This window comes from Stutzerimonas chloritidismutans AW-1 (genome assembly GCF_000495915.1).
GTDB classification, from domain to species: Bacteria; Pseudomonadota; Gammaproteobacteria; order Pseudomonadales; family Pseudomonadaceae; genus Stutzerimonas; species Stutzerimonas chloritidismutans.
The window spans coordinates 1-55,780 of the sequence record NZ_AOFQ01000005.1 but is presented as its reverse complement, the minus strand read 5'-3'; the positions used below and the strand labels follow the sequence as shown (position 1 = coordinate 55,780).

57 protein-coding genes and 1 tRNA gene (1 of these 58 cut by a window edge) are annotated in these 55,780 nt (G+C 63.5%); 40 read left to right on the top strand and 18 right to left on the bottom strand.

The window, feature by feature from the left end; genetic code table 11:
• A protein-coding gene (locus F753_RS26930) for a WYL domain-containing protein (RefSeq protein WP_021263474.1) crosses the window boundary here: on the bottom strand, window positions 1–764 show its 5' portion. Its footprint begins 166 nt before the window's first position; only the first 764 of its 930 coding nucleotides appear in the window; it begins with the start codon at window positions 762–764; its stop codon lies off the left edge, out of view.
• Window positions 765–920: 156 nt separating this feature from the next.
• On the opposite strand from F753_RS26930, the gene F753_RS26925 reads away from it, so the two are divergent.
• From F753_RS26925 to F753_RS26810, 24 genes are all read left to right on the top strand, one after another.
• Window positions 921–2,381: a DUF3375 domain-containing protein gene (locus F753_RS26925; protein ID WP_017462912.1), complete on the top strand. Its 1,461-nt coding sequence runs from the start codon at window positions 921–923 to the stop codon at window positions 2,379–2,381.
• Window positions 2,368–3,075: a DUF4194 domain-containing protein gene (locus F753_RS26920; RefSeq protein ID WP_023094200.1), complete on the top strand. Its 708-nt coding sequence runs from the start codon at window positions 2,368–2,370 to the stop codon at window positions 3,073–3,075. The genes F753_RS26925 and F753_RS26920 overlap by 14 nt, the downstream gene beginning before the upstream one ends.
• A complete protein-coding gene (locus F753_RS26915) occupies window positions 3,072–6,446 on the top strand; it encodes an ATP-binding protein (protein WP_023443889.1) in 3,375 nt (1,124 codons plus the stop codon). The genes F753_RS26920 and F753_RS26915 overlap by 4 nt, the downstream gene beginning before the upstream one ends.
• Entirely contained in the window at window positions 6,433–7,596 is a 1,164-nt protein-coding gene (locus tag F753_RS26910) for a Wadjet anti-phage system protein JetD domain-containing protein (protein WP_023094198.1), read from the top strand. The genes F753_RS26915 and F753_RS26910 overlap by 14 nt, the downstream gene beginning before the upstream one ends.
• Before the next feature lie 75 nt (window positions 7,597–7,671).
• On the top strand, window positions 7,672–8,127 hold the full coding sequence (locus tag F753_RS26905; protein ID WP_023443888.1) for a hypothetical protein: 456 nt from the start codon (window positions 7,672–7,674) through the stop codon (window positions 8,125–8,127).
• Window positions 8,128–8,322: 195 nt separating this feature from the next.
• Window positions 8,323–8,688, top strand: a complete 366-nt coding sequence (locus tag F753_RS26900; protein WP_023443887.1) for an integrative conjugative element protein, RAQPRD family — start codon at window positions 8,323–8,325, stop codon at window positions 8,686–8,688.
• Entirely contained in the window at window positions 8,685–8,924 is a 240-nt protein-coding gene (locus F753_RS26895; protein ID WP_023443886.1) for a TIGR03758 family integrating conjugative element protein, read from the top strand. Before F753_RS26900 ends, F753_RS26895 begins: the two co-directional genes overlap by 4 nt.
• Before the next feature lie 22 nt (window positions 8,925–8,946).
• Window positions 8,947–9,315 carry a TIGR03745 family integrating conjugative element membrane protein gene (locus tag F753_RS26890; RefSeq protein ID WP_023443885.1) on the top strand — a complete coding sequence of 123 codons (369 nt, stop codon included), beginning with the start codon at window positions 8,947–8,949 and terminating at the stop codon, window positions 9,313–9,315.
• A 12-nt stretch (window positions 9,316–9,327) separates the two neighbouring features.
• The gene (locus F753_RS26885; RefSeq protein ID WP_023443884.1) at window positions 9,328–9,738 is read left to right on the top strand and encodes a TIGR03750 family conjugal transfer protein; all 411 of its coding nucleotides are present in this window, start codon (window positions 9,328–9,330) and stop codon (window positions 9,736–9,738) included.
• On the top strand, window positions 9,735–10,427 hold the full coding sequence (locus tag F753_RS26880; protein WP_023443883.1) for a PFL_4703 family integrating conjugative element protein: 693 nt from the start codon (window positions 9,735–9,737) through the stop codon (window positions 10,425–10,427). Before F753_RS26885 ends, F753_RS26880 begins: the two co-directional genes overlap by 4 nt.
• On the top strand, window positions 10,424–11,338 hold the full coding sequence (locus F753_RS26875; RefSeq protein ID WP_023443882.1) for a TIGR03749 family integrating conjugative element protein: 915 nt from the start codon (window positions 10,424–10,426) through the stop codon (window positions 11,336–11,338). The genes F753_RS26880 and F753_RS26875 overlap by 4 nt, the downstream gene beginning before the upstream one ends.
• Window positions 11,328–12,761, top strand: a complete 1,434-nt coding sequence (locus F753_RS26870) for a TIGR03752 family integrating conjugative element protein (RefSeq protein ID WP_023443881.1) — start codon at window positions 11,328–11,330, stop codon at window positions 12,759–12,761. The genes F753_RS26875 and F753_RS26870 overlap by 11 nt, the downstream gene beginning before the upstream one ends.
• Complete coding sequence (locus F753_RS26865) at window positions 12,742–13,176, top strand: TIGR03751 family conjugal transfer lipoprotein (RefSeq protein WP_023094193.1); 435 nt, start codon at window positions 12,742–12,744, stop codon at window positions 13,174–13,176. Before F753_RS26870 ends, F753_RS26865 begins: the two co-directional genes overlap by 20 nt.
• Window positions 13,176–16,064, top strand: coding sequence for a conjugative transfer ATPase (locus F753_RS26860; RefSeq protein WP_023443880.1), 2,889 nt, complete (start codon window positions 13,176–13,178; stop codon window positions 16,062–16,064). Before F753_RS26865 ends, F753_RS26860 begins: the two co-directional genes overlap by 1 nt.
• 13 nt (window positions 16,065–16,077) lie before the next feature.
• On the top strand, window positions 16,078–16,821 hold the full coding sequence (locus tag F753_RS26855; protein WP_023443879.1) for a DsbA family protein: 744 nt from the start codon (window positions 16,078–16,080) through the stop codon (window positions 16,819–16,821).
• 195 nt (window positions 16,822–17,016) lie between these two features.
• Window positions 17,017–17,511, top strand: coding sequence for a RadC family protein (gene radC, locus F753_RS26850; protein ID WP_023443878.1), 495 nt, complete (start codon window positions 17,017–17,019; stop codon window positions 17,509–17,511).
• Window positions 17,512–17,701: 190 nt separating this feature from the next.
• The gene (locus tag F753_RS26845; RefSeq protein ID WP_016446149.1) at window positions 17,702–18,178 is read left to right on the top strand and encodes a MerR family transcriptional regulator; all 477 of its coding nucleotides are present in this window, start codon (window positions 17,702–17,704) and stop codon (window positions 18,176–18,178) included.
• Window positions 18,175–21,138, top strand: a complete 2,964-nt coding sequence (locus tag F753_RS26840; RefSeq protein ID WP_023443877.1) for an HsdM family class I SAM-dependent methyltransferase — start codon at window positions 18,175–18,177, stop codon at window positions 21,136–21,138. Before F753_RS26845 ends, F753_RS26840 begins: the two co-directional genes overlap by 4 nt.
• A 149-nt stretch (window positions 21,139–21,287) precedes the next feature.
• Complete coding sequence (locus tag F753_RS26835; protein ID WP_013721898.1) at window positions 21,288–21,806, top strand: hypothetical protein; 519 nt, start codon at window positions 21,288–21,290, stop codon at window positions 21,804–21,806.
• Window positions 21,807–21,949: 143 nt separating this feature from the next.
• Window positions 21,950–22,393 carry a TIGR03757 family integrating conjugative element protein gene (locus tag F753_RS26830; RefSeq protein ID WP_016446147.1) on the top strand — a complete coding sequence of 148 codons (444 nt, stop codon included), beginning with the start codon at window positions 21,950–21,952 and terminating at the stop codon, window positions 22,391–22,393.
• Entirely contained in the window at window positions 22,390–23,334 is a 945-nt protein-coding gene (locus tag F753_RS26825; RefSeq protein ID WP_023443876.1) for a TIGR03756 family integrating conjugative element protein, read from the top strand. Before F753_RS26830 ends, F753_RS26825 begins: the two co-directional genes overlap by 4 nt.
• A gap of 10 nt (window positions 23,335–23,344) precedes the next feature.
• Window positions 23,345–24,751 (top strand): integrating conjugative element protein, encoded by a 1,407-nt coding sequence (locus F753_RS26820; RefSeq protein WP_013721901.1) that lies wholly within the window; start codon window positions 23,345–23,347, stop codon window positions 24,749–24,751.
• Window positions 24,748–25,101, top strand: a complete 354-nt coding sequence (locus F753_RS26815; protein WP_003292115.1) for a hypothetical protein — start codon at window positions 24,748–24,750, stop codon at window positions 25,099–25,101. The genes F753_RS26820 and F753_RS26815 overlap by 4 nt, the downstream gene beginning before the upstream one ends.
• A gap of 15 nt (window positions 25,102–25,116) precedes the next feature.
• Window positions 25,117–26,640 carry a conjugal transfer protein TraG N-terminal domain-containing protein gene (locus tag F753_RS26810; RefSeq protein WP_023443875.1) on the top strand — a complete coding sequence of 508 codons (1,524 nt, stop codon included), beginning with the start codon at window positions 25,117–25,119 and terminating at the stop codon, window positions 26,638–26,640.
• 19 nt (window positions 26,641–26,659) lie between these two features.
• Here the strand turns inward: F753_RS26810 and F753_RS26805 are convergent, their stop codons facing one another.
• On the bottom strand, window positions 26,660–27,034 hold the full coding sequence (locus tag F753_RS26805; protein WP_023443874.1) for a DUF3742 family protein: 375 nt from the start codon (window positions 27,032–27,034) through the stop codon (window positions 26,660–26,662).
• A gap of 223 nt (window positions 27,035–27,257) precedes the next feature.
• Between F753_RS26805 and F753_RS26800 the strand changes: the two genes are divergently transcribed.
• The 3 genes from F753_RS26800 to mobH all read left to right on the top strand — a co-directional run bounded on the left by F753_RS26800 (window position 27,258) and on the right by mobH (window position 30,982).
• A complete protein-coding gene (locus tag F753_RS26800; protein ID WP_031297130.1) occupies window positions 27,258–28,016 on the top strand; it encodes a type IV toxin-antitoxin system AbiEi family antitoxin domain-containing protein in 759 nt (252 codons plus the stop codon).
• Complete coding sequence (locus tag F753_RS26795) at window positions 28,009–28,929, top strand: nucleotidyl transferase AbiEii/AbiGii toxin family protein (protein ID WP_023443871.1); 921 nt, start codon at window positions 28,009–28,011, stop codon at window positions 28,927–28,929. Before F753_RS26800 ends, F753_RS26795 begins: the two co-directional genes overlap by 8 nt.
• A 202-nt stretch (window positions 28,930–29,131) precedes the next feature.
• On the top strand, window positions 29,132–30,982 hold the full coding sequence (mobH, locus tag F753_RS26790; protein WP_023443870.1) for a MobH family relaxase: 1,851 nt from the start codon (window positions 29,132–29,134) through the stop codon (window positions 30,980–30,982).
• Between the two features lie 26 nt (window positions 30,983–31,008).
• Here the strand turns inward: mobH and F753_RS0124585 are convergent, their stop codons facing one another.
• Window positions 31,009–31,308, bottom strand: a complete 300-nt coding sequence (locus F753_RS0124585; protein ID WP_025297657.1) for a helix-turn-helix domain-containing protein — start codon at window positions 31,306–31,308, stop codon at window positions 31,009–31,011.
• A 106-nt stretch (window positions 31,309–31,414) separates the two neighbouring features.
• Here F753_RS0124585 and F753_RS26785 point away from each other — a divergent pair, with 106 nt between their 5' ends.
• Window positions 31,415–32,041: a LysR substrate-binding domain-containing protein gene (locus tag F753_RS26785; RefSeq protein ID WP_031297129.1), complete on the top strand. Its 627-nt coding sequence runs from the start codon at window positions 31,415–31,417 to the stop codon at window positions 32,039–32,041.
• Window positions 32,042–32,088: 47 nt separating this feature from the next.
• Here F753_RS26785 and F753_RS26780 read toward each other — a convergent pair whose 3' ends face one another.
• The 5 genes from F753_RS26780 to metG all read right to left on the bottom strand — a co-directional run bounded on the left by F753_RS26780 (window position 32,089) and on the right by metG (window position 37,333).
• Window positions 32,089–33,942, bottom strand: coding sequence for a tyrosine-type recombinase/integrase (locus tag F753_RS26780; protein ID WP_023443867.1), 1,854 nt, complete (start codon window positions 33,940–33,942; stop codon window positions 32,089–32,091).
• A 238-nt stretch (window positions 33,943–34,180) separates the two neighbouring features.
• Window positions 34,181–34,254 (bottom strand) — tRNA-Gly (locus F753_RS26775).
• An 80-nt stretch (window positions 34,255–34,334) separates the two neighbouring features.
• Complete coding sequence (locus tag F753_RS26770; RefSeq protein ID WP_023443866.1) at window positions 34,335–35,027, bottom strand: pseudouridine synthase; 693 nt, start codon at window positions 35,025–35,027, stop codon at window positions 34,335–34,337.
• A complete protein-coding gene (locus F753_RS48885) occupies window positions 35,017–35,229 on the bottom strand; it encodes a cysteine-rich CWC family protein (protein ID WP_084799355.1) in 213 nt (70 codons plus the stop codon). The genes F753_RS26770 and F753_RS48885 overlap by 11 nt, the downstream gene beginning before the upstream one ends.
• Before the next feature lie 61 nt (window positions 35,230–35,290).
• A complete protein-coding gene (gene metG / locus F753_RS26765; protein ID WP_023443865.1) occupies window positions 35,291–37,333 on the bottom strand; it encodes a methionine--tRNA ligase in 2,043 nt (680 codons plus the stop codon).
• A gap of 174 nt (window positions 37,334–37,507) precedes the next feature.
• Here metG and apbC point away from each other — a divergent pair, with 174 nt between their 5' ends.
• Window positions 37,508–38,602 (top strand): iron-sulfur cluster carrier protein ApbC, encoded by a 1,095-nt coding sequence (gene apbC, locus F753_RS26760; RefSeq protein ID WP_023443864.1) that lies wholly within the window; start codon window positions 37,508–37,510, stop codon window positions 38,600–38,602.
• Window positions 38,603–38,704: 102 nt separating this feature from the next.
• Here apbC and F753_RS26755 read toward each other — a convergent pair whose 3' ends face one another.
• Window positions 38,705–38,914, bottom strand: coding sequence for a cold-shock protein (locus F753_RS26755; RefSeq protein ID WP_003282211.1), 210 nt, complete (start codon window positions 38,912–38,914; stop codon window positions 38,705–38,707).
• A gap of 329 nt (window positions 38,915–39,243) precedes the next feature.
• On the opposite strand from F753_RS26755, the gene dcd reads away from it, so the two are divergent.
• Window positions 39,244–39,810 (top strand): dCTP deaminase, encoded by a 567-nt coding sequence (gene dcd / locus F753_RS26750; protein ID WP_003302346.1) that lies wholly within the window; start codon window positions 39,244–39,246, stop codon window positions 39,808–39,810.
• A 108-nt stretch (window positions 39,811–39,918) separates the two neighbouring features.
• On the opposite strand, the gene F753_RS26745 is transcribed toward dcd, so the two are convergent.
• The 5 genes from F753_RS26745 to napE are packed head-to-tail and all read right to left on the bottom strand — an operon-like array spanning window position 39,919 to window position 44,022.
• Window positions 39,919–40,515 (bottom strand): cytochrome c3 family protein, encoded by a 597-nt coding sequence (locus tag F753_RS26745; RefSeq protein WP_023443863.1) that lies wholly within the window; start codon window positions 40,513–40,515, stop codon window positions 39,919–39,921.
• A gap of 10 nt (window positions 40,516–40,525) precedes the next feature.
• Window positions 40,526–41,014, bottom strand: a complete 489-nt coding sequence (locus tag F753_RS26740; protein WP_023443862.1) for a nitrate reductase cytochrome c-type subunit — start codon at window positions 41,012–41,014, stop codon at window positions 40,526–40,528.
• Window positions 41,015–41,025: 11 nt separating this feature from the next.
• Entirely contained in the window at window positions 41,026–43,530 is a 2,505-nt protein-coding gene (gene napA / locus F753_RS26735) for a nitrate reductase catalytic subunit NapA (RefSeq protein WP_023443861.1), read from the bottom strand.
• Window positions 43,530–43,784, bottom strand: a complete 255-nt coding sequence (locus F753_RS26730; protein WP_014819701.1) for a chaperone NapD — start codon at window positions 43,782–43,784, stop codon at window positions 43,530–43,532. The genes napA and F753_RS26730 overlap by 1 nt, the downstream gene beginning before the upstream one ends.
• Window positions 43,785–43,842: 58 nt before the next feature.
• On the bottom strand, window positions 43,843–44,022 hold the full coding sequence (gene napE, locus F753_RS26725; protein WP_023443860.1) for a periplasmic nitrate reductase, NapE protein: 180 nt from the start codon (window positions 44,020–44,022) through the stop codon (window positions 43,843–43,845).
• Between the two features lie 192 nt (window positions 44,023–44,214).
• Between napE and F753_RS26720 the strand changes: the two genes are divergently transcribed.
• Complete coding sequence (locus tag F753_RS26720) at window positions 44,215–45,393, top strand: MFS transporter (RefSeq protein WP_023443859.1); 1,179 nt, start codon at window positions 44,215–44,217, stop codon at window positions 45,391–45,393.
• 12 nt (window positions 45,394–45,405) lie between these two features.
• On the opposite strand, the gene F753_RS26715 is transcribed toward F753_RS26720, so the two are convergent.
• The 4 genes from F753_RS26715 to F753_RS26700 form a co-directional block, all read right to left on the bottom strand.
• Window positions 45,406–45,900 carry a SprT family zinc-dependent metalloprotease gene (locus F753_RS26715; RefSeq protein ID WP_023443858.1) on the bottom strand — a complete coding sequence of 165 codons (495 nt, stop codon included), beginning with the start codon at window positions 45,898–45,900 and terminating at the stop codon, window positions 45,406–45,408.
• A gap of 61 nt (window positions 45,901–45,961) precedes the next feature.
• Window positions 45,962–46,663, bottom strand: coding sequence for a Yip1 family protein (locus tag F753_RS26710; RefSeq protein WP_023443857.1), 702 nt, complete (start codon window positions 46,661–46,663; stop codon window positions 45,962–45,964).
• 176 nt (window positions 46,664–46,839) lie between these two features.
• Entirely contained in the window at window positions 46,840–47,439 is a 600-nt protein-coding gene (locus tag F753_RS26705) for a Yip1 family protein (protein ID WP_023443856.1), read from the bottom strand.
• A 138-nt stretch (window positions 47,440–47,577) separates the two neighbouring features.
• Window positions 47,578–48,171 (bottom strand): DNA-J related domain-containing protein, encoded by a 594-nt coding sequence (locus F753_RS26700; RefSeq protein ID WP_023443855.1) that lies wholly within the window; start codon window positions 48,169–48,171, stop codon window positions 47,578–47,580.
• Window positions 48,172–48,305: 134 nt separating this feature from the next.
• On the opposite strand from F753_RS26700, the gene ttcA reads away from it, so the two are divergent.
• The 9 genes from ttcA to cydB form a co-directional block, all read left to right on the top strand.
• Complete coding sequence (ttcA, locus tag F753_RS26695; protein ID WP_015277775.1) at window positions 48,306–49,130, top strand: tRNA 2-thiocytidine(32) synthetase TtcA; 825 nt, start codon at window positions 48,306–48,308, stop codon at window positions 49,128–49,130.
• Window positions 49,131–49,228: 98 nt separating this feature from the next.
• Window positions 49,229–49,357, top strand: coding sequence for a hypothetical protein (locus F753_RS50145; protein ID WP_023443854.1), 129 nt, complete (start codon window positions 49,229–49,231; stop codon window positions 49,355–49,357).
• 265 nt (window positions 49,358–49,622) lie between these two features.
• Window positions 49,623–50,699 (top strand): 3-deoxy-7-phosphoheptulonate synthase, encoded by a 1,077-nt coding sequence (locus tag F753_RS26690; RefSeq protein ID WP_023443852.1) that lies wholly within the window; start codon window positions 49,623–49,625, stop codon window positions 50,697–50,699.
• Window positions 50,700–51,008: 309 nt separating this feature from the next.
• Window positions 51,009–51,680 (top strand): DNA-3-methyladenine glycosylase I, encoded by a 672-nt coding sequence (locus tag F753_RS26685; protein ID WP_023443851.1) that lies wholly within the window; start codon window positions 51,009–51,011, stop codon window positions 51,678–51,680.
• Window positions 51,681–51,738: 58 nt separating this feature from the next.
• The gene (locus F753_RS26680) at window positions 51,739–52,107 is read left to right on the top strand and encodes a DUF2946 domain-containing protein (protein WP_023443850.1); all 369 of its coding nucleotides are present in this window, start codon (window positions 51,739–51,741) and stop codon (window positions 52,105–52,107) included.
• Window positions 52,108–52,212: 105 nt separating this feature from the next.
• The gene (locus F753_RS26675; protein ID WP_023443849.1) at window positions 52,213–52,767 is read left to right on the top strand and encodes a putative natural product biosynthesis protein; all 555 of its coding nucleotides are present in this window, start codon (window positions 52,213–52,215) and stop codon (window positions 52,765–52,767) included.
• A gap of 321 nt (window positions 52,768–53,088) precedes the next feature.
• Window positions 53,089–53,268: a cytochrome oxidase putative small subunit CydP gene (gene cydP, locus F753_RS26670; protein ID WP_003283920.1), complete on the top strand. Its 180-nt coding sequence runs from the start codon at window positions 53,089–53,091 to the stop codon at window positions 53,266–53,268.
• Entirely contained in the window at window positions 53,265–54,878 is a 1,614-nt protein-coding gene (locus F753_RS26665) for a cytochrome ubiquinol oxidase subunit I (protein ID WP_023443848.1), read from the top strand. The genes cydP and F753_RS26665 overlap by 4 nt, the downstream gene beginning before the upstream one ends.
• A gap of 12 nt (window positions 54,879–54,890) precedes the next feature.
• A partial coding sequence (cydB, locus tag F753_RS26660) for a cytochrome d ubiquinol oxidase subunit II (protein ID WP_023443847.1) occupies window positions 54,891–55,780 on the top strand: 890 nt, incomplete at its 3' end.

Sequence of the window (55,780 nt, the reverse complement as noted above, 5' to 3'; positions counted from 1 at the left end):
ATGTAACCGGCAGTGGCTGCCCGCAGCTTCATCCGCAGCACGCCGCCTTGCATGCTGTAGTCCATCTCGGTGATCTCTGGCCGGGGTTGATCCGGGTGCGGCACCAGTTCCAGCTCGACGATCCGTGTCCACTGAATGTCCTGATCGCTCATCTCGTGGGGCGCCACGGGCTGCCCCTTGAGCACCGCCGGGCGCTTGATCCGGGTGATGACGAAATCCCGGAACTCCTGCGACTTTCGGTCGAAGGCGCGGACGTGCCAGCGCCGACCGTTGTCGATCAGCGCGAACGGGACGATCTCCCGCTCGGTGCGGCCACTGGAGATGGAGTGGTACTCGATGCCGAGCGGACACTCCTGGTGAATCGCACGGGTCACGCTCGCCAGCACATCCAGATCCGGGTGCGTGAGCCGGGATGGGCTCTCGCTGGCCAGCACGGCATTGGCCAACGGGGCCTTGAGCCGCATCGGCTCGCCGTCGCCAAAGCCCTGGGTCAGCCACGACAACACCCGCTCAGGGGGGAAGTCGAAGACGGGCCGGAGGTCCGGCCCCAGGACGTAGGACTTGCCCTTGGAGTCGTAGTCGATGTTGCCCGGGGCCAATTTTTTGTACAGCGCCAGATCCCTGGATGCGGCGGCGGACTGGATGCCAAACCGAGTGACCAAGTCCTGACGGCGTATCTCCCCGATGAAGCGCACGCGCAACTCCACGAACGCGAGCCGGTCGCGTTGTGGCTGGGTTAGATCTGCAAGCTGTTCGTTCGACATCCTGGCTAGCTCGTTCGGGTTAGCGAATGCTTGTGTGGGTTATTGCGGAAAGTATATTGTCTGCTCTAGAATCTGTCTATCAGTTGTTTTTGATGCGTGTATGCGTCGTGTTGTGATAACCACAAGGCGGGCGAGACGCGCACTTGGAGCACAGGAGTGAAAGCAGACAAAGCCATCGCGACGTACCGGCGCATGCGGGCGCAGCCGCTGTGGCGCCTGCTTGCCTCGAACACTGGACCTACCGTCATTGGCCTGCTTCAGGCCCATCTTTACGAGAGTGAGCGAAGTCTTCCTGCCTCCATTTTTCACGAACGAATCGCAAGAGATCTGGAAGAGCTACGCGCCCAAGGCGAAGACTTCCCCCAAACGGCACAAGCGTACGTCGCCAGCTGGCTTGCCGATGGGTACCTGGAGCGACGCTTCCCGGCTGGGGCTTCAGAGGAGGAATATGAACTCTCCACGGCCGCCGTCGAAGCCATTCGATTTGTCTCTGGCCTGGAGCAGCCGCACTCAGCCGCAACCGAAAGCCGCCTGACGCTTGTTATCGAGGCACTAGCCCGGCTTGCCGAGGACACCGACACCGACAAATTCCGTCGCATAGACCGGCTCATGGCCGAGCAAGCCCGCATCGATAAGGAGATAGACGCCATCCAGAAGGGGCAGATGCGCGTGCTGCCCCACGCAACGGCGCTGGAGCGCACGCGGGAGATCATCACGTTGGCTGATGATCTTGCAGGTGATTTCCGACGCGTCCGCGATCAGTTCGACCAGCTCAATCGAGATCTCCGTGAACGCATCATGGACAACGATGGCAATCGGGGGGATGTGCTGGATTCACTGTTCGCCGGAATCGACCTGATTTCAGAGAGCGACGCCGGAAGGACTTTCTCCGCTTTCTGGCGATTGCTTACGGACCCAGAACAGGCCGCTACGCTTGATCAGGCCCTTGATAGCGTCATGTCGCGGGAGTTCGTGGGGCAGCTCGAAGCCAAGGAGCGACGATTCCTTCTTCGGCTGACGCGGACCCTTCTCGAGCAGGGCGGCATGGTTCACGAGGTGCTCCAGACCTTCGCGCGCAGCCTGAAGCACTTCGTCCAGAGTCGTGAATACCTCGAGCAACGCCGACTCAATCACCTTCTGAAAGACGCTCAGCGAGCAGCACTCGCCCTGAAGGACGAAGTCAGGGCCACAGAAACCCTCCAGTACACGCTTGAGCTCACGAGCAGCCGTTTGCGCTCCTTGTCTCAATGGGTGCTGTACGACCCCTCCCTACAAGCTTTGCCCGGCCAAATGGCGGAAGGGGATGCCCCGCCAATCGACCTGGAGTCCGTCAGCGAACTGGTCGCCCAGTCCGAGATCGACTTCCGAACATTGAAGGCCAACGTGCTGGCGGTCCTGGAGCAACGGTCCCAGGCATCCATCGCTGACGTGCTGGAGCAGTTCCCCGCTGCACAGGGTTTGGGCAGCGTCGTCGGCCTGCTTGCATTGGGCAGTCGGCATGGTTTCAAAGCCGACCATAGCGAAACCGTAGGCTGGGTTGGAGGCGACGACGAGCGTCGTAGCGCCCGAATTCCAAAGATCTTCTTTTTGAGGGAGCGGGCCAATGAACTGGTCTGAGAACGACGAAGCGGCAATGCCAGCCGAAGCACAAGCGCCAGATGCTTCGCAGGCATCTGCTAACACCCTTTTCATGGGTGACAGCGGCGAGTTGGCGCTGGATACCCGGCGCGCCCTGGTGCAGCTACTTGCGGGACCTTCGCTCGACGGACGTCGACATCCAAAGCTCTGGCCGATATTGGTGCGAGACGAAGCGGTGATACGTCGGCGCCTTGCCGAACTGTTTCTCGAACTGGTCATCGACCGGGACGTACAAGTTGCCTTCACCCGTCAGGCTGATACCGGCGACCTTGAAGTGCCACTCCTGCTGCGTCGCGCGCAGCTGACCTTCATTGACTCCATTCTGCTGCTTCACCTTCGCCAGCGATTGACCCAAGCGGACTCGCAGGGCGATCGTGCCGTGGTGTCGACTGACGAGATCATGGAGTTTCTTACCCTCTATGAGCGTGCCTCCAACACCGACCGCGCAGGGTTCGTGAAACGTGTTCATGCATCCATCGAGAAGATCAAGAAGCACAGCATCCTCCAGAAAATTCGCTCGAGTGAAGATCGTTTCGAGATTTCGCCAACGCTGAAGCTCCTCTTCTCTGCAGAAGAAATACAAGCCCTGACCCACTTGTATCAGCGCATGGCCGCCGGTGAGACGCCAGCGCAACTGGCTCAGACTGAGTCCGATGAGGAGGCCGACCAATGATCTCGGAACCCCAAACCGCGTCCTTGTTCGCCCGGGAGCAATTCCGGATGACTCGCCTGCAGGTTTACAACTGGGGCACTTTTTCTGACCTGCATGACATACCGATCAGCGAACGAGGCTTTCTGTTTGTCGGTCGATCAGGGGCTGGGAAATCGACGCTTCTCGACGCTTTTTCGGCGTTGCTGGTGCCACCTCGCTGGATTGACTTCAACGCTGCCGCGCGGGAGGCTGACCGCAGTGGCCGTGACCGAAACCTCGTCACCTACGTACGTGGGGCATGGGCCGAACAGAAGGATGGAGAGTCGGGTGAGATCGCCACCCGCTACTTGCGCTCGGGGACAACGTGGTCTGCCCTGGCACTGACCTACCAGAACGCATTGGGCCAGTCTGTGGTGCTGGTTCAGGTGTTCTGGCTTCGCGGCAATGCGAATGGAAGCACCGACGTCAAACGCCACTACCTTGTCCTGGAGCGGGCCTTTGACCTGCGCGAGCTGGAGGACTTCGGTCAATCCAACTTCGACATCCGAAAGCTCAAGCAGTCTTTCCCCGAGGCGTTCGCTCGCGACGAGTTTCGTCCCTATTGCGAACGATTCTGCCGCCTGCTCGGTATCGAGAGCGAAATGGCGTTGCGTTTGCTGCACAAAACCCAGTCGGCCAAGAATCTCGGCGACCTCAATACCTTCCTGCGCGACTTCATGCTCGACAAGCCCGAGACCTTCGAGGTGGCGGATCGCTTGGTCAGCGAATTTGGTGAACTCAATGCTGCCCACCAGGCGGTAGTGACAGCTCGCGAGCAGGTTCAAACGCTCGCGCCAGCGCGGGAGCAGTATCAGCGCAGAGATTCGTTGATGCTGCAACGCAATGGGCTGGATGAGCTTCGGCTGGGCGTTGATGGCTACCGCGAAACCCGCCGCATTGAACTCCTCAAGCAGCATGTCGAGTCCCTGGAGGTGCAAGCCAGCGGCTCGGAAGGTGAAGTAAGTCGACGTCAGAGCATCCTGGATAACCACACCACAACCTTGCGCAATCTGGAGCGACAGCACCGTGAAGCAGGCGGTGATCAGATCGAGCAATGGGAAGCAGAGAAATCTGGTCTGGAGGGCCAGCGCACGGATCGCCTGCGCAAACGCGGCCAGGCTGAAGATGCGTGCAAGAAGCTTGGCTGGAGCCTCCCGGATTCGCCTCAGGCCTTCGCTGAACTGTTGGGAAACGCGCGGCAGGAAGTCGAAAACTGGGAGCAGCGCAGCAACGAGAACCGCGAAGAACAGTTCCGCTTGGCAGGTCAAAAGAAAGACGCTGAGACGGCATTTTCGCAAGCGGTGAAGGAGGTGCAGGCACTCCAGCGCCAGCCATCGAGCATTCCTGCCGATATGCTCGAAATGCGCCGAGACATCGCCGCAGCTATTGGGATATCAGAATCGGCTCTGCCCTTCGTCGGCGAACTCATTGAGGTGAAGTCTGACGAGGCCGAGTGGCAAGGTGCCATCGAGCGCGTACTGCACGGATTTGCGCTCTCACTCTTGGTGGACGAACGCCAGTATTCGGCGCTGGCCAATTACATCAACAACACCCATCTTGGGCAGCGTCTGGTGTACTACCGAACTGGCCGCTCGGAGACCTGGCAGGCGAAGCCCATCGGCGCTAACTCGCTCGTCCTGAAGCTGAACGTCAAGGAGGGTACGTATGCCGATTGGCTGCAGGCCGAGCTACGGCAACGATTCGATTACGCGTGCGTCGACTCCATTCAGTCGTTCAGGAGCGCTGATCGAGCCATCACCCGTGAGGGCCAGGTCAAGCACAGCAAAACCCGGCACGAGAAAGACGACCGGAGAAGTGTCGGCGACCGACGAAACTGGGTGCTCGGGTTCGATAACCGCGAGAAGCTTGGGCTCTTTCAAGCACAGGCCCAGGAGCTGGCTGCGACGATTACGCGCCTCGGGGGAGAAATCGAAACCCTCGCCGACCAAGACAAGAATCGTGCGACCCGAGCGATTCAGTGCCAAACCTTGGTGAATCTCCAGTGGCAGGAAATTGATGTAGTACCGTTGCTTGACCGCATTTCCACCATCGAACAACAGATTCGCGAAGCGCGGGAGGGCAATACAGCCCTACTGCAAATCAGTGAGCGGATCGACAAGCAAAAGAACTTGGTTGATCAAGCAGACAAGGACCTCCGAGAAGCCAAGGTCGCGCATGACTCAGTTCTCAAGCAGATCAACGACAGCACGCAGAAGCTTGAATCGCTCCTTCAAGATGCTTCCAGAGTTCCATTGACTCCCCACCAGATCAAGGGGCTCGACGAACGATTCACCAAGCAGTCAGACGCGATCAGGCTCGAAAGCCTCGACAAGGTAGCAACCGCTGTTGAGAGAGGGCTCAACACAGAAATCGGTGAGATCAAAGATGAGATCGGCGATTGCGAGAAGGAAATTGAAGCACGCTTTGCCGATTTCAAACGGCAGTGGCCAATGGATGCTGTGGACATGGACACGAGCCTAGCCAGCGCAGCGGACTTTTTCGCCAAGTTGGTTCGACTGGAAACGGATGGCCTGCCCGCCTATGAGCAGCGATTCTTCGAACTGCTGCAGAACCAAAGCCACCAGAATCTGGCGGCACTGTCCACCTACCTGAACGATGCGCGCAAAGCCATCCTAGAGCGGATGGATCTGGTCAACGACAGTCTTGGCCAGGTGCCGTTCAACCAAAGCGCCAATCAACGTACCTATCTCCACATCGACGCCAGTGACCGGCAGCTTGTCGACGTCAAGGAGTTCAAGCAGGAGATCCAGCAGGCACTTAGCCATGCGTGGACGGAGGATCGCGAGTTTGCCGAGGCGCGGTTCCTGGCCCTGCGGCGACTTGTTGATCGACTCGCCAGTCAGGACCCCGAGCAGAAACGCTGGCGCGAGACTGTGCTCGACGTTCGACAGCATGTTGAGTTTATCGGACGGGAGATTGATGAAAGCGGCGTGGAGGTCGAAATTTACCGCAGCGGTGCTGGCAAATCAGGCGGTCAACGGCAGAAGCTGGCCACCACGTGCTTGGCCGCAGCCCTGCGGTATCAGCTGGGAGGGAACGACCACGGCGTGCCGATGTATGCGCCCGTCGTGCTTGATGAAGCCTTCGACAAGGCCGACAACGAGTTCACCGCTTTGGCGATGAACATCTTTACCAATTTCGGATTTCAAATGGTGGTCGCTACGCCGCTGAAGTCCGTCATGACCCTCGAACCATTCATCGGTGGCGCCTGCTTCGTAGATATCAGCGACCGGCGGGTGTCAGGCGTCCTGTTGATCGAGTACGACGGTGACCGCCAGCGGTTGAAGCTGCCGGAGCACGCTCGAGAGGAGGCTAGCGTTGAAGCTTCCTGAAGATGTTTGGCAGTTTCTTGCCCGTCGCTTTCAGAGCAAACACCGCGAGTGGTTGATCGGTGATGCTGGCGAGAGCCAATGGCCGCTGGAAGTTCCGCTCGGCATACCGACGGAACAGGCTGCGCTAAGGCAAGTCGACGGCGTTCGCGCTTGGGTGAGTGCATGGCAAGGCTGGCAAGGAGTCGGCACCCTGTCCTGGTGTGAGCGCCGGTGGAAAGCGCTTGGCGTCCAGCGACTGCCTGAGAAACTGGCGTTACGAGGCCCTGAAGATGTTGCCCTGTGGATTGGGGAATCCGCACGGTGGGTGCGTGCCCAGTCTCGCTATCAGACGCTCACTGCTCGCTGGCCGGTACTGGCGCAGCAGTTGCCGAGATATTTTGATGTCCTCGCTGACTACGGCGATGCCGATTTTAGTCGGCTGGCAGAGATGCTGGATTGGATCAGTCTCAATCCGAAATCGAATCTCTACCCACGACAAATTCCGGTTGCCGGGGCCGACAGCAAGTGGCTGGATTCTAGAAAGGGCCTCATCTCTGACTTGGTTGCGACGCTCCAGGGTGACCCGACAGGAGAGCGCGACTTTTTTAGACGCTGCGGTTTGAGGGCACAGCCGCAGTTAATGCGCATGCGCGTTCTAGACCCAGAGCTGAGAGCCCGTTTGGGCGGTCTTGGCGATATCTCTGCTCCTTGTGAGGAGGTGGCAAGCATTGGCATACGACCAAAGAATGTCTTCGTTGTTGAGAACCTTCAAACCGGACTTGCCTTTGATGACCTGCCAGGGGCGGTTGTGATCATGCGATTGGGTTACGCGGTTGACGTTTTGGGACAGCTTCCATGGCTACAACAGGCGCAATGTATCTACTGGGGTGACATTGATACGCATGGCTTTTCCATTCTTAATCGAGCCAGAACATACATCCCTAGCCTGAAGACTGTGCTTATGGATGAGTCAACGCTGATGAGTCATCGTGATTTATGGGTCGAAGAGAAAGACCAGCACTCTTCCACAGAACTCCCACTACTCAAAAGTACCGAACAAAAGCTCTATCAGTCGATCAAGGGAAATGCCTGGGGTCAACAAGTCCGCCTCGAACAGGAGCGGATACGCTGGGATGTGGCGTGGAATGCCATACAGGCAAGTATTCGATGACCCTGGATCGGGAGGTCAGTCGTGAATGGAAATCGATGGGACCAGCCGGGCGTGCCCCACAAGGGATGGCACTGCGTGGATGTCGTCGATCTGCGGGCCGACGGCGAGCCGGCAGACGAAACCGATTACGCGACCTGCCAGATGTCCGGCAACGAGAAGATCCGCTACGTCCACATCATGGAGCACCCGGATCTGGACGAGAATTTCGAAGTCGGGTGCGTCTGCGCCGAGAAGATGAGCGGCGACTACGAGGGGCCGAAGCGGCGTGAGGCCAAGCTGCGCAACCGCGCCGTCCGACGCACTCGATGGCTACAGCGCAAGTGGCGGGTCTCCGCCAAGGGCAACAGCTTTCTGAATGTCGACGGCCATAACCTCGGCGTGCATCCGACGAAGACAAAGCGATGGGGATATCGGATCGACAGCCGTTTCAGTGCAAAGACCTATGCCTCCAAGGACGAGGCGAAGCTGGCGCTGTTCGATGACTTCTGGGCGGCGACCCAGGATGACGAGCGGTTGTGGGCTAGCGACTGAGCAAGGAAATAGTTTGATGGTCGAAGCGGGTAAGGAGGGATTGCTTGCCCTGCTACGTGACAGTAGATAGAGCGTTGGCTAGCAGATCAAGCAACACTTCTGAAATACGGTTGACCACCGGTTCCGTTTGATTGCGGCGCGAGCCGAGCAAGGGACACAGCATCAAGGCCATTCGCTTCACTTGGGAATGGCACGATGGGACAGACCAACCGCCGCGCATCCGCCTGGCCTTCGCTGGCCGTGCTGCTGGCCGTGTCGCTCTCGGCCCTGCAACCCGCCATTGCCGAGGACACTCCGGAGCGTGAGCAGATCGCCGCGCTCGCCCGCCAGCTCAATCTGATCGACCGCCTCGCCGAGCACGCCGCCAGTACCGCTCCGCAGGAACGCGCCCGCTATCACTTCGACTACGCCCGACTGCGCTCAGACCTGAAGCGCGTTCGCGCCGGCCTGCAGGACTACCTCGTGCCCCAGCGCGCCCAGCCGCGCGATCCCGTCCCGCTGGCCGGCGATTACGTCCGCCGTGACCGCGCCGACGACGACGACGACGAGCCATCGCCATGACGCCCTCTGCCGATCAGGTCGCCGCCTTCCAGGCCAACGGCGGCTTCGCGCCTTCGGCCGTCTCTGCCGTGGTGCTCGCTTTCGTGTTCGCCGTGTTGCTGCTGTGGGGCGTGTGGGCCATGCGCACCGCCTACGTCGGCTGGGCCGAGCACCGCATCACCGAGCGTCAGTTTCTCGCCGTCGTCGTGCGCTTCGTGGCGATTTACCTGGTGCTGACCTTCTTCCTCCTCTCCTGACCGTCACGAAAGGCCAAACGCCATGAACACGTCATCGACATCCCATCGCATTCCGTCCCGCATCGCCGCACTGCTGCTACCGCTGGCGCTCGCGGGCCTGCCGCTGTCGGCCTTCGCGCAGGGCCTGCCGACCATGGAGGACCCTTCGCGCGGCCAAGGCAGCGGCATCCTGCAGACCTTGCAGAACTACGGCTACGACATCGTGCTGCTGATCGCGCTGCTCGTGGTCGCCTCGATGTTCGTCGGTGTCTGCTATCACGCCTACACGCGCTACTCGGAGATCCACACCGGCCGCGCCACCTGGGGCCAGTTCGGCCTGACGGTCGCCGTGGGCGCGATCCTGCTGGTGGTCGGCATCTGGCTGCTCACCAAGGCCACCGGCGTGCTGTGAGGGCGGCAAGCGATGGCCGTCCCTTCGGAGACCCCGCGCGACACGCTGGTGACCTTCCTGCCGCACCGGCTGAACCGCCAGCCGGTGGTCGTGCGCGGGCTGACCGCCGACGAGTTGTGGATCTGCGCCGGCCTGTCGGCCGCAGCCGGGTTCGCGCTCGGCCTGCCGCTGGCCTGGCTCACGCACAGCATCGCCATGGTGCCCACGCTGATCGTCGCCGGCATCGCGCTGGGCGTCTTCGTCGGAGGTGGTTTCCTGCGCGCACAGAAGCGCGGCCGGCCCGACACCTGGCTGTACCGGCAGCTCCAGTGGCGGCTGGCATTGCGGCACCCGGCGCTGGCGGCGCTACTGGGCGGCCAGCGCCTCATCACCCGCTCGGGCTACTGGACGACCCGGCGCAATGCCGATCGAGGTGCGCCATGAGCCGTTTCAAGAACGAGGTTGCGCACCTGCAGGCGCACGTGAAGACGCTGCGTCTGGGGGCCGGCGCGTTGTTCGTGGTGGCGCTGCTGCTCGGCTTCGGTTGGTGGAGTGCGCCGAAGAGTCTCACCATCCATGTGCCGCCGGACCTGCGCTCGGGCAGCATGCGCAAGTGGTGGGACGTGCCGCCCGAGAGTGTGTACGCCTTCTCGTTCTACATCTGGCAGCAGGTACAGCGCTGGCCCACGAACGGCGAAGAAGACTACCCGCGCAACCTGCGCGCGCTGTCGGCCTACCTGACGCCGAGCTGCCGGGCCTTCCTGCAACAGGACTACGAGTACCGGCGCGCCAGTGGCGAGCTGCGTCAACGCGTGCGCGGCATCTACGAGATTCCCGGTCGCGGCTACGGCGATGATCCGGCCACGCGCGTCAAGGTGCTCTCCGACCGCGATTGGATCGTCACGCTCGACGTGAGCGCGGACGAATACTACGGCTCCGAGCAGGTCAAGCGCGCCCTGGTGCGCTACCCCATCAAGGTCGTCCGGCTGGACATAGACCCCGAGCGCAACCCCTTCGGCCTGGCGCTGGACTGCTACGCCGGCGCACCCCAGCGCATCGAACCGCCGCCGACGCCGACCCAGGCCGGCGCGCCCGCCAACGCCTCCGGCCACCTGCAGGGAGACTCCCCATGAAGCCCGTTGCCTTGTCGGCCCTGGCCGGCGTCCTGCTGATCCTCGGTTTCGTGCCGGCCAGCCAGGCCGTGGAAATCCTGCGCTGGGAGCGGCTGCCCCTGCCGGTGCCGCTGGTGGTCGGCCAGGAGCGCGTGGTCTTCATCGACCGCAATGTGCGCGTCGGCGTGCCGGCCAGCGTCGGCGATCACCTGCGCGTGCAGAGTGCGGGCGGCGCGATCTACCTGCGGGCGAGCGAGCCGATTCCGCCCACGCGGCTGCAACTGCAGGACGTGGAGTCCGGCGCGCTGATCCTGCTCGACATCGCCGCCGAGCCGGCGAAGGACGGCCAGGCGCCGCTGGAGCCGGTGCGCATCGTGGAAGCGGAAGCCCCCGCGAAGCGCTACGGCGGCAGTGCAGCAAGCGGTGCGGACGAGCGGGCCGATGCGCCCGCGGACAAACCCGTTCCCCGGCGCGAAACGCCGGTACCGGTCGTGCTGACGCGCCATGCCGCACAGAACCTGTACGCGCCGCTGCGCACCGTCGAGCCAGTCGCCGGCATCGGGCGCGTGAACCTGCGCCGTGGCTTCGCGCTGGACACCTTGCTGCCGACGCTGCCGGTGCACGCGCGGGCATTGGCCGCGTGGCGCCTGGAAGACCAGTGGGTGACGGCCGTGCGACTCACCAACACCGCCGCGCGTTGGCTCGACCTCGACCCGCGCGCCCTGCAGGGGAACTTCGTGGCGGCGACCTTCCAGCATCCGAACCTGGGGCCGGCCGGCACCCCGTCCGACACCACGGTGCTCTACCTGGTCACGCGCGGCCACGGCCTGGCCGAGTCGCTGCTGCCGGCGCTGAGCCCGATCGATGCCACCGCGAACCTGCCGCCGGCCGCCGCGGCCGGCTCGACCGGAGGAGCGCGCGATGAAAAGTAATCCGCTGCTCAAGTGGCTGCTGATCCCGATGGCGCTGCTGCTGGTGTTCGTCGGCGTCAAACTGTTCTCCGGCGCCCCCGGCGGCCAGCCCGCCCCCAAGGGCGCGGCCAGTACGCTCACGCCCGAGGAGATGAAAGCCCTGGGCATCGCAGGCGACACGCCGCGCGATACCGTCGCCACGCTGGTGGCCCAGGTGAAGCAGTTGCGCACCGAGCTGCAGAGCGCGCTCGGCGACAACAAGCAGCACAAGGCCGAGAACGAGCGCCTGCGTGCGCGGGAAAGCGCGATCGACCAACGCATCCAAAGCGCGCTGGAAGGCGAGCGCAACCGCCTGGAGCAGGAGCGCAATCAGGTGGCCAGCGACAGGCAGCAGACCCAGGGGCTGCTGCAGGATCTGCAGCGGCAACTGGACGGCCTTGCCGGCAAGGGTGGCCCGTCCGACCTGCCCGTCGGGCTGGGGCTGGAAGAGGGTGACAGCAAGCGCTTCAACCGCAGCACCAGTGGCACGCAGTGGGTCGAGCCCGACGATGCCAAGGTCGACGCCAAGAATGGCAACAAGGAGCCGAGCTTTCCCCTGAGCTTCGGGCCGGCCCAGAAAAGCCTGTCGGCCGCAGTGGAATCCGTCGCCGACGTTGGCAGCCGCGCGGTGGGCGCATCCACGAAGGCGGTCTACACCGTGCCGTCGAACTCGACGCTCATGGGGTCGGTTGCCATGACGGCGCTGATCGGGCGCGTGCCGATCGACGGAACCGTCAACGACCCGTACCCGTTCAAGGTGTTGATCGGCCTGGACAACCTCACGGCCAACGGCATCGACATCCCCGACGTGGCCGGCGCCGTGGTCAGCGGCACGGCCTCGGGCGACTGGACGCTCTCGTGCGTGCGCGGGCAAATCCGCTCGGTCACGTTCGTGTTCCAGGACGGCACCATCCGCACGGTGCCGGAGGACAGCAGCAAGGGCGGCAGCAACAGCGGCAACTCGGGGCACAACGGCGCCAGCATCCAGGGCGGCCTGGGCTGGATCAGCGACCCCTACGGCATTCCGTGCGTCAGCGGCGAGCGACGCAGCAACGCCCAGCAGTACCTGGGCAGCCAGGCGCTCATCACCGCAGCCGGCGCCGGCGCGGCCTCGCTCATCAAGTCCGACAACGGCAGCGTGGCCGTGGTCGCCAACAGCAACGGCTCGCTGGGCACCGTCGGCATCAGCGGCAACGAAGCGATGGGCCGCATCCTCGCGGGCGGCGTGCGCGACATGGCCGATTGGGTCAACAAGCTCTACGGCCAGGCCTTCGCGGCGGTCTACGTGCAGCCCGGCGCCAAGGTGGCCGTGCATCTGGAGCAGCCGCTCGACATCGACTACGACGCCAAGGGGCGTCGGGTTCACCACCGCACCGGAGAAGCCCATGCCTCGGATCTGGATTGACGCGGCCGCCGTGCTGCTGGCGGCCACCCTGCTCGGCGGCTGCGCTACCAGCAAGGAGAAGCTGCTGCCGCACGGCGACAGCACCATGCTCGACATCTGGCATCGGGAGACCGGCGGCAGCGCGGGCGGCGGCCAGGCCGCGCGGCAACTGCTCGATGCGCGCCAGGGCCTGCGCCGGCCGCTGGCCGAGGCCGATGTGCAGGCGGCGCCCGGCGTGCAGGCGCGCTACACCCGCACCGCGCAGAACGAGATTTACCGCCAGTTCCACCGCCTGCCGAACCCCGACCTGGTGATGTACGTGTTCCCGCACCTGGCGGGCACCGACCCGGTTCCGGTGCCCGGCTACAGCACGGTGTTCCCGCTCTACCAGCGCGTGCAGTACGCGATGCCGGGCGAGCGCGTGGAGGACTACTGATGGCCTGGTCGCTGTCGTGGTCACGCAAGGGCGACGCATCGCCTGCTGACGCCGTGGATGCGATCGATGATGCCTGGGCACGGCACGTGGCGGCCTTGGTGGCACAGGGTGTCGCCGAGCCGGGCAGCGCGCTCGGCCGGGGCCGGCGCAGGCCGGCCACCCAGGCCGACCACGATGCGCTCTATGGCGTCGCGCCGTCGTTCGCGGACTTGCTGCCCTGGGTCGAGTACCTGCCCGGCAGCAAGTGCATGTTGCTGGAAGATGGCCAGTCGGTGGCGGCCTTCTTCGAGCTGGCGCCGGTCGGCACCGAGGGCCGCGAGATGGCCTGGCTATGGCAGGCGCGCGATGCGCTGGAGAACGCCCTGCAGGACTCCTTCGACGAGTTGGACGACAACCCCTGGGTGGTGCAGCTCTACGCCCAGGACGAGGCCGACTGGGACAACTATCTGCGCTCCCTGGCGAACTATCTGCAGCCGCGTGCGCAGGGCAGTGCGTTCAGCGACTTCTACCTGCGCTTCTTCGCCCATCATCTGCGGGCCATCGCCAAGCCGGGTGGCTTGTTCGAGGACACCACGGTGACGCGCCTGCCGTGGCGCGGTCAGGTCCGGCGCGTGCGCATGGTGGTCTACCGCCGCACGTCCGCGGCCCCGGCTTCGCGGCGCGGCCAGTCGCCCGAGCAGGCGCTGACGACGATCTGCGACCGCCTCGTCGGCGGGCTGGCGAATGCCGGCGTGAAAGCCCGGCGTCTCGGCGCGGCGGACATCCACGCCTGGCTGCTGCGCTGGTTCAACCCGAATCCGACTTTGCTCGGCGCCACTGCCGAAGATCGGGAACGCTTCTACGCGCTGACCCGCTACCCGGAAGAGCGGGAGGAGGGCGAGATCGAACTCGCCAGCGGCACCGACTTCGCGCAGCGCCTGTTCTTCGGCCAGCCACGTTCGGACGTGCCCAACGGCCTGTGGTTCTTCGACGGCATGCCGCATCGGGTGATCGTGATGGATCGCCTGCGCACGCCACCCGTGACGGGCCATCTGACGGGCGAGACGCGCAAGGGCGGCGATGCCATGAACGCGCTGTTCGACCAGATGCCCGAGGACACGGTGATGTGCCTGACGCTGGTCGCCACGCCCCAGGACGTGCTGGAGGCGCACCTCAACCACCTCGCCAGGAAGGCCGTCGGCGAGACCCTGGCCTCGGAGCAGACCCGGCAGGACGTGCAGCAGGCGCGCGGCCTGATCGGCAGCGCGCACAAGCTCTACCGCGGCACGCTGGCGTTCTACCTGCGCGGCCGCGACCTGGCCCAGCTCGATGCGCGCGGCCTGCAGCTCGTCAACGTGATGCTCAACGCCGGTCTGCAACCGGTACGCGAAGAGGACGAGGTGGCGCCGCTGAACAGCTATCTGCGCTGGCTGCCGTGCGTGTTCGATCCGGCGGCCGACAAGCGCCAGTGGTACACCCAGCTCATGTTCGCGCAACACGCGGCGAACCTGGCGCCGGTCTGGGGCCGCAGCCAGGGCACGGGGCATCCGGGCATCACGTTCTTCAACCGCGGCGGGGGCCCGATCACCTTCGATCCGTTGAACCGCCTCGACCGGCAGATGAACGCGCACCTGTTCCTGTTCGGCCCCACGGGTTCGGGCAAGAGCGCGACGCTCAACAACATCCTGAATCAGGTGACGGCGATCTATCGGCCGCGCTTGTTCATCGTCGAGGCTGGCAACAGCTTCGGCCTGTTCGGCGACTTCGCGGCACGGCTGGGCCTCACCGTGCATCGGGTGAAGCTCGCGCCCGGCGCGGGCGTCAGTCTGGCGCCGTTCGCCGACGCCTGGCGCCTGGTCGATACGCCGAGCCAGGTACAGACGCTGGACGCCGATGCGCTCGACGAAGACCAGACCGATGCCGGCATGGTCGTGGAAGGCGATGAGCAGCGCGACGTGCTCGGCGAGCTGGAGATCACTGCACGACTGATGATCACCGGCGGCGAGGACAAGGAGGAAGCGCGCATGACGCGCGCCGACCGCAGCCTGATCCGCCAGTGCATTCTCGATGCGGCCCAGCATTGCGTGGCTGACGAACGCACGGTGCTCACGCGCGATGTGCGCGACGCGCTGCGCGAGCGCGCCCGCGACGCCACGCTGCCGGAGATGCGGCGCGCACGGCTGCTGGAGATGGCCGACGCCATGGACATGTTCTGCCAGGGTGTGGACGGCGAGATGTTCGACCGGTCTGGCACACCGTGGCCCGAGGCGGACATCACCATCGTGGACCTGGCCACCTTCGCGCGCGAGGGCTACAACGCCCAACTCTCGATTGCCTACATCTCGCTCATCAACACCGTCAACAACATCGCCGAGCGCGACCAGTTCCTGGGCCGCCCGATCATCAACGTGACGGACGAAGGCCACATCATCACCAAGAACCCACTGCTCGCGCCCTACGTGGTCAAGATCACCAAGATGTGGCGCAAGCTCGGCGCCTGGTTCTGGCTCGCCACGCAGAACCTGGACGACCTGCCGAAAGCGGCCGAGCCCATGCTCAACATGATCGAGTGGTGGATCTGCCTGTCGATGCCGCCCGATGAAGTCGAGAAGATCGCGCGCTTCCGCGAACTCAACGCTTCGCAGAAGGCGCTGATGCTCTCGGCCCGCAAGGAGGCCGGCAAGTTCAGCGAGGGCGTCATCCTGTCCAAGTCGATGGAAGTGCTGTTTCGCGCCGTGCCGCCCAGCCTCTACCTGGCGATGGCGATGACCGAGCCCGAGGAGAAGGCCGAACGCTTCCAGTTGATGCAGCAGCACGGCATCAGCGAGCTGGATGCCGCCTTCCGCGTGGCCGAGAAGATCGACCGTGCGCGGGGCATCGAACCCCTGGCGCTGGACACGCTGGCCTGACGGGAGCGACACGATGCGCATGCCTTCATCCGCCCGCCGTCATCCCCGGATCGGTCTGCTGATCGTGGCGACGATTGCGGTTGCCTCGTGGATGCTGCTGCGCGTGCCGCATCCGGCAACCGAGTCCATGCCCCTGGCCGCCGCCGGGTCCGAAGCGTCGAAACCGGCCGGCCCGCCCTGGCTGTATGGCCGTACCGATGCGCGCTTCACGGTGGTCGGGTACGCCGACCTGGAGTGTCCGTACTGCCGGGCCTACTTCCCCGCGCTCAAGCGCTGGATCGACGCCCATCCCGAGGTGAACTGGCAGTGGCACCACCTGCCGCTGTCCATGCACGAGCCGGCCGCGACTGCTGGGGCACGCCTGGCCGAGTGCGCGGGCGAGACGGGCGGACATGCCTCGTTCTGGCAGGCCGTGGCATGGCTCTACTCGAACACCCGTGGCGACGGCCAGGGCCTGCCGGAGGGCCTGCGCTATCCCGACCTCACGCCAGCCATGCAGGGTTGTCTCGACAGCGATCGCCCCGATGCGGTCATCCGTGCCCAGGCGGCGGAAGCAGCACAGCAGGGCATCGCGGCCACGCCGGCTCTGCAACTGCGCGACCGCGAGTCCGGCAAGACCCTCCTGCTGCACGGCCCCGTCGAAGGCGATGCCTTGCTGTCGGCCATCGACCTGCTTGCCGCCGGCAGCACGACCGCAGCCGAACCCGCCCATTCCCCAGACATGCCCGCCGGCGTCGCCGGTGACATGCCCAGGTAGCCATCGATCTTCAAGGCTGCGGCGCGGCTCGTCCGCGTTGATCGAAACCCGTTCGCATCGCATCCCTTGACGCGAACAGCCACCGCATCCGCGGTGGTGGATGCCCGCTCGTCACCCGTTCCATCCCCATCGTCCCCAGGAGGGTTTGCCCTCCTGGGGCAGGCGCCCTCCGATCTCATCCATTGGAGGTTCGCCATGTCTCTTGCCATCGCCGACTCCCGCCCGGAGTCGCTCACCCTGATCGCCGCCCAGCACGAAGACTGGATCATCCAGCAGGCCATCACCCTGCTGGAGAACCGCGTGTTCAAGGCCGGTCCGGCGCTGGGCAGTCCCGCCGCCGTGCGCGACTACCTGCGCCTGAAACTGGTCGCGGAGCCGAACGAAATCTTCGCCGTCGTGTTTCTCGACAACCAGCACCAGGTGCTCGCCTTTGAGCCGCTGTTCAAGGGCACGGTCGACCAGACTTCGGTGTATCCGAGGGTGGTGGTCCAACGTGCGCTGGCGCTCAACGCTTCGGCGCTGATCCTGGCGCATCAGCATCCCTCGGGGAACACCGAGCCCTCGGCCGCCGATCGTGCGATCACCGAGCGGCTGAAGAGCGCCCTGGCCACCGTCGATGTCCGGGTGCTGGATCACTTCATCGTCGGCAAGGGCAGCCCGTACTCGTTCGCCGAAGCCGGCTTGTTGTAGTCCGCAGGCGCCCCTTCCGGGGGCGCCTTGCGTCTTGCCCCTATCCACACGTTCGCGATGCGCTCTGATGGTCGCGACTTTCGGAAGCTTGGAAGGCTTGTGGGATAGGCGGCTGAACCGGCCTTTACCTGTTGAGAAGCACACATTTACATGGCAGAATCTGCATATTTTCTAGTTGCCAGCAACGCGAATGTCTGCCGTCACCGCCATCCAGTACACTCAGGACCAGATGCGCACGCTAACCGGCGTGTCCGTCGAAACGGTGCGGCATTGGCGCAAGACCGTGCCCTACTTGGCGTCCAAGACCGGGAAGGCTGCCCGATTCACCTTCGCGGATCTCCTAGGCTTGGCCGTTACCAATGAGTTGGTCAGCTCGTTGGGAGTGCACATCGCCACCGTCAGCGTCGGCGTTGACGCGCTCTTTCGGTTGCTGGGCACGAGTAGCGCATTGGCGCTGAATGGGTCCGTGGCGTTCGTGACGGCCACTTCGGCGACCCTGTGCGATATCGGCCCCGAGGGGATTGGACCGGCGCCGACGCAACCGACTCTCGTCATCCCGCTCGATCCGTTGATCATGCGGCTTCAGCAGCACATGCTGCCGATCGTCCCGACGCCGAGCCAGGCAGCGTTGCCGTTTCCACCCGAAGCTATCCGGAGTAGGGCGTGAACACTGCCACGCTGGAACAGGTGCTCGCCGCAACCGGCTACCTGCCGGACGGGCAACCCGCGCCCGGTCTTCGGTTGGGGGCCGAGGCGCAGTCCTCGCGCCACGGCCGCGTTTTTGTTCCGGACGCATTGTGGCGCAGCGCGTCGTCGTTGACCGTCTACTTCAAGTTTGAGCAAAGCGCGCCTGCAGACGATCTGGTCAGCCAGTGGCGACGAGAGGTCTGGAACGAGGGGTTCGCGCCGTTGCTGTGGGTGATCTCGCCGCAGCGTATCGACCTGTACAACGGTTTCGGCACACCCGCGAAAGAAGGCGATGCCCAGAGACATTTGATTCGGCGTTTCGAGAACATCGAAGCTTCGCTTCATGAACTGGACGAGTTGGCCGGCCGACTGGCGATCGAGACGGGCCAATTCTGGGCCCAGGTGCCGGCCATCGATCGCAAGACCAGCGTCGATCAGAAGCTCCTGTCTGACCTTGGATGTCTCGAACGCGATTTGGTCGCAGGCAATCTCGCGCGCGATGCGGCGCAGGCCTTGATTGGGCGCGTGATCTTCACCCAGTACCTGATTGACCGCGAGATCGTCAGTGCGGCGCGGTTGAAGCGGGTATGCGGCCGCACGGCGTTGCCGGCGATCCTGCGCGACCGGCCAGCGACCAGCAAGCTGTTCGCATGGCTGGCCCAGGCCTTCAACGGCGATATGTTTCCGCCCTCGTCGGTGAAAACGACACCAGCAGCTCACCATTTGACGCGGGTTGCGGAGTTCCTGGAGGCTGTCGATCCTGAAAGCGGGCAACTCAGCTTCTTCCCCTACCAGTTCGACGTGATTCCGGTCGAGCTCATCAGCTCGATCTACGAGCAGTTTGCACATGCTGAGCCGCAGACTGGAGGAAAGCGCACAGAAGCGTTGCGAAACGGCGTGCACTACACGCGACTGTCCGTCGTCTCGCTGGTCCTCGATGAGGTCATGGATGGTCTATCTGGACGGGAGTCGGTGCTGGATTTGACGTGCGGCTCCGGTGTCTTCCTGGTCGAAGCGCTGCGGCGCTTGGTTCATCTTCGCTCGCAAGGTCAGCCGCCCACGAGGGAGCTGATCCGCTCGACGCTCTACGGGCAGGTGTATGGCGTAGACATTAGCGAAGCCGCGATTCGCGTCGCTGCGTTCAGCCTGTACCTGGCTGCGCTTGAGCTGGACCCTGACCCGCAACCACCGCAGTCCCTGAAGTTCCAGCCATTGATCGGCAGGACATTGCTCGTCGGTGACGCTCGTACTGTCGAACGTGATGGAGATGGCAAGGCCGTGCTGGCGACGCCGACAGGGCTGAAGCAGTTCGACCTTATCGTGGGCAATCCCCCTTGGAGCTTTAGGGGGCAGACAGGAACCGAAGCGCGGCGCAAGACCAGGGTTGCGGGCGTACCTGCGCAACCGCGCGGTGAAGGCTTGGATTTCGTGTTGCGAGCGGCGGAGTTCTCACATGAGAAGACCCGTTTCGGCATCATTCTTAGCGCGATGCCGTTCTTCAGCCGCAGCGGCACCGGCATGGCAGCAGCTCAGCATGTGATGCGAGCCGTGGCTCCGATCACCTTGGTAAATCTGTCCAATTTGTGCAGTTGGCTCTTCGCGACAGCGGCCATGCCCGCAGTGGTTCTCTTTGCCCGTCATCGACCGAAGCAGCGAACGGATCAGGTCACGGTCGTTCAGATCCCGTGGACGCCCAGCGGTGCAAGGACTCATTCGTTCGAGGTGGCGCCGAGTGACGTCATCACTTTGACACTCGACGAAATCCAAGAACAGCCGTTGAAGCTCAAGGCAGCAGCCGTTGGCCGGCGCCGTGACCTCCTATTGCTGGATGACTTGACTTCGGCCCACAGAAATCTGGGCGAGCAACTCTCATTACTCGACACTACCTTCCAGGTTGGATTGATTCGCGGGGCCCCAGAGAATCAGACGCGCGATGCTCGCCCGCTAAAAGGATTGGATGTACTGCAAGTCAAAGACATGCAGCACTTCAACATTCCCGATGATTTGCCGACTTTCAGCCAATCGAAGGCACAATGGCCACGATCGCGGGAGATATATCAAGCCCCGCTTCTCATCGTGAAGGAAATGCTTCTGGGGAGTCCACGCGTCTTGGCGGCCGTCTCCGAGCGGGATCTCGTCTTCACGAACTCATACTTCGCAGTGTCTCTTCCGAGAGGGCACACGCGGACGGCACATTTGCTTGCCACCGTGTTGAGTTCTGCTTTTGCGACATGGTTCTTCTATCTGACCGCTGCAGAGTTTGGAATCTACAAGAGGAAGCTGCTGGCTCGCGACCTCAGCTTCCTACCGGTGCCTAATTTCACGAGCGCAGTGAAATCTGAGGCTGGCCAGCGCCTGCTGCAGATTGAGAAGAATCTGCGCGCCAACGGCACCGACGAGAGGGGATGGGCTGAACTGGACGAAGCTGTCTTCGATCTGTACGAACTGAACGATGCCGACCGAACTGTCATTCGAGACGGCCTCCTTCGCGCCGGGTGGCAATGGGAAACCGGCCGCGAATCATCCGTGGAGCCATCGGACAGTCGTACTGAGGTCACGGCGTATGCCAAGACGTTCCTGTCCGTTATCGAGGATTGGCTTTCCGTTCGCAATAAGCGGCACATGCGCGCCGAAGTGCTCGACTTGCCAAGCAGTTCGGCCTTGCGCGTCGTGCGCTTTGTCTTGGAAGAGGGGCCGGGTAATGCGAGCGTGAGCGTCGTGGCACCACAAGGCGAATTGGGTGAAGTACTGGCACGTATCGGCAGGCGCCTGAAAGTCAAGATTGCGACCGCGCTCAGTGCAGAGCGGGAATTGCGAGTACACGGACGCAACGAAGTCGTGATCATCAAGCCAGCAGCGCGGCGCTACTGGATGGGCATAGCGGCACTGGAAGATGCCGATGCAGTGGTCGCGGAGAGCTTTTCAGGGGGCAAAGTTTGAGGATCCCCTATGAGACACCTCCTGCACTGGGCAGAGAGTTCATTGAACTTGAGCCCGAGGTTGTGGCGGTCATTCTGCTGACACTGGCCGCAGGTTGGCAGCGAGCATGCGCAGCCGAGGACGTGAATGCCAACGCTGGAGAGGTAATCATGACCGAGCGCCTGCGGGACGGGATGCGCATTGCGCTGAAGAACTCCCCGTGGAAGCAGATCATGGTGCTGCCTGGCACGGAATCGCGATCTAAAAGCAACGTGATGCTGCCAGACGGACGTACCGACATCCCGCTGGCGTTCGTCGAAATTTTCTTGCGCACGCAGGAGCATGATCCGCACGCGATCATCGAATGCAAACGAATCGCCGGGTCGGACACTCACTTGTGTCGAGAGTACGTCGTCGAGGGCATGGATCGATTCATCCAGGAGAAGTACGGCGAGAACCATGCTATCGGCTTCATGGTGGGGTACGTTCTTGCCGGCGTTCCTTCGGAATCCGCGGATGGCGTCAACGCTTACTTGAGAAGAGTTTCGCGCTCGGTAGATCGCCTCGCCCCGAGCGACATCAGTGACGGGACTTGGCAGAGCCTACACGCACGCTCCAAGCCGTCGATGCCGATTCGCTTACAGCATGCGTTTCTTGGGTTCGCGGGCACCTCAGCGTCCCGCACCTGATCTCCGCCTCCGACAGGAGGCAATCACAACGCTCACAACGGCATAGGGTATGAAACCGGCAGGGGCCGGATGCGGTTTCTTTGTCGCGCTAGATCGGCACTTGAAGTCGACTGTGACTTTGATCGACTCCAAGGACGCCCGATATGCCGGCCCCCGTCTTCAAGGCTTCGCCCCGGCTGCCGACCATCAGCATTGCGCCCGGACTGTGGGCAGTGCTGTTCATGTTTACCCAGACTGCAGCAGCCGACGTGCTCGTCGTCACCGACAGCCGTCATCCGGTGCAGGCTCCAGCCGGCGTGCGGATCATCGAGCTGGACCAGGCCACGCGCATCGAGGTCGAACTCGCCGCGCACCTACCGGCCGACCCGCAACAGGCTGCAGCCCTGGTGCGGCAGCGGTTGCATGACGGCGGCGAGGCCCTTCAACGCCGCATCGGCCACGCCTACCAAGGTGTCGCGGATGCCTGGGGACTGGGCATCGCCAAGATTCCCGCCGTGGTGGTCGATCGACGCTACGTGGTCTACGGCGAGCCCGACGTGCCCCGCGCCGTCGCGCGCATCAACGCCTACCGGAGCACGCAGCCATGAGCCTCCTGCTGGCATCCCGGCGCCTGCGCGCCACCGTCGCCTCGCTGCTGCTGAGCACGGCCACGTCGACGTTCGCCCTGGACACCGCCACCATCGTCTCGTCGGCGCTGTCCCCCGACTGCCTCGAATACCGCGTGGTCGGTATCTGCTACTGGCTGTACTGCACGCCCTTCGGCTGCTCGGTTCGCACTTCCGTCAAGGTGCGCCACTACGTCCCCGATGCGGTGGTGTCGAGCTACTCGAACACCGGAGAAAACCCGTGGCAGGAAGTCAGGGCGATGAGCATGCCCAACCCGACCGCCAAGGCTGGCGGTGACGGCACGACCAATCACGACAACGAGAACAACTTCGCCAAGTTCAAGAACGCCGATGTCATCGGCCATCCGGCCGGGCTGGTGTTCAGCCAGTTCGCCAGCGCCTCCGGCTACACCTGCGAAGGCGCTGGCACGGCCTTCATGCCGTATCTGCTGAGCACGCTCGACACGATCGCCTGGCGCTACAACATCCCGGAAGCGTTCTACCCCGAAGCGCTCATCCCCGGCCGGCGCGAAATCGGTACGCGCACCGGCCTGAACCTCTGGGGCAACGTGTATCCCCGCGGTGGCTTCCTGCACCAGACCGACGACCACAAGAGCGGCGCCGTGGTCGCGCAGCGCGCGGGCGACATCGTGACGCGCCGCAACCAGATTCACGTGTATCAGCCCCTGCTGGCCAACGCCCGCGACGGCTACTGGCCGGCCGGCGCGCTGATGGAGACCGACGCCTCGACGGGCAAGTGGCAGGAGCTGACGCCCACGCTCTCGAACAGTTGCGTGGTCTTCCCGCACAGCCGCACCCGCGTGCAGGCCCAGCAGGGCGACTACGCCTGGGCCTTGTGGCGGCCGTACTCCTGCTGCCGGCGCCGTGGCCAGGTCTTCCTCGGCAGCGTCGATTTCATGTGAGGAACCCACGATGAACGCCTCCCTCCCTGACTTCCTGCACCGCGCGAAGTCGCCCCTGCGGGCCACGCTGCTCGTGGCGGCCATCACGCTGGTCGTCGGCGTCGCCTGGGCGCAGACCCGCATCGACCCCAATGGCGTGAACGTCAGCGGCAGCGTGATCGGCGACGACGTGCTCTACAGCATCGGCGGCGGCCGGGCCGTGTCGATGGGAGGTGCCGGCAACATGCAGAGCATCGGCGTCGGCGTCGGCTGGAACAGCAACCTGATCTGCGGCGACATGAGCATCACCACGACGCTGCAGAACCAGCTCAACGGCATCACCAACGGCTTCCAGACGATCATGAGCAACGTGATCCAGAACGCCACTGCCGCGGTGGCGTCACTCCCGGCGCTCATCATCCAGCGCGCCGACCCGGGCCTGTACAACCTGCTCACCAACGGCATCCTCCAGGCGCGCCTGGATTTCGACCGCTCGAAGATGACCTGCCGGGCCATCGCCAATCGCATGGCGGACATGGCCGGCGGCCAGGCCGGCTGGGACCAGCTCGCCGAAGGGATGGCGCTGCGGGATGCGGTCAGCAGCACCGATGCCGTCTCCGCCATCGAGCAGGCCGAGTCCAACAAGGGGAACAACGGCGTGCCCTGGGTCGGCGGCGGCAACGCGGGCGGCTCCGGCCAGAGTTCGATCAAGGTGGTCGGCGACGTGACGCGCGCGGGCTACAACCTGCTCAACGGGCGCAGCGCCACCGATACCTCGTCGATCGCGCGCAGCGCCTGCGGCAACCGCCTGACCTGCCAGACCTGGTCGTCGCCTGGCGCGGCCGCGGCCTTTGCGAACCGCGTGCTGGGCGAACGCGAGCAACGCACCTGCGAAAACTGCACGAAGACCCAGACCACGCCTGGCGTCGGGCTCACGCCAGTGATCCAGGAAGAGTACGAGACCAAGCTGCAGGTGTTGCAGGAACTGGTGACGGGCGCCCGGCCGACGACACTGGCCAATCTCGACGCGGCCGGCAGCAGCTCGCTGCCGATCACCCGCGGCGTGATCGAGGCCCTGCGTGACGAGCCCGACCAGGACGTGCTGGGCCGGCGCCTCGCGTCGGAGGCGGCGCTGTCCAGCGTGCTGGAGAAGGCCCTGCTGCTGCAACGCACGTTGCTGACCGGCAAGAAGGAGCCGAACGTCGCCGCCAACGAGCTCGCCGTGCAGGCGGTGGACCAGGAGAACAGCGCGCTGGAGCAGGAGATCAACAACCTCAAGACCGAGCTGGAGCTGCGCCGCACGCTGGCCGGCAACTCGGCGATGGCGATCATCCAGCGCCACAGTACCCGCGCTGCCGGCTCGCGCGGCGTCTTCGAGGGCGACACCACGCGCGACCGTCTGCGGGAAGTCCAGAAGCCGCGGAGCGGTACGCCATGAGCCGGCTCGCCTGGCTGCGGCTGCCATGGCTGTTCAACCGCCGCGTCGGCGTGGCGCTGCTGTGGACCTTGCTGGTGGTCGCCGCCGCGGTGGCGGTGAACATCGCCGGCATCCACGTGGTCGGCGGCGTCGAGGGCTGGCAGCACTGGCTGCAGGCGCACGCCGGCCACTTCTTCGTGTGGCGTCTGTGCCTCTACGGAGCGACGGCTTACGGCTGGTGGTGGATGCGTCGGCGCCTGTTGCGGCGGGAGCCGTCCCGCGAGACGCATCAGCGCCTGCTGCGCACGGAGATCGCGGCCGTCATCGCCGTGGTCGCGCTGGAAGCCAGCCAGCTGCTGCGGCACGGCTGAGACCGGGAGGCAGGCATGACGCTCTACACCACGGACTACTTGGAGTATTACCTGACCCTGGTGGCTTGGGTGGTCAACAACGGCATCTGGAGCATCCTCGTGGCCAGCGGCGTGTTCGCGCTGCCGTTCGTGGCCATCGTGATCCAGGAATGGCTCAAGGCCCGCAGCGAAGGTGCGGACGAGGGCAACAAGGGCGTGCTGTCGTCGATGCGCATCGAGAACCGGGTGTGGGTGGCGATCGTGGTCATCATGTTCGCCGGCATCCCGTTCATCCCGGTGGATCTCGCCACGATCAGGTTCGACACCACGCGCTCCGCGCAATGCCAGGTCAGTGTCCCGCTGCCCAACGACACGGGCTGGTCCAACGTCTACACGGCGCTCAACGACCAGAGCGCGCTGGTGCCGGTGTGGTGGTTCTTCATGCACGCGCTGTCGAAAGCCGTGACGGGCGCCGCGGTGGCGGCGATTCCCTGCGGCACGGACCTGCGTCAGATTCGCATGGATGTGGATGCCACGCGCATCGACGATCCGGTGCTGGCACAGGAGGTCGCCGACTTCACGCACGACTGCTACGGGCCGTCGCGCGCCAAGCTGTTCATGAACCGGCCGACGCTCTCCGACGAGCAGATGAACGACGTCACCTGGATCGGATCGAGTTACTTCCTCGACACGCCCGGCTTCTATGACACCTATCGCGCCAAGACCCCACGCACGGCCTGGCCCTACGACGCGACCCGCGATGCGGGGCTGGCACAGGTGGGCAGCGGCGGCGGCTATCCATCCTGCCGGCAGTGGTGGGCCGATGGCGGCCAGGGACTGCGCAGCCGGCTGATGGCACAGGTCGACCCGGACCTGCTGACCCGCATCGGGCGCTGGGTGGGATTCCTGTCGCAGAGCGAGGTCAATGACTCGGTGATCCGCGCCGTGGTCTCACCGAGGCAGCAGAAGATGAACCAGGGCGCCGTCTACACCGACTACGGCGGCCAGATCGACAAGACGCTGCCGAACGTCGTCACGCGCGGCGCGAGCGACCTGGGGCTGACCGTCGGCTCGCTGGGCTTTTTTCCGGCGATGGACGTGGTGCGCCAGGCGCTGCCGATGGTGCTGACCATGCTCAAGATGGCGCTCGTCATCTGCATCCCACTGGTGCTGCTGATCGGCACCTACGACCTGAAGACGGTGGTGACGGTGAGCTGCGTCCAGTTCGCGCTGTTCTTCGTGGACTTCTGGTTCCAGCTCGCACGCTGGATCGACAGCACGATCCTGGATGCGCTCTACGGTTGGGGGTTTGGCGCGGACAGGCCGCACACGAACTTCGATCCGCTGATCGGCTTGAACAACGCCTTTGGCGACATGCTGCTCAACTTCGTCATGGCGATGATGTTCATCGTGCTGCCGGCTTTTTGGGTAGCTGCGCTCGCCTGGGTTGGTGTCCGCGTAGGCAACATTTCGCAGATGCTCTCAGCAGCCACCGATGGCGCCAAGTCTGCGGGAGGCAAAGGCGCTGACCTTGCAATCAAAGCAGCGAAGGCAAAGTAGCGCCGAGAGTGGCGATTCGCTACTCGTCGTCCGCGCTGCCGCCGTCGATGCGTACCTCTCCCCGGTAGAGACCGTATCCGTCCAAGCCGTTTCGCCACTGAGGCTCGTCATCGTCACTGCTTTCGTCGGCATCGACGTTGCGTACCATCCAGGCAGCGATCCCTGCAAAGGCCAGCAGCAGCGCCAGCCAGAACGCGGAGTAGAGCAGCGCACCGAGCACGGCGAGCTTCACGATCCAGAGCACCGCCGTCGCCGCGCCCGCGGGCACCCCGCGCGTCACCAGCCAGCCGGCGACACGCTGCTCGCGGCGCAGGTATCCACGCCAGGCACGGCCAGCCCCCCGGCCCAGCCGGTGGCTCCAGCGCCCGTTGTGCGTGTTGGTGGTCATGCTCATATGCCTCGGCTTCAGTGGTGCCTCACCTCGCGGAGCGGCCGGTCGTGGCCTGCCCTGCAGCATAGACCGCGATCAGGAGGGCGGGTTGCGGCCGGCAGAGCCGGGTTGGCTCGGGTCGCAGGGCGATTAGATTCTGCACTATAAATCAAACCTTATGCTACTTTCCATGCACGTTCCTGCGATAGCTCTAGGGGCTGATTGGATTCCGTGCTATTTTTACACCATGGATGGAAATTCTAGGCACCAGTTAATCAAGCGGCTGCAGGCGGGACTTCCCCGCGGGGCGCCGTTCGACCTTGCCACCCTGAGCCAGTTCGGGGTGTCGCCCCAGCTCGCCGCCCACTATGCCGACGGCGGGTGGCTCGTGCGCCTGGCCCATGGCGTCTATGCCTTCCCGAACGATGAATTCGGGGTCTACGGTGCGCTGAAGTTCCTGCAACAGCGCGTGCCCGGCCTGCACGTCGGCGGCAAGAGCGCCCTGGCCCTGCAGGGTGTGCGGCACAACCTGGGCAGCCGGGAGGCGCTGGTGCTGTGGGGCGACGGTCGTTTCGTGTTGCCAGCCTGGTTCACCTCGCGCTTTCCGGCCCGCTACGTCCACGCCCGCCTGTTCGACTGGCCGGACACGGCGCTGGCCAGCAAGACCCTGACCACGCCGCCTGGCCTGCCCGAGGATCTGCGGGTGGCTGCCTCCGAGCGTGCCGTTCTGGAGCTGCTGTACGAAGCCGGCGTCAAGCAGAGCCTCGAAGAGGCCCGCAACATCTTCGATGGACTGCGTTCCCCCCGCAAGGACTTGCTCGGACAACTGCTGTCCTGCTGCGCCAGCGTGAAGGCCGTGCGCCTGTTCCTCACCTGGGCGCGCGAGACCAGCCTCGTGGATGTGGATGCCCTGCTGGAGCAGTACCCGGTTCGCACCGGCAGCAACACGCGCTGGATGAGCCGGCTCGATGACGGCACCTTGCTGAGCCTGAGACCTCATGGATAAGACCTACGCGGACACCGTTCGCCTGCTGCTGGCCGTCGCGCCCGACGTGTTCGCCAACGACATCTTCGCCATGAAGGGCGGCACGGCCATCAACCTCTTCGTGCGGGACATGCCGCGCCTGTCGGTGGACATCGACGTGGTATACCTCCCGTGGCAGACGCCGCGCGACGAAGCGCTGCAAGCCATCAACCAGGAGCTGGCCGCCATCGCCGCGCGCCTTGCACCGCTGGGCGTGCAGACACGCCTGGTTCGCGCCAAGGACCTGGGGGACACCAAGCTGATCGTCGAGAACGATGCCAGCCAGGTGAAGATCGAGGTCAACGTCGTGTTCCGAGGCAGCGTGCTGCCCGTCGAGCGGCGGCCGCTGAGCGCCAAGACCAGCGATTTGTTCGGCGTCGAGTTCGAGCTGCCGGTTCTGGCACCGGACGAGCTGTACGCCAGCAAGCTGGTGGCCGCGCTGGATCGGCAGCACCCCCGCGACCTGTTCGACGTGTGGCAGCTCTACGAATCGGGCGACATCAGCGACGGCATGGTCGAGTGCTTCGTGATCTATCTGGCGGGCCACAACCGGCCGCCCCACGAAGTGCTGTTCGGCAACGACAAGGACATCGCCGGCGAGTACGAGCGGGCCTTTATCGGCATGACCGAAGTGGACTGCTCCCTGGAGACACTGCTCGACGCTCGCGCCAGGATGCGGCGCGAGCTGCCACAGCGACTGAGCACCGCGCACAAGCAGTTTCTGAGCGGGCTGGCGCGCGCAGAACCGGACTGGTCGCTGGTGCAGTGCCAGCACGCCGCGCAACTACCGGCACTGCGCTGGAAGCTCGCCAATCTCGAAACCTTCCGCAAGCGCCGTCCCGACGACTTCGCAGCGCAATCCGCCGCCCTCGACACCGGCTTGGGCCAGAGCTGACGAACATCCTGCTGCGCCCCACTTGCCGGGATTGCCCCATGCCGCATTCATCGTGGCACCCGCGAAGCAGCGGCCCTATACCCAAAGGCTTCCGACAAAGGCCAAAGGGCTGGGAAGGGGCAAAGGAAGGGCGCCAAGGGGAAAGGCCCTATCCTGAAAAGGCCAAAAGGCGCCCCGAGCAGCCCGTCATCCGGGGTTCGCCATGCTCTCGCTGTTCCAGCGCAAAAGGGTGCCACCCGCCGCCGGCACACCGCCCACATCCGCCATCGAAACTCCGAAAGGGTCGATGCGGCCGGAGTCGGCCGCATCGCTGCTGGCCACGCCGCGCCGGCAGAAACTGCTGGAACACATCTGGCAGCGCACATCGCTCTCGCGCCGGCAGTTCGCCACGCTCTACCTCGCCCCACTGGAGCGCTACGCCGAGCTGGTCCAGCAGTTCCCGGCCTCCGAGAACCACCACCACGCCTATCCGGGCGGCATGCTGGACCACGGCCTGGAGATCGTCGCCTATGCGCTGAAATTGCGGCAGTCATACCTGCTGCCCGCGGGCGTCACGCCGGAGGCACAGGCGGCCCAGGCCGAGGCCTGGACCGCAGGCACGGCCTACGCGGCCCTGCTGCACGACATCGGCAAGATTGCGGTCGATCTGCACGTCGAGCATGCCGACGGCAGCGTCTGGCATCCCTGGCACGGCCCACTGCGAAAGCCCTACCGCTTCCGTTACCGAAAGGAGCGTGAATACCGCCTGCACAGCGCCGCCACCGGGCTGCTCTACGCGCACCTTCTCGATCGGGACATCTTCGACTGGCTCAGCGGCTATCCCGACCTCTGGGCCGCGCTGCTGTACGTGCTGGCCGGCCAGTACGAGCACGCCGGCACACTCGGCGAGCTGGTCGTGCAGGCCGACCAGGCATCGGTCGCCCAGGAACTCGGCGGCGATCCCAGCAAGGCGCTGGCGGCGCCCAAGCATGCGCTGCAACGCAAATTGCTCGACGGCTTGCGCTACCTGCTCAAGGAAGCGTTCAAGTTGAACCAGGCCGGCCCGGCGGACGGTTGGCTGACCCAAGACGCCTTGTGGCTGGTGAGCAAGACCGTCTCCGACAAGCTGCGCGCACATCTGCTGTCACAGGGCATCGACGGCATCCCGGCCAGCAATACGGCGGTGTTCAACGTGCTGCAGGATCACGGCATCGTGCAACCGACGCCGGATGGCAAGGCGATCTGGAAGGCTACCGTCACCAGCGACGCCGGCTGGTCGCACGCATTCACCTTCCTGAAACTCTCGCCAGCGATGATCTGGGATGCCGCCGACCGGCCGGCGCCGTTCGCAGGCCGTGTGCAGGTCGAAGAGGAACAAGCGGAGCCGACGCCGCAGGCGCCGGCGGTGGCTGATGGGCCGCGCGTGGAAGGCACCGAAGCTGCACCCGCGAGCGCGGCGCCGATCGCATCCGCAGCCATGGACACCGGCGTCGCAGCGCTGCTCGACCTGCTGGGCGACACCGCTCCACCCGCGACACCGGAGATCCCGAGTTCCCCTATTGCCGAGCCCAAGCCGGCCCCTTCGACCATGCCCCCGCCGCAGATGAGCCTCGCGCCTTCCCAGGATCGCGCGGAGCCCTCTGGGGCGCACTTCATGGCCTGGCTGCGTCAGAGCGTCCAGACGCGCAAGCTCATCATCAACGACGCCAAGGCCCTGGTGCATACCGTCGCCGGTACGACCTATCTCGTCAGCCCCGGCGTGTTCCAGCGCTACGCGCAGGAGTACCTTCAAGTCGCCGCCCTGGCCAAGCAGGAGAAGCTGGAGGGGTGGCAGTGGGTGCAGAAGCGCTTCGAGAAGCTGGGACAGCACCGCAAGCAGCCCAGCGGGCTGAACATCTGGACCTGCGAAGTCACGGGGCCGCGCAAGTCGCGCCGGCTGCACGGCTACCTGCTCGCCAGCCCGGATGCGCTGTTCCAGGAGACGCCGCCAGACAACCCATACCTGCGGCTCCTCAACGAGGCCGCAAAGCGCGAAGATTCAGCCCTTGGGGGCAAGGACGACGATCAGGCGTAGGCATGCGACCGCTGTGCGGGCCGGCTTCAATCCGAGGATGGGGCCGACTCCGCCAGCTTGGCTTCGGTCAGAGTCATCAAGTGGGCGGAACTGCATTTCAGCGCACGGGCAATCTTGAGGATGAGAGGGAGCGTGGGGACATGCTCGCCGCGCTCGATCTTGCCCATGTGCGACCGTTCGATGCCGGCCATGTGGGCCAGCGTTTCCTGAGCGATGCCCTGGTTGGTTCTTTCTTCCCGCACGGCAGCCCCAAACGCGATGGCTGGTTCCGCTTCGTAGGTAGTGGTGCCGGTGGGGCGGCCCCTTTGGATCGAACGCTTTGGCATTGCCAAGAGCGTCGAACACGGTCACGATTTAAACCACGTTAAACTTAACTCATTCAACGGCTTCGAGATCAGTTGCCACGAGTTCACCGCCTGGGGGGAGCTGGACGTGGAATCGAGTGACATTACCGCCGAAATTCGCATGGCCGTCCTCGGCGAATGGGTGCCTCCCCAGCTCGCCGACGTGCTCGCCCTGCAGCGTGCCGAAGAGCCGGAGACTCATGCCGTCCTGGCCGGCTGGACAGATCCCGGTCGAGGCGCGGAGCTGCCGGACGACGGCTTCGACTTCGCCTTGTCTGCGGTTGCCCGGCAGTGGCCTGGCTGGGTATGCGAACCGCTGTGGCATGACACGCTGGCGGTCGCCGTGGCCAAGCGCTCCCACCTGCTGGCCCACCGTGAAGTGCCGTGCGGGGAAGTGCTCAAGCAGCCCTTGATCTGCTCGCAGTCCACGGCCGATGAACCATGGCGCATGACCGTGCAGCGTGTGTTCGAAAACGCGCTGCAAGAGCGAGAGCAAACGGTGGAGACATTCGATGTGGCGATGACGCTGGTTGCCGCCGGGTACGGGATCGCCATTGCGCCTGCCGCGAGACTGGCGAGCTACCTACGCCGAGGCATCGCCGTGCGGCCGCTGGCCGGCGCACCAACGATCGTGATGGCTTACCTGCTGCGCCGCAACGCTTCCTTGTCGGACACCCAGGCCAGATTCGCCCGCCGCGCGCGCCTGGTGTCCTGACAGAGGCGCGGGGATCGCGGTTTCGCCACGATCCCGCATTCCTGCTGCTAGGCGACTCCGACTCGCGGCGGGGTCCATTCGCTTTCCTTCACGGCTGTGCTCACTGCCATGACGAGCTTGTCGAGATTGCTGGCCGTCACGCCCTCCAGTGCCGAACGCCCCCGCAGCATCGAGCGCGGCTGCAGCAGTGCATGGTAGATCTGCCAAGGGTCCGCACCCCTGGTCAGCTTGAGGACGGACTGGATCAGCTCGTGCTTGAGTGGGTCGAGGTGCCAGTCCGGCACCCGCTGGCCGCGGTTGCCCACGTTCAACGCCAGCAAGTTGCCCGCCTTGATCTCGTAGCTGATCCACCTGCGGGACTTGCCCGCCATCTTCGCAAACGCAGCGACGGGAAGGTTGTGCGGCGCCTCGAAGACATCGAACAGCTCCATCCTCTCGCGCTGAATGTCCGAAGGCACCAGCGGCGCGGCCGATCGAGGGGGCGGAACCGCCGGCAGCCGATGTGCGGCGGCAGAAACCAACGGCATGGCGTCGCCGGGCTTCGTCACGAGCAGGATTGGCGAAGCGGCAACCGGCGTGGAGGGTGCGCTTGCGGTTTGCTCATTCGGGAACGCGGGAACGCCTTCCAGATGCACGGTGAGCGGCATGCTGGCCGCCTCGACCTGGTTCTGCTCGAAGAGGTCGAGCCGATCGGCCCAGTCCTGCATCATGCGGCGACGCTGCTCCACGTACTCGGCATGGTTGTAGGTCGCGCTGACCTTGTTGGGATCGACATGCGAGAGCTGTGCATCCACCCAGACCTTCGGGTAGCCGATCTCGTTGAGCGCAGTGGACATCGTGCCGCGGATACCGTGTCCGGTCAGGCGTTCCTGATAGCCCATGCGTTTGAGCGCACCATTGAGCGTGTTCTCGCTGATGCGCTTCTTCAAGTCGCTGTCGTGTCGGAACAGGTGGCGCTGGGCCGGCTTGAACTCATCCAGCAGGTGCCGGACGATCTCCATGGCCTGAATCGACAGCGGCACGATGTAGGGCGGGATGTCCTTTGGCTGCTGCCGCTTCTTGCGCATATCCAACTGGAGTTGCTTCACGACGTCGGGCGGGATGATCCACAGCCCGCGGTCCAGATCGAATTGATCCGGCGTCGCCTGTCGCAGCTCGCCGGTTCGCACGCCGGTCAGCAGCAATAGCCGCAGCCCGAGCTGGGTCTGCCGCCTGCCGCGATAGCTGCGCAGCCTCTGCAACAGCTTCGGCAGCTCGGCCATGCGCAGGAACGGGTTGTGGTTGACGGGTGGCAGCGGCAGCGCCACCACATCGAGATCGGAGGCGGGGTTCTGTTCCAGGCCCGGCACGATCACCAGCGCGTAGCGGAACAGTTGGTTGAACCACGTCCTGACTTTCTCGGCGACGGAGAGCGCCTTGCGCTTCTCGATCTTGGCGATCACCTCCAAGAGGTCGGGACGCTTGATCTCATAGACCGACCGCTTGCCCAAGGCGGGCAGCACATCCTTGTCGAAGATGCGCGGAAGTATCGAGAGGGTCGTCTGCCGGCCTTCCTTGAGGCTGAGCCCGCGATGCTTGAGCCACTTGCGATACACCGCCTCGAAGGTGTTTTCGTCGGCGAGCCGGACAGCGGTGCGCTTCTGCTTGCGGTGAACGCGAGGATTGGTGCCTTTGGCCAGCAGGGCGCGCGCTTCGTCGCGCAGGCTGCGGGCCTCGCGAAGCGTCACCTCCGGGTAGGTGCCGAGCGACATCCGCTTCTGCTTGCCCGCCCAGTAGTAGCGGAAGTGCCAAGTCCTGCCCCCTGCAGCCGTGACGGCCAGGGAGAGGCCATCCAAGTCAGGGAGGGTGTATGCCTTGCCAGTTGCCTTGGCCTGTCGAACGGCCAGGTCTGAGAGTGCCATGCTCTTGCTCCTGAACATGAGTCAGGAACCAGATGCTGGTCACGTCGACCTCGCCCCTCCATCAACAATCCGGAATCAGCCGCGCCCGCAAAAATGGACTTGTTTGTGGACTTAAAAGTCCCGGCTGTAGGCGGATCGCAGTGGACTACGGCAGAACATCAAAGAGAGGAAAAGTCCTTGTGAGGCAACGACTTGTAGACTCTCTTGGACTTCTGCGGAAGTCCGCAGATTGATGCAGTGGAGCGGGCGAAGGGAATCGAACCCTCGTCATGAGCTTGGGAAGCTCAGGTAATGCCATTATACGACGCCCGCTCAGGGGTGCCTTTTTACCAGAAGGCTTGGGCGAAATGAAGGGCGGCATTGGGTTTTTCTGGCGGGCAGGCGAAAAGGGTTCAGATCTGAGCGATCTCCTGCTCGGTCAGCGATCGATACCGGCCGGGTTCCAGTGCTAGGTCCAGCGTCAGAGGACCCATGCTTTCGCGATGCAGGGCGGTGACCTTGTTGTTGAAGCGACCGAACATGCGCTTGACCTGGTGGTAGCGGCCCTCGTGCAGGGTCAGACGGGCGCGGCGGGGTTCGAGCAGTACGAGTTCAGCGGGCAGGGTGGTGAGGTTTTCGAAGCGGAAATACATGCCCTGGGCAAAAACGTCAACGCAGGCCGGGTCGATCTCGCCTTCGGTTTCGACCAGATAGACCTTGCCCAGCAGGCTGGTAGGCTGGGTCAGGCGGCGAGACCACTGGCCGTCGTTGGTGAGCAGCATAAGGCCGGTGGTATTGAAATCGAGGCGGCCGGCGATGTGCAGGTCTTGCTTGTCCGGCTCGTCGATCAGGTCGAGCACGGTTCGGTGTGTCGCGTCCTGGGTAGCGCTGGCGCAGCCTGCCGGCTTATGCAGCATCAGGTAGTGCGCCGCTTTCCCCGCTTGCAGCATCTCTCCGTCCAGCTCGATTCGGTCGAATACACGAACTTCCAGATCCACTATCCGGCTGGTTTCGCCGTTCACCAGCACTCGGTCTTCGGCCAGCAGGCGCCGAACGTCCTGACGACTTAGACGTGCGCGATTGGCGAGGTAGCGGTCAAGGCGCATCTGGACGAGCGGTTTGGCTGCGAGCGCAGCGCGCGCAGATACAAGCCTGATTTCGGCGCATGGCAGGAATGCGCTCGAGCACGTGATCGGGGATTGGGGTCGTGAAGCACCAGCAGGGCTGGGCGGCGGCAGGGTCGCACTCGCCGCACTGGTTGGGCTGACCGCAGAGCGGGCAGTTGGAAGGATCTACAGGCTCGCTCATAGCGTTTCCGTTAACGCCGGGTTTCGCGTGCCGCTCGAGAGGCCGGCACGCGAACGCCGGTTTACATGACGCGCTGGCCCGGCTTGGCGCCGTTGTCGGGGCTCAGCAGGTAGATTTCGCTACCGCCGGGGCCAGCCGCGAGGACCATACCTTCCGAAACGCCGAACTTCATCTTGCGCGGCGCCAGGTTAGCGACATACAGGGTCAGACGACCTTCCAGCTTGCTTGGGTCCGGGTAGGCGCTCTTGATGCCGGAGAAAACGTTGCGCTTGGCATCGCCGATGTCCAGGGTCAGACGTAGCAGCTTGTCGGCGCCTTCGACGAACTCGGCCTTCTCGATCAGTGCAATGCGCAGATCGACCGCGGCAAAGGCATCGAAGTTGATTTCCGCGGCGATCGGCTGCTTGGTCAGTTCGCCATTGCCCGCCGGGGCAGCTGCGGCTTCGCTGGATGCGAGGTCTTCTTTGGATGCTTCGATCATGGCCTCGATCTTCGCGGGTTCAATGCGGGTCATTAGCGGAGTGAAAGCATTGAGCTGGTGGTTGGCCAGCAGCGTCGCATGATCGTTCCAGGTGAGCGGCTCAACATTGAGGAACTGCTCGGCAGCCGCGGCGAGGTTGGGCAGCACCGGCTTGAGGAAAATCACCAGCTGGCGGAACAGGTTGATGCCTAGTGCACAGATTTCCTGTACCTCGGCCTGCTTGCCTTCAACCTTGTTCAGCGCCCATGGCGCCTTATCGGCAATCCAGGCGTTGGCACGGTCAGCGAGCGCCATGATTTCTCGCATGGCACGGGCGAAGTCGCGTGCCTCGTAAGCCTCGGCGATGCTCGGGGCGGCGGCTTGGAAGGCTGCCCACAGTTCCGGTTCAGGGTTGGCGTCGACCATCATGCCGCCGTTGCCTTTGTGGATGAAGCCGGCGCAGCGGCTGGCGATGTTGACCACCTTGCCGACCAGATCGGAGTTGACCTTCTGCACGAAATCTTCGAGGTTCAGATCGAGGTCGTCCACGCCGCGGCCCAGCTTCGACGCGTAGTAGTAACGCAGGTATTCCGGGTTCAGGTGATCGAGATATGTGCGCGCCTTGATAAAGGTGCCGCGCGACTTGGACATCTTCTGTCCATTCACCGTCAGGTAGCCGTGCACGTTGACCGCGGTCGGCTTGCGGAAACCGGCGCCTTCCAGCATGGCCGGCCAGAACAGGGTGTGGAAGTTGATGATGTCCTTGCCGATGAAGTGGTACAGCTCGGCGGTCGAATCCTTGCTCCAGAACGTGTCGAAGCTCAGCTCTGGGCGGCGCTTGCACAGGTTCTCGAAGCTGGCCATGTAGCCGATCGGTGCGTCCAGCCAGACGTAGAAATACTTGCCCGGTTCACCCGGAATTTCGAAGCCGAAGTAGGGCGCGTCACGCGAGATGTCCCACTCCTGTAGCCCTCCGTCGAGCCATTCGGCGATCTTGTTGGCAACCGACTCCTGCAGCGCACCGCCGCGGGTCCATTGCTTGAGCATGGCCTCGAAGTCCGGCAGCTTGAAGAAGAAGTGCTTGGAGTCCTTCAGCACTGGCGTGGCGCCGGAGATCGCCGAACGCGGATCTTTCAGTTCGGTCGGCTCGTAGGTGGCGCCACACTTCTCGCAGTTGTCGCCGTACTGGTCCTCGGCCGCGCACTTCGGGCAGGTGCCCTTGATGAAGCGGTCGGCGAGGAACATGCCCTTCTCGGGGTCAAAATACTGGGTCACCGAGCGGGTTGCGATGTGGCCGGCGTCGCGCAGGCGTGTGTAGATCAGCTCGGCAAGCTTGCGGTTCTCTTCCGAATGGGTGGAGTGGAAGTTGTCGAAGTCCACCAGGAAGTCGGCGAAATCACTGCCGTGTTCGGCCTGCACGTTGGCGATCAATTGCTCGGGCGTGATGCCTTCTTTCTCGGCACGCAGCATGATTGCCGAGCCGTGGGCGTCGTCGGCGCAGACATAAATGCACTGATTGCCGCGCAGCTTCTGGAAGCGCACCCACATGTCCGTCTGAATGTACTCGAGCATATGGCCGAGGTGGATCGAACCGTTGGCGTAGGGCAGTGCGCTGGTAACGAGAATCTGGCGAGCTTCGGACATGGGAAATCTGCAGTCGGAATTGCGAAAGAAAGTCTGCAACTATAAAGGCCCGGCGCGTATTTTTCACCCGCGCTGCCCATCCCCGGCGTCGACAGTGCCGGTTGGTGTTGGGCTCGGAAGCGGCGTGCGGGGTAAGATGCCTGTCTGATTTGCTCGGTCTTTCTAGGAGTAACCATGTCCGTCACTCGCGAAGCTGTGGAAACCGTCCTGCGCCAGTACACCGATCCCCATTTGAATCAGGATCCGGTGAGCGCCGGCTGCGTGCGTTCGATCGAGGTGCAGGGTGATAGGGTCAGCGTGCAGCTTGAGTTGGGCTACGCCGCTGCGCTGTTTCGCAGTGGCTGGGCACAGATGCTGGCGATGGCTATCGAGCATCTGGATGGCGTCAGTCGCGCCGATGTCCAGGTCGATTGCGTCGTGCGTCCGCACAAGGCGCAGGATCAGGTGCCGGCGCTTTCCAATGTGAAGAACATCATCGCCGTGGCATCCGGCAAGGGCGGGGTGGGAAAGTCGACCACAGCCGCCAATCTGGCTCTGGCCTTGGCGCGCGAAGGTGCACGGGTGGGCGTGCTGGATGCCGACATCTATGGCCCGAGCCAGGGCATCATGTTCGGTATCGCAGAAGGCACGCGCCCGGAGATTCGCGATGGCAAGGCGTTCATCCCTCTGGAGGCCCACGGGGTGCAGGTCATGTCCATGGCGTTCCTGTCCGATGACAAGACGCCGATGGTCTGGCGCGGGCCGATGGTTTCCGGTGCGCTGTTGCAGTTGATCACTCAGACCGCCTGGAACGATCTCGATTATCTGGTGGTGGATATGCCGCCGGGGACGGGCGATATCCAGCTGACCCTGGCGCAGAAAGTGCCGGTGACGGGGGCGGTCATCGTCACCACGCCGCAGGATCTGGCGTTGCTCGATGCGAAGAAGGGCGTTGAGATGTTCCGCAAGGTGAACATTCCAGTGCTCGGTGTGGTGGAGAACATGGCCATCCATATCTGCTCGAGCTGCGGCCATGCGGAGCATCTGTTCGGTGAGGGTGGTGGCGAGAAGCTGGCGGCGCAGTACAACGTCGATCTGCTGGCATCGCTACCTTTGTCGATGGCGATTCGCAGTCAGGCGGATGCGGGCAAGCCGACCGTGATAGCTGATCCGGAAAGCCAGATCGCGATGATTTACCAAGAGGTGGCGCGTACCGTCGGTGCCCGTATCGCCCAGAGTGGGCAAATCATCGCGCAGTCGATGCCGAAGATCGTCATTTCCGAGGACTGAGCCTAGCGGCGGTGACGCCATGCGTCACCGCCCGCGCCCGGCGATAAATTGCAGGCACAAAAAAGCCCCGCCGAAGCGAGGCTTTTTCAGCGAAGACTCAGGTTAGATAACCTGAACTTCCTCAGCTTGCATGCCCTTCTGGCCGCGGGTAGCGACGAAGGAAACTTGCTGGCCTTCTTTCAGGCTCTTGAAACCGTCGCCTTGGATGGCGCGGAAGTGTACGAAGAGGTCGTCACCGGATTGCGGAGTGATGAAGCCGAAGCCTTTCTCATCGTTGAACCACTTAACGGTACCGGTTTGGCGATTGGACATTTGATGTCTCCTTGAACCAAGTTTTGAAAAATAAAGTGCGGACTGAAAAGGTCCGAACATCACTGTGTGCAAGGAGATAGGAGTCGTATCGATATTTGGATCGAAATCTAAACATGTAGCGATTCACGGTGACACATGCAGCAGCAGCCCAGTAACAATACCTTTTTTCTGGAGCAAAGCGAGCTTTATTTTGCATTTCTTCTCCGAGCGGCGCGGTAGAGGTGTGACCTGCTCTGCGGCGCGCATCGCGGCCATGCTTTTACACGCGCACGAGGCTCGGTAAGATGCGCGTCTTCGCACGCCCATTTCATCTAATCAGGACGCCAGCCATGAGCATCAAATCGGACAAGTGGATTCGCCGCATGGCCCAGGAACACGGCATGATCGAACCCTTCGTCGAGCGCCAGGTGCGCACCGAGGGCAACGATCGGCTGATTTCCTATGGCGTCTCCAGCTACGGCTACGACGTGCGCTGCGCCGATGAATTCAAGGTGTTTACCAACATCAATTCGGCGACGGTCGATCCGAAGAATTTCGACGAGAAGAGCTTCGTCGACATCAAGAGCGACGTCTGCATCATTCCGCCTAACTCCTTCGCCCTGGCGCGCACGGTCGAGTACTTCCGCATCCCGCGCAACGTGCTGACCATCTGCCTGGGCAAGAGCACCTACGCGCGCTGCGGCATCATTGTCAACGTGACGCCGCTGGAACCGGAGTGGGAAGGGCATGTGACCCTGGAGTTCTCCAACACCACGACGCTGCCGGCCAAGATCTACGCGAACGAGGGGGTTGCGCAGATGCTGTTCCTCGAGTCCGACGAAGAGTGCGAAGTGTCCTACCGTGACCGCGGCGGCAAGTACCAGGGCCAGCGTGGCGTGACGCTGCCCAAGGCCTGATGGCAAAGAGCGATACAAAAAAGCCCTGACCAGTGGTCAGGGCTTTTTTTTTGCATCGGTGGAGCCTGCGAGCGCTTGGCCGGTAAACCTGCCAAGCACTATTTACCCTTACCAGCCCGGTACGCCTCTCATGTCCGGCAGCTTGTGCGCGATGCCCTTGTGACAGTCGATACAGGTTGCCTCGCCGCTGGCCAGGGCGGTGGAATGGAACTCCGATGCCCGTTTGCCTTGGCGGGTGAAGTCCATGTAGCCGAAGTCGTGACAGTTGCGGCACTCGAGCGAGTCGTTGGCTTTAAGTCGCGCCCACTCGTGTTCGGCCAGTTCACGGCGCTTGTCGAGGAATTTCTCGCGCGTGTTGATGGTGCCGAAAATCGTGCCCCAGACCTCCTTGGACGCCTGCATCTTGCGCGCGATCTTGTCGGTCCACTTGTGCGGCACATGACAATCGGGGCAGGTGGCGCGGACGCCGGAACGGTTGCTGTAGTGAATGGTGTCCTTGATTTCCATGTACACGTTGTCTTCCATCTCGTGGCATGAAATGCAGAACGCCTCCGTGTTGGTGGCTTCAAGGGCGGTGTTGAAGCCACCCCAGAAAATGATCCCGGCGATGAACCCGCCGAGGGTCAGCGCCCCCAGGCTGTAGTGGACGCTGGGTCTGCGCAGAACGGCCCAGTAGCGTTTGAAAAACGACTTGATCGACTTCATCCAGGCCCCCTCAGTTTCCGTTGGTGGATGGTGAGGTTTCCCGGTACAGCAGTTCGTCGATGTTCTTGAAGGTGTTTTCCACCAGCGGCTCCACATCGTGCTGCGGCACATGACACTGCGTGCAGAAGTACCGTCGCGGCGCGACTGCGGCGAGGGTCTGCTGGTCGCGATCGGTGTAGTGGGTGATGCTGATCATCGGCGCCTGCGCGCGGGCACTATTGGCCCGGCTATGGCAGGGCAGGCATTTGTTGGCATTCTTGTCGACATGATACCCACGGATACTGTGTGGAATGGTCGGCGGCTGTTCCGGATAGTTGCGCTCGCGCCGGGCATCCTTGTTTTCCTCGTCGTGCAGTTTCGGTGGGGTGAATTCCTGGGTAATGGTCCCGCCCGGACGGCGACCGTCCGGGGCTGGTGCATCCAGCGGGTAGTTGGTTTCGGCGGCGACGGCCAGTCCGAACACCGCGAGCAGGGTCAGCGGCAGTAGGCGAAATTTCATGGCGGTTCTCCTCAGGCGATGCTGACCACTTCGATCTTCACGGCGCATTTCTTGTAATCGGTCTGCTTGGAGATCGGGTCGGTGGCGTCGAGGGTGACTTTGTTGATCAGCTTGTTGGCGTCGAAGAACGGCACGAAGATCAATCCCATCGGCGGCTTGTTGCGCCCCCGTGTCTCCACCCGTGCCTGCATCTCACCGCGCCTGCTGATGACTTTCACCACGCTGCCACGACGCGCGTTGAGCTTGCGGGCGTCCTCCGGATGCATGTAGACGAGTGCGTCGGGCACGGCCTTGTGCAGCTCATCGACCCGCTGCGTCATGCTTCCGGTGTGCCAGTGCTCAAGCACCCGTCCGGTACTGAGCCAGAAGGGGTAATCCTCGTCCGGGACTTCGGCAGGCACGTCGTAGGGCAGGGCGAAGATGATCGCCTTCTTGTCGCCGTAGCCGTAGAACTGCACATCGCTGCCGGCTTTGACATAAGGGTCGTAGCCCTCGCGGTAGCGCCACTGGGTTTCCTTGCCATCCACCACCGGCCAGCGTAAACCGCGGGCTTCGTGGTAGGTGTCGAAGGGCGCCAGATCATGTCCATGACCGCGACCGAATTCGGCGTATTCCTCGAACAGGCCCTTCTGCAGATAGAAGCCGAATGCCTCGGCCTCCTGATTTACATAGCCCTCGGCAATTTCTTCGTTGGGGAAGCGATCGACCTGACCATTCTTGAACAGTACGTCGTACAGGGTCTTGCCCTTGAGTTCCGGTGACTTGCTCAACAGGTCGGCCGGCCATACCTCGTCGACGTTGAAGCGCTTGGAAAACTCGACCAGCTGCCAGAGGTCCGAGCGTGCATCGCCAGGTGCTTTGACCAGCTGGTGCCAGAACTGGGTGCGTCGCTCGGCGTTACCGTAGGCGCCTTCCTTCTCCACCCACATTGCGCTGGGCAGGATGAGGTCGGCCGCCTGGGCTGAAACGGTGGGGTAGACGTCCGAGACGATGATGAATGTTTCCGGATTGCGCCAGCCCGGCAGGATCTCCTGCATGACGTTGGGGCCGGCCTGCATGTTGTTGGTCACCTGCGTCCAGTAGACCTTCAGTACCCCGTCCTTGAGCTTGCGGCTCTGCTCGACGGCATGAAAGCCCGGCTTTTCCTGAATGGTGCCTTCGGGCAGCTTCCAGATTTTTTCGGTGATGGCCCGATGCTTTGGATTGGCGACTGCCATGTCCGCCGGTAGGCGGTGGGAGAAGGTGCCGACTTCCCGGGCCGTGCCACAGGCGGACGGCTGTCCGGTCAGGGAGAACGGGCTGTTACCCGGCTCGCTTATCTTTCCAGTGAGCAGGTGGATGTTGTAGATCATGTTGTTCGCCCAGACACCGCGGGTGTGCTGGTTGAAGCCCATGGTCCAGAACGACATCACCTTGACCTTCGGGTCGGCATAGAGCTCGGCAAGCGCCTGCAGTCGCTCGGCCGGAACGCCGGATTCCTTGGTGGCGTATTCCAGGGTGTAGGTTTTCAGGAACTCGGCGTAGTCCTCGAAGCTGATATCGCTCCAGGTATTGGCCACCGCCGCGTTCTCTGCCTTGAGCTCCCGCGGGTCGGTCGGTCGCAGGCCGTAGCCGATGTTGGTCGCTCCCTTGGCGAACTTGGTGTGCTTCTCGACGAAGTCCTTGTTCACCGCACCGCTCTGGATGATGTGGTTGGCGATGTAGTTGAGGATCACCAGGTCGGTCTGCGGATTGAAGATCATCGGGATGTCGGCCAGCTCGAAGCTGCGATGCTCGAACGTCGACATGACCGCCACCTTGACGTGCGGCGCGCTGAGGCGACGATCCGTCACGCGGGTCCAGAGCACCGGGTGCATCTCCGCCATGTTCGAGCCCCAGAGCACAAACGCGTCGGCCGCTTCGATGTCCTCGTAGCAGCCCATGGGTTCGTCCATGCCAAAGGTGCGCATGAAACCAAACGCTGCCGAGGCCATGCAGTGACGTGCATTGGGGTCGATGTTGTTCGAGCGGAAACCGGCCTTCATCAGCTTGTTCGCCGCGTAGCCTTCCCAGATCGTCCACTGCCCCGAGCCGAACATGCCGATGGCTTCAGGGCCGCCCTGCTTGAGCGCCGCCTTGTACTTTTCCTCCATGATGTCGAAGGCCTGTTCCCAGCTGACGGGCTGGAACTCGCCCTGCTTGTCGAACTTGCCGTCCTTCATGCGTAGCAGCGGTTGGGTCAGGCGATCCGAGCCGTACATGATCTTCGACAGGAAGTAGCCCTTGACGCAGTTGATGCCGCGGTTCACTTCCGCCTTGACGTCGCCATGGGTGGCGACGACGCGGCCCTCTCGAGTCGCCACCATGACGCCGCAGCCGGTGCCGCAGAAGCGGCAAGGGGCCTTGTCCCATTTCAGATTGGTGGCGTCCGCTTCGGTAATCAGGTTGCTTGCGCTAGAAGCGATCGGCATGCCGGCCACGGTTGCGGCGATGGCCGCAGCGTTGGCTTTGGCGAATTGGCGTCGGGTAAGGCTCATCAGGCGTCTCCTTCGAGGAGTTCTTCGTGATAGATCAATGCGGCATTGAGCACGCCGGGCAATTGCTGGATATGGTCGATCGAGGCAAGGATGCGTGATTCGTGCTCGGCTTCCAGCACCACCACCAGCTTGCCGCTGGCATTCTCCTGGTGCATTTCCAGGCCGGGTAACAGTTGCAGGTTGGCTTTTACCGCGGCCAGCCATTCGGGGCGGCAGTGCACCAGCAGGCTGGCGATATGCAGAGGGTGTCCCATCAGTGATTCCGTTTCCGTTGGCAGCAGGGCGAAGGCCCGATTAGATCGGCAGGGCGGCTTAAGCCGGACCTGGCGGCCCGAAGATCATCTGCACGATCCAGACGATGAAACCGTAACCACTGACCAGCGCGACGCTGAGGATGGGAAACAGGAAGACGATCAGGAATATGAAGAGGCGGGGTTCGTCCCGCTTGATCGAGGTATCCGCGGGGCGGGTGTCATTCGGCGTTACTGTCATTGTTCTACTCCGACTGGCATATAGGGAGTCTAGTCACAGACCAGCATAGGGCAATGTTCGTTTCGGTTCTTTGCGGTGGCTTGGGGTTAGGCCGATCAGCGGACCGCTTTTCTGTCCGGCAAGCGGCAGAGCGAACAGCCGTGCTAGCCTGCGCGGCTTTTTCTCAGGTCAGCGCATGAGACGAGGGCGCCGATGATCGCCGAACACGCACACCTCTCAAGAGGCACGCCAGCCTACCGGCGCGCCACGTTTGCACTCTTCTGCGCTGGCTTCGCCACGTTCGCATTGCTGTATTGCATTCAGCCGTTGCTGCCCATGCTCGCCGCGCATTTCTCCGTATCGGCTGCCAGCAGCAGTCTGGCGTTGTCGCTGACGACGCTGTCGCTCGCCGTCTGTCTGCTGATCTCGGGTGCGCTTGCCGAAAGCTGGGGGCGCAAGCCGGTGATGGCCGCGGCGCTTGGTCTGGCCAGCCTGCTCGGGCTGGCCAGCGTACTGGTCGATTCCTGGCAACTATTGCTGGCGCTGCGCGCGCTACTCGGGCTGGCACTCAGTGGATTGCCGGCACTGGCGATGGCTTACGTCGGCGAGGAGTTCGAGCCCGAGTCGCTGCCTGCCGCAATGGGCCTGTATATCGGCGGCACGGCGCTGGGTGGGATGCTCGGGCGTCTGCTTTCGGGCCTGCTGAGTGACCAGGGTGGCTGGCAGCTGGCGCTCGGTGGCATTGCCTCGCTGGGACTGCTGGCGTTGGTGGCGTTCGTCTGGCTGTTGCCGCCGTCGCGACATTTCACGGCGCAACCGCTCTCGCTGCGCATTCTGCTGACGAACTTCCGGCTGCATCTGGGCAATCCGGTGCTACGTGGACTGTTCCTGCAGGGCTTTCTGCTGATGGGCGGCTTCGTCGCGCTGTTCAACTACATTGGCTTCCGCCTGGCAGGCGAGCCGTTCGGCTTGTCCTCGACGCTCATCGGCCTGCTGTTCGTCGTCTATCTCGGGGGGATTTTCAGCGCCGGCTGGGCCGGGCGTCTGGTGCCGCGCTTCGGTGCGCGGCAGGTGCTGCGCGGAGGGGTCGCTCTGATGCTGATTGGTGTGGGGCTATGCGCGACGTCGTGGCTGGTCAGCATCGTGCTCGGTCTCGGATTGTTCACCCTCGGCTTCTTCGCCGCGCATGCCGTGGCCAGCGGGCAGGTCGGCAGCCATGCCAAGGGTGCTCGAGCGCAGGCATCGGCGCTGTACCTGTGTGCCTACTATCTGGGATCGAGTGTGGTTGGCTATGGCGCCGGTTATGTCTGGGATCACGCGGGCTGGTTGCCGTTGATGGCGTTGCTGGCGGCGTTGTTCGTCATTGCCGGTTGGCGGGCGAGGGCGCTCTAGCAGGCGCTGGCGTTATTCGATGCGTTGCTCGCCGCTGAAGGCGAGGGTGGTCTTGCAGCGACGGCAGTAATAACGGCGCCCCTTCGCCACCAGCGCATGGCGTTGGGGCGTGAAAGCGAAATCCTGATCCACGCAGCTGCAGCGATAGACATAACGGGTAACGGACCGGCGACGAATCGCATAGGTGTGGCAGCGATCCGGCGGCAGCTCGTACACGCCACGCATGATCAGCTGCCATTCCTCGCCGTGAGGCTGAATCCGTGAGCCAAACATCTGAAGGGCGATCAGGTGCGCGACCTCATGGGCGACGGTCTGGCGCAGAAAGTGCTCGGTGTTTTCCCTATATAGCTGCTCATTGAACCGCAGGAGATTTTCCTGCAAATGCGCTACACCAGCTTTCTGCCCGCGCAGCTTGAGGCTTATCTGGGGGCGGGTGAAGCGTCGCTTGAAAAACTGCTCGGCCAGCTCGTAACAGGCTTCGACGCGGGCATTGAGGCGCTCGGGCATTGGGGTACTCCTGCAAGCGCCACATTATGCCAAACCGTTTCTGGCCAAACAGCTTCGTTGGTCACTCGTTCGGGCGTTCGTTGAAGCGCCGTTCGTTGTCTATGCCGCCCGGTTCTTCCTGCGGGCGATTCTCCTCGAAGCCATAGCTCTGGTTCTGTGGGGTATCGCGCTCGTAGGTTGGGTCGAGTGCGAGCATCCAGAACAGGATCATCGGCACTTTCAGGTTCACCAGCACCAGCAGACCGACGCCCCAAGTGCAGGCGCCGTAAAGAAAGGTGTTGCGGTTACTGATGCGCATGAACGTCGGCAGGCCGACGAACAGCAGATAGGTCGAATATGCCCCGGCCGCCACCAGAACCAGGATGGCCAGCCATCGCGATGGGTAGAGCGCACCCAGTCCGGCCAGGAAGAACGGTGTAATGACATAGGCGATGAAGCCCACGCATTGATTGAAAGTCGGGCGTGCATCGAAGGAGCGCGACATCCAGCGCAGGAAGAACCCCATGATGAAGGTGCCGGCGACGATGGTGATGTAGATCAGCGCGCTGAGCTGGAAGGCACTGCGGGTATCGAGCCAGATCCGTTCGGCTTCGACCAGGCTCCAGCCTACATAACGTGTGCCGATGAACATGCAAACCGCCGGCAGTAATGCCCACAGCAGCAGATGGACAAGGTAGTTGGAGCTGTTCTTTTCTTCGTCGCGGCGAATGTCCGCCCACGCCCGATCCGGGCGGGTGAGCAATGTTACAAAGTGCGGGATCATACCGAGTCTCCGTCTGCCTTGCGGGCCGCTCAGGAATGCTGTTGCAGCGGCGTTATCGCTTTAGAACGGCAGATGCGGTGAGGGTTTCCCTTATCGGTCCAGACGATTCGTCGTGGGATGATGCACGGGCATACGAAAAGGCCGCCAACAGGCGGCCTTTTGAGGTGAGGATTGGGTTAACGGACGTAGACCGGACCGATGCCCATGCCCCAGGTTATGACCGACAGGGCGATGATCGCGACCAGCACTACGAGGCCGACTGCAAGTACCGAACTGGAGAACATGAATCCCTCGTCTTCGTGGATGTTCATGAACTTGGGCAGCCCCACGTAGAGCAGATAGGCCGTGTAGCAGACTGCCGCGGTCCCCACCAGCATGCCGAGCCAGAGGTGCGGATAGAGACCCGCCAGCCCGCCGATGAACAGCGGCGTTGCGGTATAGGCGGCGAAAACGATGCATTGGGTAAGGGTTGGGGTAGCGTCGTAGGTACGTGCCATCCAGTGAATGAAGCCGCCCATCACGGCGACGCCGGCCAGCATGGCGAAGTAGGAAAGTATCGCCAGCTGCATGCAACTGGCCTGGGTCAGTTTGACCGGCTCTCCACCGCCGATGCTCCAGCCCACCTGGGTCGCGCCGATGTAGGCCGATACCGCCGGTATCGCGGCGAGCAGCAGCACATGCGTGAGGTACATGTGGCTGACGGTTTCTTCCTCGCCGCGGATTTCATTCCACTCCTGACCGGGGTGGGTGAACAAACCCCAAACGTGATTGATCATGCCAGCGTCTCCTCAGTTTATGGAGGTCGCCTCGCCTGGCGGTCGTCATCGAGGACGGCGCGTGCGACCTTACGTCGCAGTATAGAAATGCCAATCGGCAATGCATCAGCGGGGTTAGAGCGTTTCGAAGCTATGCCGTCAGCGGTAATAGCGCTCGAGTATTTCCATCGCCAGATTGATTGACTGCAGGCGCTGCGTACTGCCACCTCGATCCGGATGGTGCAGGCCGACCAGCTGACGGTAGCGGCGCTTGATCAGCTCCAGGGTGAGGGGCTGTGAGGCGCCGTCCAGTTCGAACAGTTCGAGTGCCGCGCGTTTCTCGTCGCTGCCCTGCATGCGCGTCCAGAAGCTCGCCAGCAGGCGTTCGACATCGTCTTCGTCGGTATCCCGCAGGTTGGAGAGATCCAGGTAATACGCGCGCAGGGCGTCCTGCTCGGCGAGGCCCGCGTTGGCGCCGGCATATGGCAGCAACTGGACGTGCAAGGGGCTGATCTGCAGATGGCCGCTGCCCTCGGCCCAGAGTCGGTCGCGCAGCAGATAAAGCGCGTTGAACACCAGAAAGTGCGTGCGGAACAGCACCAGCTTGTCGGTCAGCGGCAGGTTGGGCACATGCGTGCTATGCCGGCGCTTGAGCTGTTGAATCAGCTCGTACTCGCTGCAGCCTTCGGGTCTTTCCTGCAGCAGTACGAGCAGGTGGTCTGGCAGATCCAGTGCGGGGGAGAGGTCGTCCATCTGGCGAGACTAGCACAGCACTGCGGGTGTTCATTCAGTGCTGGTTCACATCGGAGCAGGCGGCGAACGGGCTGCGGTGAGGCTTGCTTTGCGCGTAAAATGCGCGCCTTTCGCATCTCACCCGGACACCTGACATGGGCAACCTCTCGGTCAACCAGAACAAACTGCAGAAGCGCCTGCGCCGCCTGGCCGGCGAGGCCGTCACCGACTTCAACATGATCGAGGACGGCGACAAGGTCATGGTCTGCCTGTCCGGCGGCAAGGACAGCTACACCATGCTCGATGTGCTGCTGTATCTGCAGAAGGTCGCGCCGATCAAGTTCGAGATCGTTGCCGTGAACATGGACCAGAAGCAGCCAGGCTTCCCCGAGCACGTGCTGCCCGAGTACCTGAAGTCCATCGGCGTGGAGTACCACATCATCGAGAAGGACACCTACTCGGTGGTGAAGGAGAAGATTCCGGAAGGCAAGACCACCTGCTCGCTGTGCTCACGTCTGCGCCGCGGCACGCTGTACACCTTCGCCGACGAGATCGGCGCGACCAAGATGGCGCTCGGGCATCATCGCGACGACATCCTGGAAACGTTCTTCCTCAACATGTTCTATGGCGGCACGCTGAAGGCCATGCCGCCCAAGCTGCTCTCCGACGATGGACGCAACGTGGTGATTCGCCCGCTGGCCTACTGCAACGAGGCGGACATCGAGGCGTACTCGAAGATGAAGGAGTTTCCGATCATCCCGTGCAACCTCTGTGGCTCGCAGGAGAACCTGCAGCGTCAGGTGGTCAAGGAAATGCTGCAGGAGTGGGAGCGCAAGTCGCCAGGGCGCACCGAAATCATGTTCCGCGCGCTGCAGAACGTGGTGCCTTCGCAGCTGGCCGACCGCAACCTGTTCGATTTCAAGAGCCTGCGTATCGACGACAGCGCCACGCCGCGCTTCGTCGATGTGATGAGCCTGTAATCGGGCGCACCCGGCCTAGCCAGCCACTTTCTTTTGCCGTGCCGGTTGAAAGCCGCAGTCCCGGCAGAGTATGGTTCGGTCATCTTCTGGAGATCAGCATGTCCCTGAACCCTGTAGCCCTGAACGTTGTCGATGCCGGTGCCATTCGCGCCGTGGTCGTTCGTGGGCAGCAGGTTGCAGCCGCTGGTTATTACTTTGGGTATTGGTTTAGCCGCAGGCGCGCCTGATACCCCACAGGCGCCCTAGCAAGCAGGGTCGCCACCAGAGCAGTTTTCGAACCCCCGGTCGGCCACCCGACCGGGGGTTTTGTTTTTTCGGCCACGCGATGGCCCAACGCAACGAGGAACATGCAATGACCACTTACCGCACCGACCGTTATTACCGCTACGACTGGCGATTTAGCCACTTCGACGCCGAACACAAAGCACGCGAACGAACACCCGACTAGCGCCGCCGCGGACCACCCGCGCCGGCAGAAGGAACCGCCAGATCATGAATGCATCCGCCACCGTACTTGCCAAACAACCCGTCGCCACCGCTGAAGCCTCCATTGCTCGCCGCAGCGCACAGCCGCTGCCCAGCCCCGCCGTACTGCGCCAGCGTCTACCCTTGAGCGGCGCCCTTGCTGCACGCATCCACAGCGACCGCAACGCCATCCGCGCGGTGCTCGACGGCCGCGATACGCGCCTACTGGTCGTCGTCGGGCCCTGTTCCCTGCACGATCCTGTCGCCGCGCTCGAGTACGCCGAGCGTCTCGCCGCGCTTGCACCTGACGTCAGCGATCAGCTGCTGCTGGTGATGCGCGCTTATGTGGAAAAACCGCGCACGACCGTCGGCTGGAAAGGCCTGGTCTACGACCCGCATCTGGACGGCAGCGGCAACATGGCCGAGGGGCTGCACCTGTCGCGCCGCCTGATGCTGGATATTCTCGAAACCGGTCTGCCGATCGCCACCGAGCTGCTGCAGCCGCTGGCTGCCGGGTACTTCGACGATCTGCTGGGCTGGGCCGCGATTGGCGCGCGCACCAGCGAGTCGCAGATCCATCGCGAGCTGGTCAGCGGGCTGGGCCTGCCGGTGGGCTTCAAGAATGGCACCGACGGCGGCCTGGGCATCGCTTGCGACGCCATGCGTTCAGCGGAACATCCACACCAGCACTTCGGCATCGACGATCTCGGCCATCCGGCACTGCTGCAGACGTGCGGCAATCCGGATACCCATCTGGTCCTGCGCGGCGGCCACGGCGCACCCAACTACGACGCGGCCAGTGTCGCTACTGCCCGTCGCGCGCTGGAAAAGCAGGGGATTGCCCCGCGCATCATGGTCGATTGCAGCCACGCCAACAGTGGCAAGGACCCACTGCGCCAGCCCGCGGTGCTGGAGTCGGTGATCGAGCAGCGCCTGGCTGGCGACATGAGTCTGCGTGGCGTCATGCTGGAGAGCCATCTGCTCGATGGTTGCCAGCCGCTGTCCGGCGAGCTGCGCTACGGCGTGTCGATCACCGACGGCTGCCTGGGTTGGACGGCGACCGAGGAAATGCTGCGTCAGGCGGCGCAGCGGCTGCGCGGCTGATACCGGGAGCCCGCTGCACGTCTGAGCCGGCTCGCACGCAGAACGACGTTCTGCTCGTAGGGTGGCAACGCGAAGCTTGTCCACCGTCTGCGCGCCTGGTGTCAGGGCAATGGGACGCGTACCACGTGGTGTCACCCGGCTTGCACCGGCTTCACAGTGGAAGCGGGCTTGCCCGCGAACATTCGTTCAGATCAGCCTGCGCGAGCGCCACCTGACCGCTGCCGCCCAGCTGCGTTGATGGCGGCGGACTTGCGAGGCCGGCTCGTCACCGGCACCCTGTGCCGCTGCCGTCACCATCGGATCCGAACCATGCAAGACTACAAATGGCTGCACGAATACTGCCTCAACCGCTTCGGCTCGGCCGCGGCGCTGGAGGCCCGCCTGCCGCAGCCCCACAGCGCCGACCAACTGCGCAGCGTTTCGGATGACCGCTACCTCTCGCTGATCAGCCTGCGCATCTTCCGCGCCGGCCTCAAGCACAGCTTGGTGGATGCCAAGTGGCCGGCCTTCGAGCAGGCGTTCTTCGGTTTCGACCCGGAGAAAGTCGTACTGATGGGCGGCGAGCACATCGAGCGACTGATGCAGGACACCCGACTGATCCGTCATCTCGGCAAGCTCAAGAGCGTGCCGCGCAACGCGCAGTTCGTGCTCGACGTGGCCAAGGAAAGGGGCAGCTTCGGCAACCTGCTGGCCGATTGGCCGAGCAGCGACATCGTCGGCCTGTGGCGTTACTTGACCAGGCACGGCAGCCAGCTCGGTGGCCTGTCGGCGCCGCGCCTGTTGCGTATGGCCGGCAAAGACACCTTCGTCCCCAGCAATGACGTGGTAGCCGCGCTCAAGGCGCAGGAAATCGTCGACAAGGTGCCGAGCAGTCAGCGCGATCAGGCCGCGGTGCAGGCCGCATTCAACCAGTGGCAGGCGGAAAGCGGCCGTCCGCTGTGTCAGCTCTCGGCGATGCTGGCGTTCACCGTCAACCACTGACGAGGCTGCGACGCTTTAGCGCAGCGCCGTGCTCAGGCGCGCGGTGTAAAGTCGAAACATGACCATCGTCAAAGACAAGCGTGCGCAGATCGTATGGGTGCTCTTCACCTGCATCCTGCTCAATGCCTTTGTCTGCAGTCTGAACCACGCCACCCATGTGGGCTTCGGACTGGCCATGGGGCAGGACGCGTTCTGCGTCACCGGCGACGATGGCGGCACCGGTCTCGGCGCGCTTTCCTCCGATTTACATGGCCTGTCGCAGCATGCCCTCGACTGCCCACTGTGCAGTTCGGTTTTCCTCGCCATCGTTGCACTGTTCGCCTTGGCCTGGCTGGGGCAGCGCACGACAGGGGCGACTCCGCTACCACCGATTGAGCGTCATGGCCCGCGCCACCACTGGCCGGCACTGAATCCGCGCGCGCCCTGAGATTTCCTGATTGACGTGATTCGCCGTCCTTCCGCCCGTAGCAGCGGACGAGACGGCTACCTGTCGGAGCTTTCCGACGGCCCAGTCGATTCAGGGGATTTCACCATGACCATGATGGAACGATTCACCCGCGCCGATAGCCGCGTGAGCTATCGGCTGCCTTTTCCCGACTACCCCAGCAACGCCCGCAGCTTCGTGCATCTGGATGCCAAGTTGCTGCCGTACTGGCATGCGCTGTTCGATGTCTGCCCGCGGCTGCTCAAACTTGACCCGCCAGAGGGACTGGAGATCTTTCGTCAGTTCATGACCTGGGCCTACGGCTGCCAGCTGGCGCTGGACTGGACCTTCCACCTCGGCGTCTGCCGCTGGTTGCTGGCCTCCGACTACCGCGAGCTGGTCGAGCCGGAGCATATCGAGGCCATGATGCTCGCCGCCGCAGCGCGTTGGGTCGCCAGCGATGACAGCCCGGCAATCGGCATCGTGCTCGGCTGGCGAGGCGACAGCGAGCATGTATCCGACTGGAAGCCACGGGTGCGCCAGGGCGGCCGCCCGCTCGCCGCCGAGGCGGAGGAGCTGCCGCCGGCGCCCTGGGACTTCGCCTGGAGCCCGCTCTCGAGCACGGCCGGCAACGGATTTCGCCGCTGGCTGCGTGTGCCATGACTGCGACAGGGCGCCGCAGTGTGGCGATCGCGTCGCGCCTGACCCGGCGTCGCTCGCCGGTGTCACTGCTTGTTTGGAGCGCAGCGCCGCTCTGGCACAGATTGCCGCGAGTGGGTGGGCAGGCTGTCGCAGTTGTCCGCTTGCAGGGTGCGCCGGACACTTTGTCTGCCTCGAACCAGAGCAGCTTCCACGGGTGGTTCGGGGCACCGCGATTGAGTCCAGGCGTCGCGCCCGGATGCCGGCCCCCACCCCAAGGGGGCCTTCAATCGCAACATGCTGCCGGAGCGCCAGGCGCTCGGGCGGTCACGCAAGGAGGTAGGCATGTTCAAGTCATCGCTCAGGCGAGACGTCGTGCTGGTAGTGCTGGCCAAGGTCGCGATCCTCATGATCATAAAAAACGTCTGGTTCGATGCCCCCAGCATTCCCGAGAACGGTTCGGTGCGCGTTGCCGACCATTTGCTTGATTCGCGGGGTTCGATCCCCGAGGGAGGGCCGAGATGATCTCGGAAAGCGTTGTCGATCTATCACGCCTGCAGTTCGCCATGACGGCGATGTATCACTTTCTCTTCGTGCCGTTGACCCTGGGGCTGGCGTTCCTGCTGGCGATCATGGAATCGGTCTACGTGATGACCGGCAAGCAGGTCTATCAGGACATGACCAAGTTCTGGGGCAAGCTGTTCGGCATCAACTTCGCCCTGGGGGTCACCACCGGACTGACCATGGAATTCCAGTTCGGTACCAACTGGGCCTACTACAGCCACTACGTCGGCGACATCTTCGGCGCGCCGCTGGCCATCGAGGGGTTGATGGCGTTCTTCCTCGAATCCACCTTCATCGGCCTGTTCTTCTTCGGCTGGGACCGGCTCTCCAAGGTGCAGCATCTGGCGGTCACCTGGCTGGTGGCGCTGGGCTCGAATCTCTCGGCGCTCTGGATCCTCATCGCTAATGGCTGGATGCAGAACCCGGTTGGCTCTGAGTTCAACTTCGAGACCATGCGCATGGAGCTGGTGGATTTCGGCGCGCTGCTGTTCAACCCGGTGGCGCAGGTCAAGTTCGTCCACACCGTGTCCGCGGGCTACGTCACCGGGGCGATCTTTGTGCTGGCGATTTCTTCCTTCTATCTATTGAAGAAGCGCGACCTGGGCTTCGCCCGTCGTTCGTTCGCCATCGCCGCAGTGTTCGGTCTGGCTTCTACCATCTCGGTGATCATCCTCGGCGACGAGTCCGGCTATGAGATTGGCGATGTGCAGAAGGTCAAGCTGGCCGCCATCGAGGCTGAGTGGGAAACCCACCCGGCACCTGCGGGCTTCACACTGTTCGGCCTGCCCAATCAGCAGGAGATGCGCACCGATTACGAAGTGAAGATCCCCTACGTGCTGGGGCTGATCGCCACCCGCTCGGTGGACGAGGAGGTCAGGGGCATCAAGGACTTGATCGCCGAACACGAGCTGCGCATCCGCAACGGCATGCTCGCCTACGAGCGGCTGCAGGTGCTGCGTAGCGGCGACAAGTCGGCCGAAGCCATCGCCGCGTTCAATGAGGTCAAGCAGGACTTGGGCTACGGGCTGTTGCTGAAGAAGTACACCGCCGATGTGGTCGATGCCAGCGAGGAGCAGGTCAAGCTCGCCGCTCTGGACACCATACCCAACGTGTTCAGCCTGTTCTGGACCTTTCGCGTGATGGTCGCCGCCGGCTTTCTGATGTTGCTGCTGTTTGCCCTGGCGAGCTGGGCATCGATCAAGCGCAATGCCGAGACCAAGCCCTGGCTGCTGAAGTTTGCGCTGTTCAGCCTGCCGCTGCCGTGGATCGCCGCGCAGACCGGCTGGTACGTCGCCGAGCATGGCCGTCAGCCATGGTCGATCGCCGAGGTACTGCCGACCCATCTGTCCACCTCGACGCTGGCGGCCGGCGATATCTGGGGCTCGCTGATCGCCCTGGTGGCCTTCTACAGCCTGCTGCTGGTGATCGAGATGTTCCTGATGATCCGCTTCGCACGGCTTGGGCCGAGCAGTCTGCACACCGGTCGTTATCACTTCGAACGGGACGTACGTGAAGCACGGGTGGCGTCGGCGCAGCCGAGCGGCCTGTCTTCCCAACCTGGCAGCGTCTGAGGGAGATACGAGATGTTCGATTACGAAGTGCTCAAGCTCATCTGGTGGGTGCTGATCGGCGTGTTGCTGATCGGCTTCGCCCTGACCGATGGCTTCGACATGGGCGCCATGGCACTGATGCCCTTCGTCGGCAAGACCGACAACGAGCGACGCGTGGCGATCAACACCATCGCGCCACACTGGGATGGCAACCAGGTGTGGTTCATCACCGCCGGTGGTGCGCTGTTCGCTGCCTGGCCGATGGTCTATGCGGTGGCATTTTCCGGCCTGTACTGGGCGATGCTGCTGGTGCTGTTCGCGCTGTTCTGCCGCCCGGTGGGCTTCGACTATCGCAGCAAGGTGGAAGACCCGCGCTGGCGCAGCGCCTGGGACTGGGCGTTGTTCGTCGGCGGTGCTGTGCCGGCGCTGGTGTTCGGCGTGGCCTTCGGCAACCTGTTCCTCGGCCTGCCGTTCCAGCTGGACGAGCTGATGCGCTCGACCTATCAGGGCTCGTTCTTCGCGCTGCTCAACCCGTTCGCGCTGCTCTGCGGCATCGTCAGCCTGAGCATGCTCAGCGCCCACGGTGGCGCCTGGCTGATGCTGCGCACCGACGGCGCGCTGGCTGAGCGCTCGCGGCAGGCCACGCGCCTGTGCGTGCTGGTGTTCCTGTTCGGCTTCGTCGCGGCGGGTGTCTGGCTGGCGCTGGGCATTCAGGGCTTCAGCCAGCTGTCGGTCAGCGATCCGGGCGCCGCGCTCAATCCGCTCCTGGACAAGCAGGTGGCCCAGGACAATATCGGCTGGCTGGCCAACTACGGCCTCTATCCGGTCACCCTGATCGCGCCGGCCGCGGGCATCCTCGGGGCGTTGCTGGCGCTGCTCGGTTCCAGTCGCAACAGCGGCGGGGGGAGCTTCGTCGGGACCAG

Bases quoted from the DNA above. Each gene is read 5' to 3' on its own strand.
- F753_RS26860 (WP_023443880.1), top strand. From the start codon at position 13,176: ATGGCCTGGTCGCTGTCGTGGTCACGCAAGGGCGACGCATCGCCTGCT.
- F753_RS26920 (WP_023094200.1), top strand. From the start codon at position 2,368: ATGAACTGGTCTGAGAACGACGAAGCGGCAATGCCAGCCGAAGCACAA.
- F753_RS26700 (WP_023443855.1), bottom strand. From the start codon at position 48,171: ATGGACGACCTCTCCCCCGCACTGGATCTGCCAGACCACCTGCTCGTA.
- F753_RS26730 (WP_014819701.1), bottom strand. From the start codon at position 43,784: ATGGGACACCCTCTGCATATCGCCAGCCTGCTGGTGCACTGCCGCCCC.
- F753_RS26680 (WP_023443850.1), top strand. From the start codon at position 51,739: ATGACCATCGTCAAAGACAAGCGTGCGCAGATCGTATGGGTGCTCTTC.
- mobH (WP_023443870.1), top strand. From the start codon at position 29,132: ATGCTCTCGCTGTTCCAGCGCAAAAGGGTGCCACCCGCCGCCGGCACA.
- F753_RS50145 (WP_023443854.1), top strand. From the start codon at position 49,229: ATGTCCCTGAACCCTGTAGCCCTGAACGTTGTCGATGCCGGTGCCATT.
- F753_RS26875 (WP_023443882.1), top strand. From the start codon at position 10,424: ATGAAGCCCGTTGCCTTGTCGGCCCTGGCCGGCGTCCTGCTGATCCTC.
- F753_RS0124585 (WP_025297657.1), bottom strand. From the start codon at position 31,308: ATGCCAAAGCGTTCGATCCAAAGGGGCCGCCCCACCGGCACCACTACC.
- F753_RS26795 (WP_023443871.1), top strand. From the start codon at position 28,009: ATGGATAAGACCTACGCGGACACCGTTCGCCTGCTGCTGGCCGTCGCG.
- F753_RS26810 (WP_023443875.1), top strand. From the start codon at position 25,117: ATGACGCTCTACACCACGGACTACTTGGAGTATTACCTGACCCTGGTG.
- dcd (WP_003302346.1), top strand. From the start codon at position 39,244: ATGAGCATCAAATCGGACAAGTGGATTCGCCGCATGGCCCAGGAACAC.
- napA (WP_023443861.1), bottom strand. From the start codon at position 43,530: ATGAGCCTTACCCGACGCCAATTCGCCAAAGCCAACGCTGCGGCCATC.
- F753_RS26815 (WP_003292115.1), top strand. From the start codon at position 24,748: ATGAGCCGGCTCGCCTGGCTGCGGCTGCCATGGCTGTTCAACCGCCGC.
- F753_RS26820 (WP_013721901.1), top strand. From the start codon at position 23,345: ATGAACGCCTCCCTCCCTGACTTCCTGCACCGCGCGAAGTCGCCCCTG.
- F753_RS26685 (WP_023443851.1), top strand. From the start codon at position 51,009: ATGCAAGACTACAAATGGCTGCACGAATACTGCCTCAACCGCTTCGGC.
- napE (WP_023443860.1), bottom strand. From the start codon at position 44,022: ATGACAGTAACGCCGAATGACACCCGCCCCGCGGATACCTCGATCAAG.
- F753_RS26830 (WP_016446147.1), top strand. From the start codon at position 21,950: ATGCCGGCCCCCGTCTTCAAGGCTTCGCCCCGGCTGCCGACCATCAGC.
- F753_RS26900 (WP_023443887.1), top strand. From the start codon at position 8,323: ATGGGACAGACCAACCGCCGCGCATCCGCCTGGCCTTCGCTGGCCGTG.
- F753_RS26780 (WP_023443867.1), bottom strand. From the start codon at position 33,942: ATGGCACTCTCAGACCTGGCCGTTCGACAGGCCAAGGCAACTGGCAAG.
- F753_RS26805 (WP_023443874.1), bottom strand. From the start codon at position 27,034: ATGAGCATGACCACCAACACGCACAACGGGCGCTGGAGCCACCGGCTG.
- apbC (WP_023443864.1), top strand. From the start codon at position 37,508: ATGTCCGTCACTCGCGAAGCTGTGGAAACCGTCCTGCGCCAGTACACC.
- metG (WP_023443865.1), bottom strand. From the start codon at position 37,333: ATGTCCGAAGCTCGCCAGATTCTCGTTACCAGCGCACTGCCCTACGCC.
- F753_RS26885 (WP_023443884.1), top strand. From the start codon at position 9,328: ATGGCCGTCCCTTCGGAGACCCCGCGCGACACGCTGGTGACCTTCCTG.
- F753_RS26865 (WP_023094193.1), top strand. From the start codon at position 12,742: ATGCCTCGGATCTGGATTGACGCGGCCGCCGTGCTGCTGGCGGCCACC.
- F753_RS26745 (WP_023443863.1), bottom strand. From the start codon at position 40,515: ATGAAGTCGATCAAGTCGTTTTTCAAACGCTACTGGGCCGTTCTGCGC.
- radC (WP_023443878.1), top strand. From the start codon at position 17,017: ATGTCTCTTGCCATCGCCGACTCCCGCCCGGAGTCGCTCACCCTGATC.
- F753_RS26665 (WP_023443848.1), top strand. From the start codon at position 53,265: ATGATCTCGGAAAGCGTTGTCGATCTATCACGCCTGCAGTTCGCCATG.
- F753_RS26890 (WP_023443885.1), top strand. From the start codon at position 8,947: ATGAACACGTCATCGACATCCCATCGCATTCCGTCCCGCATCGCCGCA.
- F753_RS26825 (WP_023443876.1), top strand. From the start codon at position 22,390: ATGAGCCTCCTGCTGGCATCCCGGCGCCTGCGCGCCACCGTCGCCTCG.
- F753_RS26770 (WP_023443866.1), bottom strand. From the start codon at position 35,027: ATGCGCCTTGACCGCTACCTCGCCAATCGCGCACGTCTAAGTCGTCAG.
- F753_RS26675 (WP_023443849.1), top strand. From the start codon at position 52,213: ATGACCATGATGGAACGATTCACCCGCGCCGATAGCCGCGTGAGCTAT.
- F753_RS26705 (WP_023443856.1), bottom strand. From the start codon at position 47,439: ATGATCAATCACGTTTGGGGTTTGTTCACCCACCCCGGTCAGGAGTGG.
- F753_RS48885 (WP_084799355.1), bottom strand. From the start codon at position 35,229: ATGAGCGAGCCTGTAGATCCTTCCAACTGCCCGCTCTGCGGTCAGCCC.
- F753_RS26915 (WP_023443889.1), top strand. From the start codon at position 3,072: ATGATCTCGGAACCCCAAACCGCGTCCTTGTTCGCCCGGGAGCAATTC.
- F753_RS26835 (WP_013721898.1), top strand. From the start codon at position 21,288: ATGACCGAGCGCCTGCGGGACGGGATGCGCATTGCGCTGAAGAACTCC.
- cydP (WP_003283920.1), top strand. From the start codon at position 53,089: ATGTTCAAGTCATCGCTCAGGCGAGACGTCGTGCTGGTAGTGCTGGCC.
- F753_RS26710 (WP_023443857.1), bottom strand. From the start codon at position 46,663: ATGATCCCGCACTTTGTAACATTGCTCACCCGCCCGGATCGGGCGTGG.
- F753_RS26845 (WP_016446149.1), top strand. From the start codon at position 17,702: ATGTCTGCCGTCACCGCCATCCAGTACACTCAGGACCAGATGCGCACG.
- F753_RS26720 (WP_023443859.1), top strand. From the start codon at position 44,215: ATGATCGCCGAACACGCACACCTCTCAAGAGGCACGCCAGCCTACCGG.
- F753_RS26880 (WP_023443883.1), top strand. From the start codon at position 9,735: ATGAGCCGTTTCAAGAACGAGGTTGCGCACCTGCAGGCGCACGTGAAG.
- F753_RS26870 (WP_023443881.1), top strand. From the start codon at position 11,328: ATGAAAAGTAATCCGCTGCTCAAGTGGCTGCTGATCCCGATGGCGCTG.
- F753_RS26715 (WP_023443858.1), bottom strand. From the start codon at position 45,900: ATGCCCGAGCGCCTCAATGCCCGCGTCGAAGCCTGTTACGAGCTGGCC.
- F753_RS26800 (WP_031297130.1), top strand. From the start codon at position 27,258: ATGGATGGAAATTCTAGGCACCAGTTAATCAAGCGGCTGCAGGCGGGA.
- ttcA (WP_015277775.1), top strand. From the start codon at position 48,306: ATGGGCAACCTCTCGGTCAACCAGAACAAACTGCAGAAGCGCCTGCGC.
- F753_RS26755 (WP_003282211.1), bottom strand. From the start codon at position 38,914: ATGTCCAATCGCCAAACCGGTACCGTTAAGTGGTTCAACGATGAGAAA.
- F753_RS26740 (WP_023443862.1), bottom strand. From the start codon at position 41,014: ATGAAATTTCGCCTACTGCCGCTGACCCTGCTCGCGGTGTTCGGACTG.
- F753_RS26855 (WP_023443879.1), top strand. From the start codon at position 16,078: ATGCGCATGCCTTCATCCGCCCGCCGTCATCCCCGGATCGGTCTGCTG.
- F753_RS26895 (WP_023443886.1), top strand. From the start codon at position 8,685: ATGACGCCCTCTGCCGATCAGGTCGCCGCCTTCCAGGCCAACGGCGGC.
- F753_RS26690 (WP_023443852.1), top strand. From the start codon at position 49,623: ATGAATGCATCCGCCACCGTACTTGCCAAACAACCCGTCGCCACCGCT.